The sequence below is a fragment of the Catenulispora sp. GAS73 genome (assembly GCF_041262085.1).
GTDB lineage: Bacteria > Actinomycetota > Actinomycetes > Streptomycetales > Catenulisporaceae > Catenulispora.
The window spans coordinates 57,672-105,575 of record NZ_JBGCCM010000041.1 but is presented as its reverse complement, the minus strand read 5'-3'; the positions used below and the strand labels follow the sequence as shown (position 1 = coordinate 105,575).

Here is a 47,904-nt window from a genome sequence, read left to right as displayed (position 1 = left end):
GTGGGCACCTTGAGGCCTCCGGCGGGCGCTCTACAGCGAGGGGGCGACCCGCGCGACCTGCTGTCTGGCGGCGGCCCGCGACTGGTCGGCTTCCTTCACGCTGTTGCCTGCGTCGCGCTGCTTGGTTGCGGTGTTGCTTGTGGTCACCGGGTTCTGGGTCCCTCGCCGCGTCGTCGCCGTAGACGGAACCAGCCCGGTCCGGTGGTGTCCAGCCGCATCGCTGCTGCTGTGGTCCGGCTCCGTCCGGCTGGACACCACCGGCCCGGCCAGGTTGGCAGAGCCCGCCGACGCGGCGAGGGACCCAGAACCAACACCCCGCATGGTCCGGTCGGACCCCCCCACCGCGCCACCGGTCAGGCTGGCCCGGCGCTCCGCGCAGCTCTAAGTGCGCCGCCGAGGCGTATCGCGCGTCCCGTACTTCCAGCCGGTCATGCATACCTCAAGCTGATCGTCGTCCAGTGGCTCTGGCGCGAGTGCGAAAGTCTCCCCGGCGGCCCGTGCGCGCAGTCCGTCGAGCATCACCGCCAGGTGGCGGCGCCAGACCTCTGGGTCGGCCGGGGCGGTGAAGTCGACTACGCCGACTGCTGAGATCAGCAGGACGCCGACGTCTGTTGCGGCCACATCTGGGCGTAGGTCGCCCTCGATCTTGGCGCGGTCGATCATCTCGTAGAGGGCCGGCTCCACCGTTTCGCGGACGACCTCCTCCTTGTCCAGTCCGCACTCTTCGAGGTACTTCTGGCGGGAGAGCATCAGGTCGCGGAGGGCCTTGTCGCGGCCCTGGGATTCCAGCATTGCCGTCATGAAGTGGACCAGGCCGTCCCAGGCGCGGGGGAGGGCCATGGATTCGGCGACGATGCGTTCGATGGAGTGGAGCATGTCGGCGAACAGGGCGTCGATCAGGGCGTCGCGGTTGGGGAAGCGGCGGTAGACGGTGCCGACGCCCAGGCCCGCTTCGTGTGCCACCTCGTCGAGTGATGCGTCGAGGCCGCGGTGGGCGAAGACCGCCTTCGCGGTGTCCAGGATGAGCTGCCGGTTACGTTCTGCGTCCCTGCGTAGCGGACGGCTCGCGGGCGGGCTCGGCACCGTTGTGGGTGTCGCCACCTCGGTCTTCGCGTTCGTCACGGCTCGCTCCTGCCAATGGCGGCGCCTCCCGGACGGAGGGCCAGGTGAATCTTAGACGCAGTTAAATGGAACACCTCTCTCCATGTGGAGGCAAGTCCTCCACATTGCTGCTACAGTCGATGCGGTAAGTGGAATAGGCACCTCCGGATGCAGGGGACGAGAACCATGGCAGATGTCACGACGGCGGGAGCGGGTGCGCAGACAGCCGACGCCCCGCCTTCCGCCTCCACCGACCCGCACCACGCCAGGCGCTGGTTCATTCTGGGGATCATCGGTCTGGCGCAGCTGATGATCGTGCTCGACGTGACCATCGTGAACATCGCGCTGCCGGATGCGCAGAAGGCGCTGGGCTTCTCGAACGGTGACCGGCAGTGGATCGTCACCGCCTACTCCCTGGCCTTCGGCAGTCTGCTGCTGCTGTTCGGCCGCGTGTCCGACGTCATCGGTCGGCGCGCCATGTTCCTGATCGGCCTGATCGGCTTCGCCGCGGCCTCCGCGCTGGGCGGTGCCGCCCCGAACTTCGAGATCCTGGTCCTGGCGCGGGCGCTGCAGGGTGTCGCGGGCGCCATGCTCGCCCCGGCCGCGCTGTCGCTGCTGTCCACGACCTTCACCGAGGCCAAGGAGCGCGCCACCGCGTTCGCCGTGTTCGGCGGTATCGCCGGTTCCGGCGCCGCGATCGGCATGCTGCTCGGCGGTGTGCTGACCGAGTTCCTGAACTGGCGCTGGACGCTGTTCGTCAACGTCGGCATCAGCGTGATCGCGATCGCCGGCGCCGCCGTCCTGATCCCGCGGCACGAGCGCAGCGCCGATCGGCCCTCGCTCGACATCCCCGGCACGGTCCTGGTCTCGGCCGGCCTGTTTGGCATCGTCTACGGCTTCGCCAACGCCGAGTCCCACCCGTGGAGCGCCCCGGGCACGTGGGGCTTCCTGGCCGCCGGCGTGGTGCTGCTGATCGGATTCACCTTCTGGCAGACCCGCAGCAAGAACCCGCTGCTCCCGCTGCGCGTCATCCTGGAGCGCAACCGCGGTGGCTCCTACCTGGCGATGTTCCTGACCGGCATCGGCATGTTCGGCGTCTTCCTGTTCCTGAACTACTACCTGCAGGAGATCCTGAAGTACTCCCCGGTGATGACCGGCGTCGCCTTCCTGCCGATGGTCGCCGCCCTGATGATCACCGCGACGATCAGCACCACCCAGCTCTACCCGCGGATCGGCGCGAAGATCCTGGTCTTCGTCGGCATGCTGCTGGCCGGCGGCGGGATGGTCTGGCTCACCGGCATCAGCCTGAACTCCAGCTACGTCTCGAACATCCTCGGCCCGATCGTGGTCGTCGGCATCGGCATGGGCGCCATCTTCGCCCCGGCGATGAACGCCGCGACCTCCGGCGTGGAGGCCCACGACGCGGGCGTCGCCTCGGCGATGGTGAACACCGCGCAGCAGATCGGCGGCTCGATCGGTACCGCGCTGCTCAACTCGCTGGCCGCCACCGCGCTGACCAACTACCTGGTCGGCAAGAACGCCGGGAGCCCGGTGGTGCAGGCGAACGCGGCGATCCACAGCTACGTGGTCGCGTTCTGGTGGGCCGCGGCGATCTTCGGCGTCGGCGCCTTCATCTGCGGCCTGATCCTGAAGGCGGGCAAGCCCGACCCGGCGGACCCGGACGCGGCTCCGGCGATCCACGCCTAGTGGTTCGGAACGCGTAGCAGTACGCGAACGAAAGGCGCGGTCAGGCGGTTTTCACCGCCTGACCGCGTCTTTTGCTGGTGGTGCTTAGCCGACGACCTTCGGGCCGAGGGTGTTAAGCGCCTTCTGGACCAGCGCCTGGGCGTTGTTGCTCAGGTTGGAGTTCGTGCCGTTCACGACCCACGACGAGCCGGAGAAGATCACCACGGTCACGCCGTTGTCCACGCCGCCGGTGGTGCCGCTGCTCGGGATGCCGAGCAGCGAGGCCGCCTTCACGGACGCCTCGCCCAGTTCGCGCGAGTCGTTGGACGAGGTGGTCTGGGAGTTCCCGGTCTGGGTGTCACCGAAGATCGCGCCGATGACCTTGCTCTTGTAGAAGACCAGCGCGAACTGCCGGCCCGAGATGCCGTGCTCCTTGTAGAAGAAGTGCGGGCACGGGGTCTTCTTGTCCCAGCAGTCGTCGCCCAGCACGAAGTACGGCACGTGGTGCGCGCCGAGCTGCTTGCCGTTGCTGTCCTGGAACGTCGTCTGGCCCTGGTGGTCGGGGTCCGGGTCCGGGTCGCTGCCGTCGTCGTCGATGGCCATGCTCGACGAGTAGGCGTAGACGCCGGTCGCGACCTGGTACACGTTCACGTTCATGGCCCGCGTCATCGTGTTGATGTGGGGCTTGGTGTTGACCTTGGTCGAGCTGGTCGAGTGGCTCTTGACACCGGCCAGGACCTGGGCGGCCGTGTACGTGGTGCCCGCGGCGACGGGCTGCGCCGAGACGGTGTGGGTGGTCGCGGCGGCGTGGGGGACCGCGGCGTGCGCGTTCGCGACGGCGAACTGGGTGGCGAGCGCGAGAGCTCCGGCGGATGCCAGGACTATGCGCATTCGGGTCGACGACATGGGGTGGTGGCCCTCCTCTTCTCGTCAGTAAAGTTTCCTAACGAGAATCGAAGCACCAGTGCGCCCGGTTGCGCAATCATCCACCACTTGATCATCTTTAATTTACTTTTATTTGGTGCGGGCGGGAATTTCGCGATCTTGCTGGGGAATTGATCTTCGACGCGTGATGGCGCATCCGGAGAACTTCGGCGACCTGCCACCGGCGACGCTGAACCCGGACGACATCGCCGCCACCGCGTGGGAGATGTACTCGGCTCGGGATCGGGCCGAGGAGGTTCTCAGTGTTCTGAGTTGAGCTTGCGGCGGAAGCCGGCCACGTAGCGGCGCTGCCACGGCGTCTCCACGGCGTGCCGGTCATAGTGTTCTCGCACGTAGGCCACGGCCGATTCCGGCGGCACACCATCGAGCACCGCGATACACGCCAGCGCGGTCCCGGTGCGTCCGCGTCCGCCGGCGCACGCGACCTCGACGCGTTCGGTCTCGCAGCGTTGCCAGGCTTCTAGAAATCCCTCGCGCGCTGCCGACCGGTCTGCCGGGAGACGGAAGTCGGGCCAGCGGATCCACCGGCTTTCCCAAGCGACTTCTGGCGGCGTTTTGCCCAGCAGATACAAGGCGAAGTCCGGCTCCGGGCCTTCGGGTATCGGGCGGCTCAGGCCGCGTCCGCGGAGCAGTCGGCCGGAGGGCAGGCGGAGCACGCCGTCCGCCGCCGGATCCCAGTGTTCTGCCATAGCGCGATGCTACGAGAACTCATCGCCGGTCGTGCGCACGTCGAGCACGGTGCGTAGCAAGCCTCTGCCGTCGAGTACTCGATACGGTAGGTCACTGGTGATGTACGGAGCGCCACCCGGTCGCCGTGGTCAGCCCGCGGACGGTGTCGCGCCGCATCCGGTGTGCCGGTGCTCACAAGTGAGCGTCAGTCCTCGAATAATGAGGAGGCTTCACGTATAGTGGATTCTTTGTGCGCCGTCGAGGGCTCTCGGCGGCCGATGCACGGGGAGGTGTGGCGGCCCTGAAAGCGCTGAAGAAGCCGGAACGCCACGCGGCCCGGCAGGCCTGGAGGCTGCCCGGCAGCGATCTGGAGCGGATGTTCACGCTGGTGCGCGAGGTCGGCCAGGTGGAGCTGAAGTTCACCGTGGCCGAGGAGTCCCATGACGCGGTGCGCGCGCTGCTCGGCGTCGGAGTCGAGCGTGTACGGAACGTGTACTACCTCGACACGCCGGACCTGACGTTGCGCCGGCACGGGGTGCTGGCGCGCGTGCGCGGCGGGGAGCGTCCCAACGACTCGGTGGTCAAGCTGCGGCCGATAGATCCCGACCGGGTCCCGACCGCCATGCGCCGGTGCGAGGACTTCAGCGTCGAGGTGGACGTGACCCCCGACAGCTTCGTCTGCTCCGGGGCGCTCAAGCAGCGCCTGGGCCGAACTTCCGTCGAGCGCGCCGTGGAGGGTCGCAGCCGGCTGCGGACGCTGTTCTCCGATGACCAGATCGCGCTGATGGACAGCCGGTTGTCCGGCCGCGTCACCATCGACGAGCTGGATGCGTTGGGCCCGGTCGAGGTGCACCGCACCCGGCCGCGCGACGGCGAACCGGGTGACGGTCTGGAGCTTCAGGAGTGGATGTATCCGGACGACTCGCGGCTGCTGGAGGTGTCGACCCGGTGCACGTCGACGGATCTGCTGCAGACCGCGCTGGATGCGAAGGCGTTGCTGGACCTGCACCGGATCACGCAGTCGGGCCCGTGTCCGACCAAGGCCGACACGACGTTGGACTACTTCACGCGGCAGTGAGGCGCCTAACGCGGTGCCGGCACCGGCACCGGCACCGCGATCGCCGGCGTCACCGGTTCGCCTTCGGCAGCGCCAGCGTGGCCAGCGTCGTGGCCGCCAGCAGCGCCACCGCGATCAGCAGGCTGAGGTGCATCCCGGTCACGAAACCGCCGTGCTGCGCGACCAGCGCGCCGAACCCGGCCACCGCGAGCGCCCCGCCGGTCTGCCGGAACGAGTTGAGCACGCCGCCGGCCAGGCCGGCCCGCTCCGGCGCGATCCCGCCGAGCATCATCGCGGTCAGCGAGGGCACCGCGAAACCGAGGCCGCCGGCCAGCGGCAGCAGCAACAGCGCCAGGGCGGTGGCGCTCGTGTGGACGTTCACCACCAGCAGCATCAGCAGTCCGACCGCGCAGGCGAGCTGCCCGACGAGGACCGGCATGCGCGCGCCCCAGCGGCCGGCGGCCCTGGCGGAGAGCAGGTTGGTGACCGTGCACAGGACGGCGGTAGGCACGAAGACCAGCCCGGCGCCGACCGCGGAGCGTCCCAGGATGTCCTGCGCGAACAGGCCGAAGACGAAGATCAGGCCTTGGTACGCGGCGTTGATGACGAAGCCGACCGCCAGGCAGACCGCGACGACCCGGTCGCGCAGCAGCCCCAGCGGCAGCATCGGCTCCCTCGTCCGGCGCTCGACCGCCACGAACGCGCTCATGGACACCAGCGCCACCAGCAGACTCCCCCAGGACTGCGGCCGGCCGAACCCGGAGGCGCCGCCGGAAATGACGCCGTAGGTCAGCGCGGCCAGGCCCAGGATCGCGGTGATCTGGCCCGGCAGGTCGAGCGGGGCCGGACGCCGCACGGAGCGCTCGGTGCGGCGCATCGCGGCCAGGATCACCAGACCCACCGGCAGGTTCAGGAAGAAGATCGAGCGCCAGCTCACCGAGCTGGTGAGAGCCCCGCCGAGGATCGGGCCGACCGCGGTGGCGGCGGCGCCGGCCATCGTCCACCGCGCGATGGCGGCGGCGCGGGCCCTCGCGTCCGGGAACGCCTGGCGCACCAGCGCCAGCGAGGACGGCAGCATCAGCGCCGCGGCGCTGCCCTGCACGAGGCGGGCGACGATCAGGAAGCCGAGGTTCGGGGCCAGACCGCAGGCCACGGAGGCCAGGGTGAAGGCCGCGGCGCCGCCCGCGTACAGGCGGCTGGCGCCGAGCCGGTCGGAGAAGGCGCCGGCGGACAGCAGGAGCGCGGCGAACATCAGCGTGTAGGCGTCGACGATCCACTGGAGTCCGGCCGTGGAGCCGCCGAGGCCGCGGCCGACGGCCGGCAGGCCGACGTTCACGGCGGAGGTGTCGACGGCGATCATGACGAAGCCGAGGAGCGCGGCGAAGAGGGTGAGATTCGGTGAGGTGGTGCGGGGTGTGGCGTTGTTCGTGTGGCTCCGATCGTGCGTTCGGTCTGTGTCCTGCGCGCGCTGCGCACGCTGCACGTCCTGCGTGTTGCCGACGGTAGGCATTGGTGGCCCCTCCCTCGCGGCCGGCCGGTCTGACCGCCGCGGACCCACCGTCGCAGGACCGGTGCGAGGCAGGCAGACCGCGCTGTTCCAGGCTGTGACAGCGGGGGGTGCGACAGGGCCCCTCTCGCGCCTTCCATTCGTGCGGCGGCGTTCGGCACACTCGGGATCATGACCGAGCAGCCTCCCGAACTCGGCAGATTCCTGCGCGCCCGAAGGGCCGGCGTCGCCCCGTCCGACCTCGGCCTGCCGCTCGGCGCGGGCACCCGCCGCACCCCGGGCCTGCGCCGCGAGGAGTTGGCGGCGCTGGCAGGCGTCAGCATCGACTACTACATCCGCCTGGAGCGCGGCAAGGAGACCCGGCCGAGCCCGGCCGTCGTCGACGCGCTGGGCCGGGCCTTGCGCCTGGACGCCGAGGAACTCGCGTTCCTGCGCGAGCTGGCGGCCCAAGCCGCACGCGGTGGCGCCCGCTCCCGTCCGGCGGCGTCGACCTCGCGCACGGTCCGCCCGACCCTGCGGCGCCTGCTCGAAACCGTGCGCCCCTGCCCGGCCTACGTCCTGAGCCGCACGAACGACATGCTGGCGGCGAATCCGAGCGGCCTGGCCCTGACCCCCGGCATGATCGACTACCCCGAGAAGCAGCGCAACACCATCCGCTACACCTTCCTGCACCCCCAGGCCCGCTCCCTCTGGCCGGACTGGGAGGTCAAGGCCCGAAGCTGCGTCGCGCACCTGCGCGCCGTCGCCGGCAGCGACCCCGACGACCCCGAACTGGCCGCCATCGTCGGCGAACTCGCGGTCAAGAGCCCGGAGTTCAGCCGCATGTGGGAGCGCTACGACGTCCGCCGCGTCGGCAACGGCCAGAAGACCTTCCTGCACCCCACGGTCGGCACGATGACGCTGAGCCACGAGGTGATGGAGATCAACCGCATGGAAGGCGGCCGCATCGTGGTCTACAGCGCCGAACCGGGTACCGCCGACTACGACGCGATGGTGCTGCTGGACATGGAGGGCGCCGGCCTGCTTGAGGGCACCGGCGGCGCGAGGGGTCTGAACGCCGACGCCGAGCAGGACGCTGACGTCGAGCACGGCCGGAGCCTGTGACGGCCGGACGGTTTCGCTGAGCGGGGACAAGCGGTTCCCACCGCGACAGCCGGGCGTCAACATGCTGCCTCTCCACCACGCTTGACCTCGGCGCGATACTGCTATCCATGGAGCCCGCTCGCTTGGGACCGCTACACCGCGACCTGGCCCATGCGGTGCGCATGGGGCCCTTCTCCGCGACGCTGCATCTGGCCATCGAGGCCAGCGGGCTGACGCTCGATCAGGTGCGCGCGGAGCTCGCCTCCCGTGGGGCGTTCGTGTCGATGGCGACGTTGAGTTACTGGCGGCGGGGGCTGAGTCGGCCGGAGCGGCCGGAGTCGTTGAACGCCGTGCGGTTGCTGGAGGAGGTTCTGGGGCTCTCGGCCGGTGCGCTGAGCGGGCAGCTGGGGCCACGGCGGCCGCGGGGGCGGGCGGCGGTGCGGCGGGAGTCAGGGCTCGACGTCGTCGACGCGTGGGGCGCGCACCGCGAGTACGACGACCTGCTGCGTGGCCTGGATCCCGCCGGGCGCCTGGAGCTCACGCGCCTGTCCACGCTCGACCGCTACAGCCTCGGGGCGGATCGGCGGGAGCAGTCGCTGTCGACGTGCCAGGTCGTGCGCGCCGAGGCCGACGACCTGAGCCGTATGACAGTGCTCTACCGCACCTACGACCCGCCCTCGCCGTCGCCGGTCCTGACCGCGCTGCACGGCTGCCGCGTCGGGCGCGTGCGCATCGCCGCCGACAGCGGCTTCGTCGCCGCCGAGCTGCTCTTCGACCGGGTGCTGCGCCGGGGCGACACCGCCGTCGTGGACTACGAGCTCACCGGCCTGTCCCCGACGCCGCCCACCGAGACCGACTTCTACCAGCGCTTCTTCCCTTACGCCACCGCGATGTACGTCCTGCGCGTCCAGTTCGACCCCGCGAGGGTCCCGGCGCGCTGCGTGCGGTACGAGCGGCGCACGGAAGCCGCGCCCGACCAGGGCGTCCGCGAAGTCTGGGTCGGCGCGACCGGCCAGGCCCACGTCATGGCGACCGACGTCCCGCCGGGCGTCGTCGGCCTGCGCTGGGACTGGGGAGCGGGCCTGAACGACGCACCGTCGATACGTCGTGCAGACCCGTCCGGTCAGTGACCTCCGGTCCTGTCCCGCAGCAGGGCGGCTCCGCAGTGCCCTGAGACAGGAGCCGTCAGGGCGAATCAGAATCCATACACGGTGTCTCCAAACGTCGTCGTGCCCGAACCGCCGCCGGAATCGGTGGCGGTGACGGTCACCTGGTAGGTGCCCGCCGTCGTGGGGGTGCCGGAGATGTCGCCGGACGAGCTGATGCTCAGCCCCGGCGGCAGGCCCTTGGCGCTGAAGGTCAGCGGCAGGTTCTTGCTGTCCGAGGCCCGGATCTGCAGGTCCGGGGACTGGAATCCGACGAACCCGAACTGGTCGCCCGGATTGGACACCGTGACGGTCCCGCCGCCCCCGGAGCCCTTGACGGTCAGCGAGTACGTCGCCGAATGCGTCGTGCTCCCCGCGGTTCCGGTCACGGTCACCGAGTACGTCCCGCTCGGCGTGGAGGCCGAGGTGCTGATCGTCAGCGTCGAGTTGCTGCCGGCGCTGACCGACGCCGGGCTGAAGCTCGCCGAGGCGCCCGACGGCAGGCCCGACGCGGACAGCTGCACCGTCACCGCCGAACCGGCTGTGACCTTCGTCCCGACCGTGGCCGTGGCCGACGAGCCCGCGTTCACCGACCCCGACGTCGGGCTCAGCGACACCGAGAAGTCGTTGCTCGGCGGCGGCGGAGTGCTGCCCGAGGCGAAGCCGGCGACGCCGTTCGGCGTCCCGACACCGGTCGGACCGTCCCAGCCGGTGCCCGCGTTGCAGATCACCGTGCCGCACGAACCGTTGCTGCCGGAGGTGACGTCGTTGAACTTCGCCTCGTTGGCGTACACGTACGACACGCCGTTGTCGCCGGAGGCCGGAGCCCCGGCCTGCGCCCACATCGCCGAGATCAGCGGCGTGGCCAGCGACGTGCCACCGTACTCCAGCCAGCCGGACTGGCCGTACGTGTCATAGACCGCCAGGCCGGTGTTCGGGTCCGCGTCGGCCGAGACGTCGGCGCTGGCGCGGTTGTCGCAGTCGGTCGTGACGTTCTGCTGGTACGCCGGCTTGGCGAACAGCGACGAGCAGCCCGAGCCGCCGCTGCTCCACACCGACTCCGACCAACCGCGCGAACTCGAAGCCTTGCTCAGCGAGGTCCCGCCGACGGCCACCACGCTCGGGAAGGTCGCCGGGAACTGGGCGTTGGACCCGGACTGGGTCCCGTTGTCACCGGTCGCCGCCGCGATCATCACGCCGGGGTGGTTGTAGTGCGAGTCCAGACCGGTGCTGAAGTTGCTCTCGGCGTCGGAGTAGCTGTTCGACACGAACTTCGCCCCGAGCTTCACCGCCTCGTCGACGGCGGCCCCCAGATCGGTGTCGTTGTTGGAGTTCGCCTCCACCAGCAGCACATGGCACCCGGGGCACGCGGCGCTGACGGCGTCCAGGTCCAGCGTGATCTCCACACTCCACCCGGAGTCCCCGGTGGGGTAGTTGCCGCCGCCGCTCTGGTCCACCTTCGTGAAGCACCCGTTCGCCGTGGTGCACGCCGGCAGGCCCCACTGCGCGCGGTACGTCCCCAGGTCGCTCTCGGCGTTGGGGTCGTCGTAGGCGTCGACGATGGCGACCGTCTGCCCACTGCCCGGGTTGTTCCCCAGGTTGTACGCGGACTGGATGTCACCGGGCCCGAAGCCGGTCGGAGCCGCCGGCCGCGCCCCGGGCCGCGCCCCACCGCGTACCAGCTGAAGCGCATTGCAATGCGCATGCCCGGCAGGCGCGCTGGTACAGGCGGCGGGAACGATCCGCGGGGCCGAAGCCGCTTCGGCCGGCGCCACATAAGCCATGGCCACGGCGGTGGATACGGCCGACAGCAAGGCGCCGGCCACGAGTATCCGCCTCATGTGTTCTCCTCTCGCACCCCGCCGGCCGCGTTGTTCGCAGCCTGATTCCGGGGGTTGAGAGGGAGTGTGGAGAAGGGTGGGGACGGCTGATAGACCGGTTCACAGTGCCTCTGGCGGGCGGTTTCAATTCCTTGAATTGAGATTGAAAACGGGTCCCGCCGTCACGACGCCTGCCGCGCAGCGCGCTCCCGCACCAGCTCCTCAACGGCGCTCGGCAGCGTGGTCTCGAAGTCGATCAGCTTCACCCACGTGGGGGTCACCACGATCCGCACCATCCCGTCGTAGAGCGAGCGCACCTCGGCCTCCCACTCGACGCGCTGCTCGGGCGTCATCTCGTAGCTGCCGTTCATCTGCAGGTACTCCTCGGGGATGCCGTCAACGACGTCCAGCTCGACGCTCCCGCGGATCAGCAGGATCTTCGGCGGGTGCGACTCGGTGTCGATGGTCAGCGCCACCTGCGGATTCCGGCGCAGCGAGGGCAGCTTCGGGGCGTTCTTCGTCGTGCACATCACGATCTGCGACCCGTTCCAGGTGAACGCGATCGGCACGTTGCGCGGCGTGCCGTCCTTGGCGACGTAGGCCAGGCGGGTCAGGTCGCGGGCCAGCAGCTCCTGGCTGAGCGGACGGCTCAGGATCTCGGTGATCTCGTGCTGCTCCATGGTCTTGCACTCCTCTGTGCCGATGTTCCGCTGTCGTCGAGCCGGCCGGTCGGCTGCTCGCATCCCGGGGACGGAGCCGACAGGCCGGTCTCGACAACAAACGACAACAGGCGGGGAGAAGTTTTCTAGATCTTTTCGGCCCAGTTCCGCTTGAGGAAGGCGCCAGTGGCGTCCAGGGCCTCGTTCGCCTCGTCGAGCATCACGGCGAAGCTCTGGAAGACGTGCGGGACCTCTGGCCAGACCTGCAGCTCGACCCGCACGTCGTGCTCGGCGGCGCGCGCGGCCAGCCGGACCGCGTCGTCGAGCAGGATCTCGTGCGAGCCGACCTGAATGAGCAGCGGCGGCAGACCGCTGAGGTCGGCGAAGATCGGGCTGGCCAGCGGCGTGGCGCGGTCGCGGTCGCCGAGGTAGTCCTGGGCCCGGACATGCAGCGCCCGAGGCGTGAGGGCCGGGTCGAGCGCAGCCTTGCTGGTCACGCTCGCGCCCGACGCCGACAGGTCGGCCCACGGAGAGAACACCGCCGCCGAGGCGGGCAGCGGCAGGCCGGCGTCCCTGGCCGCCACCAGCGTGGCCGCGACCAGCCCGCCGCCCGCCGACTCGCCGACGAACGCGATGCGCTCGGCCGGGACGCCGGAGTCGAGCAGACCGCGGTAGGCGGCCAGGGCGTCATCGAGGGCTGCCGGGAACTGATGCTCTGGAGCGAGCCGGTAGTCGACGGACACGGCCCGCGCCCCGGCGCGGCGCGCGACGTCCGCCGCCAGGCCGACCAACTCGCCCGCGGTTCCCACCGCGTACGCGCCGCCGTGCAGGTAGAGGATCACAGCGCTCGGATCGAGGTCCGGCGTCTCGACGATCACCACCGGCACGCCGCCGAGCTCGTCCTGCCTGGTTGAGACGTCCTCGGGCAGGGGGACGGACGTCATCATCTCGTGGAAGATCGCGCGCTGTTCGGCGACGTCGCCGCCGAGGTCGAGGGGGCCGTGCCGCAGGAGTTCGTCGAGGGCTTGGCGCTGTTGCTGGGTCATATTAAACGGACGATATCTTCCACTTAGCCGCGCGTCAACGTCCTGCCGATGAACGCCGGTGAACGCCGGTGAACGCCGGTGAACTCGGTGAACGTTCTGACAGACCGGCCCGATAGCCTGGCGCCGCTGCCGCGACCGCCGAGAGGGGGAGGTCCCCACGCCCAGACGACAAGCGTTCACCAACTCATCCGGTGTCAAAGCCGTCCTCGGCGCGGCCGCGGACGCCGAAGCCGTCATCGACGAGATGCACGCGGGCGAAGAACGCCGCCACCAAGACGTGCGCGAGGCCTATCAGGCCTCGCACGCGGTCGCCGTCCTCGGTCGCCTCCGCGCCATACCGATCGAGCGCCTCAGAGACGTCACCGGCGCCCGCCTGCCGGTCACGAAGCTGGAGGAGGCAGGCTACAAGTCAATCGCGGACCTGCTGGAAGCGACGCCGGAGCAGCTGCAACACGTGCCGGGGATCGGAGCCAAGGGCGCCGAGCGCACCGTGGACGCCGCCCGCCGGATCTCCGACGCCGCGATGTCCAACACCCACGTCACCGCCGACATGGACCTGCGGGTCAACGACGCCGCCGCGCTGCTGGCCGCGCTCTACCGGGTCCAGACCGCCGACCGGGTGCTGGTCAAGGTCCGCGAGCCGGCCAAGCGCATCGGCGGGGCGCTGTCGACGCTGGCGACCGCCGCCAAGCCGCTGAGCAGCCGGATGCGCCGCGCCCTGACCGGCCGCACGCGCCGGGAGCAGGCGCAGGACGCCGTCGATCGGCTGGCCGGGCTGCTCGCCGACCCGCAGACGAACCAGGACCTGGACCGGATCCGGGCGGCGAACGAGAAGCTGCGCGGGGTGAAGCCGCCGCGGCGCAGTACCGTCCGCACCGACTTCGAGAAGCGCTCCGCCGACTACTTCAGCACCCTGAGCCGCATCGCCGGCGCCCGGGTGAACGGTGAGGCGGCGCGCGGGTTCCTGCCGACCAGCCTGGCCGACCGGATCGCCGTGCAGAAGCTGGACGAGACGCATCTGCGCGTCTCGCTGCGGGCCTACCAGGCGTTCGGGGCCCGGTTCGTGCTGGCCCAGGAGCGCGTCGTGATCGGCGACGAGATGGGCTGCGGCAAGACCGTCGAGGCGATAGCCGCGCTGGCGCATCTGCGGGCCGAGGGGGCCAAGCACTTCCTGGTGGTCGTGCCCGCCAGCGTGCTGATCAACTGGCTGCGGGAGGTGCGTTCGCACAGCGCGCTGCGTCCCTTCCGGCTGCACGGACCGGATCAGGAAGCTGCGAAACGCGCCTGGCTGTCCGGCGGCGGCGTCGGCGTCACCACGTTCGAAGCCCTTCCCAATCTGGATCTGCCGCCCCGGACGAAGATCTCGATGCTCGTCGTCGACGAGGCGCACTACGTGAAGAACCCCAACACGCTGCGTTCGCAGGCCGTGCGGGCCTGGACGGATCGCGTGGACCGCGTCCTGTTCCTGACCGGCACGCCGATGGAGAACCGCGTCGAGGAGTTCCGCAACCTGGTCGGCTACCTCCAGCCTGAGCTGGTCGGATCGGTCGGCGAGATCGACGCGGTCGCCGGATCGGAGGCGTTCCGCAAGGCCGTCGCCCCGGCCTACCTGCGCCGGAACCAGGAGGACGTGCTCTCCGAACTGCCCGAGATGGTGCAGATCGAGGAGTGGGAGGAGTTCGGCGCCGAAGAGGAGGCGATCTACCGGGACGCCGTCGCCGCGCGGAACTTCATGGCGATGCGCCGGGCCGCTTATGCCTCGGGCGACGCGGGCACGTCGGCGAAGCTGCGGCGCCTGGTGGAGATCGTTGACGAAGCCGAGGCGAACGGCCGGAAAGTGGTCGTCTTCTCGTACTTCCGCGATGTCCTGGACACCGTGTGCCGCGCCCTCGGCGACCGCGCAATCGGGCCGCTCACCGGCTCCATGCAGCCGCAACAACGGCAGGAGTTGGTCGACGAATTCAGCGCTGCCAAACGGCACGCCGTGCTGGTCAGCCAGATCCAGGCCGGCGGCGTCGGGCTCAACATGCAGGCCGCGTCCGTGGTCATCCTGTGCGAGCCGCAAGTGAAGCCCACCCTGGAGACCCAGGCGATCGCGCGGGCTCACCGCATGGGCCAGATCCGCCGGGTCCAGGTGCACCGACTGCTGGTCGCCGACAGCGTCGACCAGCGGATGCTGGAGATCCTGGACGCCAAGTCAGGGCTCTTCGACGCCTACGCGCGGCGCAGCGAGACGGCCGAGACGATGCCGGAGGCCAAGGACCTGTCGGACGCCACGACCCGGGGACGCCTCATCGACGCCGAGCAGAAGCGGCTCGGGCTGACGGAGGCTAAGTAGCCGACTTCTCTGCTGACTTCCTAGCCGACTTCAGGGCAGGCCGGCTGGCTTCGCCTGCCGACGCGGCGAGGGACCCAGAACCAAACCCCACATGGTCCTTCGGACCTCCTCACCGCGCCGCGAGTCGCGCTGGTCCGTCGCCACTCGCAGTTGGCAAAGCATCTTTTCTCGCCGGAATCGCGCCTGTCCGACGCATCGAGCAGAAGCTCCGCTTTTTAGCCGCCTCCGTCTGTCACAGATCACCTCCGGCCGGCGTCTCATGGCGTCAACGACCCACTGGAGGACCCCATGACCATCCGCGTTCCCCGAGCCGACCTGCCGGCCGAGCTCCAGGAAGCCCTCATCGCGCAGCTCGGCTCGGTGCCCGAGCCGCTGGCGGCGATCCACAACAATCCCGCCGTGGCGGCGGCCAATCAGGACTTCACCGCGAAGCTCGGGACCTGGGACGCCGTTGACGGCGGCCTGAAGACCTTTGCCCACATGGCGGTCGCGGCGCAGGTCGGTTGTAGCTGGTGCCTGGACATCAACTACTTCCTGGCCGTCAGCCGGGACCTGGACGCCACCAAGGCGAGTCAGGTGCCGCGCTGGCGGGAGTCGGATGTCTTCTCCCCGCTGGAGTGCGACGTCCTGGAGTACGCCGAGGCCATGACCGCTACGCCGACCACCGTCACCGACGAGTTGGCGGCGCGCCTGCTGGACCAGCTCGGTGCCGCCGGCCTGGTCGAGCTGACCGCCTACATCGGCTTCGCCAACATGGCCGGCCGGGTGAACACCGCGCACGGCATCACCTCGCAGGGCTACTCCGAGTCCTGCGACATCCCGCTGGCCGGCGTCCGTAAAGTGAGTTAGATGAACGGCGACGTGGTGGACTTCCAGCAGATCGACCGCACGCAGGTCGCAGCCGTCGGCGGCAAAGGCGCCGCCTTGGGGGAGCTGTCGCGCGTCGACGGCGTCCCCGTCCCGGGCGGCTTCTGCGTCACCACGGACGCCTACCGGCGGGTCCTGGCCTCGGCGCCGTCGCTCGACGGCCTCAACAGCCTCGACGGCCGCCTCGACCGGCTCTCCCGCCTGAAACCCGACGACCGCGAGGCGATCGGCGCCCTGAGCGCGGAAGTCCGCCAGATCATCGAGGGCATCGCGCTGCCCGACGATCTGGTGGCGTCGATCGCCGCGGCGCTCGCCACCCACGGGGAGGGCGCCGCCTATGCAGTCCGGTCGAGTGCGACGGCGGAGGACCTGCCGACGGCGTCCTTCGCCGGTCAGCAGGACTCGTATCTCAATGTCGTGGGAGTGACGGCCGTGCTGCGACACGTCAGCCGGTGCTGGGCGTCGCTGTTCACCGAGCGGGCCGTGACCTACCGGCTGCAGAACGGCTTCGACCACCAGAAGGTCCACATGGCTGTGGTCGTGCAGCGCATGGTCTTCCCGCAGGCGGCTGGGATTCTGTTCACGGCCGACCCCGTCACCGGGAACCGGAAGGTCGCTTCCGTGGAGGCCGTGTTCGGCCTTGGCGAAGCGCTTGTCTCCGGGCTGGTCAACGCTGACATCTACAAGGTGCGCGATGGCGCGATCGTGGAGAAGACCATTGTGGCGAAGCCGGCGCTACCCGACGCGCAGGTGGTGCATCTGGTCGAGCTGGGACGACGGATCGAAGCCCACTTCGGCCGTCCCCAGGACATCGAGTGGTGCTGGTCCGAGGGCGGGTTCCAGATCGTCCAGAGCCGGCCGATCACGACGCTGTTCCCCGTCCCCGACGTCGGCGACCACGAGAACCACGTCTACGTGTCCGTCGGCCACCCGCAGATGATGACCGACCCGATGAAGCCGCTCGGGCTCTCGATGTGGCGGCTGACGACGCGCCGGCCCATGCTCGAAGCCGCAGGCAGGTTGTTTGTCGATGTCACGCGGGAGCTGTCGTCGCCGACGCGGCGTGCGGCGCTGGTGAAGGTCATGGGGCAGGGTGATCCGCTGACCGGGGACGCGTTGCAGAGCGTCATCGATCGCGGCGACTTCATCCCGACGGTTCCTGATCCGGCACCCGCCGAGACGTCGAGCAGCAGCGCGCCGGCCCCGCGCGCGCCGATCGAGACCGATCCGGCCACCGTCGCCGAGCTGATCGAACGCAGCGAGGCCTCGATCGCGACGCTGAAGCAGGACATCGCCACGAAGACCGGACCGGAACTGCTCGACTTCATCCAGACCGACATCGGTGAGTTGCAGCGCATCCTGTTCGATCCGCGCAGTACTCAGGTCTTCATGACGGCGATGGACGCCACCGCGTGGCTCAACGAGCACATGCAGACCTGGCTCGGCGAGACGAATGTGGCCGACACACTCGCGCAGTCCGTGTCCGACAACGTCACGTCGGAGATGGGCCTGGCGCTGCTGGACGTCGCGGATGTGATCCGTCCGTATCCGGACGTCGTGCCGTTCCTGGCGAAGGTTGAGGACGACGGCTTCTTGGACGAGCTGCCGGCGGTCGTCGGCGGACGCGAAGCGCAAGAGGCCATCCGCGCCTTCCTCGACAAGTACGGAATGCGCTGCGCCGGCGAGATCGACATCACCCGACCGCGATGGAGCGAGCAGCCGACGATGCTCCTGCCGACCATCCTCAGCAACGTCAGGAACTTCGAGCCCGGCGCCGGAGAGCAGCGGTTCGAGCAAGGGCGGCTGGAGGCTGTCGCGAAAGAGCGGGAACTGCTTGAGCGATTGCGTCTGCTGCCCGACGGTGAACAGAAGGCTGACGAGACCAAGCAGAAGATCGATCGGGTCCGAACGTTCATCGGGTACCGCGAGTATCCGAAGTACGGGATGGTCAGCCGCTATTTCGTCTACAAACCAGCGCTGCTGGAGGAAGCCGAACGCCTTGTTGCCGCTGGGGTGATCGGTGAGAAGGAAGACATTTTCTATCTCACGTTCCAGGAGCTCGGGGCGGTCGTGCGCACGCAGCGGGCCGATGCCCAGTTGATTCGTCGGCGTAGGGAGGCGTTCAGGTCGTACCAGTCGCTGACGCCGCCGCGGGTGCTCACGTCGGATGGTGAAGCGGTCTCCGGGTCCTACCGTCGTACCGGGCTTCCGGATGGCGCGCTGGTGGGATTGCCTGTTTCCAGTGGCACTGTCGAGGGACGAGCGCGGGTCGTCGTCGATATGGCGCGGGCCGATCTGGAAGCCGACGACATTCTCGTCACCGCGTACACAGATCCCAGTTGGACGCCTCTTTTCGTGACGATCAAGGGCCTGGTGACGGAGGTCGGGGGCCTGATGACACACGGCGCTGTGGTCGCGCGAGAGTACGGCCTGCCAGCGGTCGTCGGGGTAGAGAACGCCACTCGGCTGATCAGGGACGGACAGCGGATCCGTGTGAATGGAACGGACGGGTACATCGAGATTCTGGATGAGGCCGGCGATCAGACCGAAGAGCGGGCCGACGACATCGCTGCTCGGCTCGGCCTGGTGCCGTTGCCGGCCGAGGGCGGCCGGTTCCGGAGTACGTGGTCGGGTCCGGTGGACGCGAGCGGACGTCCGGCCGGTACGGCGATTCTGATGCTGCTGTCCAACGACCCCGATGGGTTCTCGGCGATGCACCGGCTGCCCATCGACGAGGTCTGGCACTTCTACCGTGGCGACACGATGGAGCTGTTGCTGCTGCACCCCGACGGCCAGGCTGAGGTGCGGCTGCTCGGTGGCGGTGAGCTGGTGCAGACGGTCGTGCCGGCCGGATGCTGGATGGGCGCTCGCGTCGCGGGGGACGGGGCGTGGTCGCTGATCGGGACGACGATGGCGCCCGGCTTCATCCCGGCCGACTATGAGGGCGGCGATGTCGAGGAGTTGTGTCGGCGCTATCCCGAGCGTGAGGGCATGATCAGGGCTCTGTGTCGGGCCGATGCTCCGAGTCGCATGCCTGATTCGATGCCTGATTCGGTGCCGGATTCGCTCGACGAGCGCGAGTCGCCCGGCGAGAGCGCGGCGGCCACCCGATGACCCGAATCGACCCCGGTCTGCCAGACCTGACCGGCACCACCGCGCTCGTCACCGGCGCCAGCGGCGGTATCGGCGCCGGTATCGCGAGCCGGTTCGCCGCCGCCGGGGCCGCCGTCGTGCTGCACCACGGCCGCAACCGCGACGCCGCCGAAGTCCTGGTCGACGGCCTACGCGCTCAGGGCGCCGAGGCGCTGGTCCTGGGCGCCGACCTCACCGTCGAGACCGCGTGCCACGACCTCGTCGAGCGGGCCGCCGCCTGGCACGGACGGCTCGACATCCTGGTGAACAACGCCGGCGTCCAACCGGTCCTGCCGCTGGAGCAGATGACGGCCGACCACTGGCGCAAGGTGATGGACGCCAACGTCATCAGTGCCCTGAGCTGCACGCAGGCCGCCGCGCGCGTCATGGCGGCCGGCGCCTCGATCACCCACATCGCCTCGATCGAGGGCAGCCAGCCCGCCGCCGGCCATGCTCACTACAGCGCCTCCAAAGCGGCGCTGATCATGTTCGCGCGCTCCGCAGCCCTCGAATACGGACCGCGCGGGATCCGTGTCAACACCGTCTCCCCGGGCCTGATCCACAACGCCGGCATCGAGCAGGCCTGGCCCTCCGGCGTGTCCCGCTGGCACGCCGCCGCGCCACTGCACCGCCTCGGCCGCCCCGAGGACGTCGGCGACGCCTGCGTCTTCCTGGCCTCGCCGATGGCGTCCTGGATCACCGGGCAGGACCTCGTCGTCGACGGCGGGGTGAGCGCGCGGCCGACGTGGTGAAGGCGTGTGTACGCTTCGGGCGCGTCGTCGCGGTCTAGAACCCGGCGAAGCGCGGCGCTCCCGGCTCCGGTGCGAGTCTGGTCGCCCGGGCGGTGAAGCTGATGGCGTGGTACCAGCCGCAGAGCATCAGCAGGTCGAGGAGCTGTTCGTGGCTGAACTCGGCGTCGAGGCGGGTCCACAGCGCGTCGTCGATGTCGTTGGCGTCGTGCAGGGCGTCGGCGGTGTCGATGAGGAGGCGGTCGCGCTCGTCGGTCCAGCACGCGTCGGTGCTGGAGCCGTGCGTCAGGGAGCTGATCTGCGCGTCTGTCAGGTCGGCGCGCACCGCGAACCGCGCAACGTGCACGCCCCATTCGTACTCGCAGCCGCACCGCGCGCACGTCCGGTCGATGACGATCTCCCGATCACGCAGGCTCAGGCTGAGTTTCCGGCTGAGTTGGTAGGCGCCCCAGCCGTTCAGCGCCTCCGAGAGCGGGAGGTGGTGGGCGAAGGTGCGGAACAGGGCGATGGGTTCCTCGTCGCCGGGCATCATGCGCCGCAGGATCGCGGCCGCCGGGTCGGGGTAGGGCGCTGTCAGGGGTGGGATCCGGGTGGCCATGGCGGTGGGCTCCTCCCTCGCGAGTGCTTTGATTATCGAAGCGCTGTGGGCAGAGTAGCGTTTCTGTTTCCGAAGCACCACACCAGAGATCGGGACCGCGGATGCCGACGAAGCCAGACCGGGAACCGGCACCAGACCAGGAACCGGCACCAGACCAGGAACCGGCACCAGACCAGGAGCCGGCACCAGACCAGGAGCCGAAGCCAGACCAGGAGCCGCCGAGCCCCCGCCCCCACCATCCCGTCCGAGGCTCGACCACCGGCCGCCCCCTCATGGCAGCCCTCGACCTCTTCGGCCGCCGCTGGATCCTGCGCGTCCTCTGGGAGCTGCGCGACGGTCCGCTCGGCTTCCGCCCGCTCCAGCACCGCTGCGACGCCATGTCCTCCAGCGTCCTCCAGCAGCGGCTCACCGAGCTCCAGGAGGCGCTGCTCGTCGATCGCGACGCAGCCGGCGCCTACCAGCTGACCGCGCTCGGTCGAGAGGTCTTCGACGAGTTGCGGGGCCTGGTGGGGTGGGCCGACCGTTGGGCCGACGAGCTGGATCGCGTGGCGCGCGATCGGTAGGAGGTGGGCCGAACATGACCGCGCGTCGGTCCGAGTCCGGTCCTCACCCGCTGCCCCACCCCGTCACCGCACCAGAAAGCCCCAGGTCACCGCACAGACCTGGGGCGAGGTGTCGTATCCTCAGGCCTGTGTGATCTGCCCGTTCGCGACGGTGATGTTGATCGGGGCCAGGGCCTGGGTCGCGGGGCCGTTCGCCACTGAGCCGTCGGCGATGTGGTAGCGGCTGCCGTGGCAGGGGCAGGCGATCAGGCCGTTCTCGACGGCGGAGACGGTGCAGCCCATGTGCGTGCAGACCGCGGTGAAGGCCTTGTAGGTCCCCGCGGTGGGCTGGGTCAGGACGATCTTCTGGTCCGTCAGGATGGTGCCGCCGCCGACCGGGACGGCCGAGGTGGGCGCGAGGGCTGCGGCCGCGCCGGTGGACGTGGACGCGCCGGAGGTAGTGGACGACGCGGCGGATCCGCTGCTAGAGCTCGCGGATCCGGCCGACGACGTGCTGCTGCCGGCGGCGGACGACGTGCTGCCGGTGCCGGTGCCGGAGGCGGCGGGGCTGCTTTTCGAGGACGAGCAGGCCGCGCACAACGCGCCGGCGGCCACCACGATGCCGCCGAGCAGGGCCCGGCGGCGGGTGCCGTCGGGGTGCGAGAGGCACGCGGGCTCGTCCGGCGATGGGGGCTGGGGCGTGACGGGTTCAGTCTGAGCGGTGGCGAGATCAACGGTTGTCATCGTCGGGATCGTCTCCTGTGTCTGTGGCGTCTGCGTTGGCAAGTTCTGTACCGACACGTTCGGCGAGTACCGTTCGGTTCAAGGGATCCCCGGACCGCCGGCCGCCGCGCGGTCCGATCGGCTCAGGGACGCTGCCCCCAGGCGTAGATGGTGATCGTCCGGAGTTCCAGGAACGTCGGGTCGTCCAACTGTGCCACCAGGCGGTCCATCTCCTCCATGGTGAGCAGCCCGCGCTCCACGAGATACACGCAGTGCTGCCGGGTGTTCACCAGCGAGAAGCGGTCGTAGGCGCTGCCGTCGCCGACGTTGTTCGCCATCATCCGCGTGCCGATCGTCCGCAGCCCCTCCTGTCCCATCCGCGACGGCATCGTCGGCGCCCACGCCATGTCCGACCCCTGAGCCTGGTACAGCTTCGCCATGCCGCTGAGGAACCGTCGCCTGAGCTCATAGGTGGAGAACTCCTCGGGAAAGCTGAACAGGTCGCCGATGACCAGCCACCCGCCCGGCGCCAGCCAGCGCACCGCGTCGGCCAGGACTTCGTTGCGGTTCGGGAGGTGGCAGAACGTCAGGCGCGCGTGGATGAGGTCGAACGAGCCCGGCTCGAAGCTCATCGCACCGATATCGCCCTCCAGCACGCGCAGGTTGGGACGGTTCAGGTCGTTCAGGTAGCGCGCGTCGATGTCTACGGCGGTGACAGAACCCTGAGCGCACTCGTCGGCGAGCCAGTTCGCGACCGACCCCGCCCCGGCCCCGATCTCCAGGCAGCGCCAGCCCGGCTGGACGCCGATCTTCGAGATCACTTCACGGGTCTCAGGGTCTATCCAGTCTTGGAGCAGGTGGATCCGTTCGTACTCGGTGGGGGTGTCCTTGCTCAGGACGCCGGTTGAATAGTCGGCGGCCAGCACCACGTCATTCCCCATTGTTCCCCTCCATGCCCGGAATCAGGGTTGCGATGCGGGATCGTAAGAGCATTGATTGAAGGCCGACAACCTCTGTCCACTACCGGGAGAACCCCATTTTCGTGCTGTCTGCGACGACGCCGTCCGGCAGCGTTGAGGTTCGCTTTCCCGCTGGTCATGCCTACCGTTCGGTAGTATCGCGGGACGCCGCGGTCGCCAAAGCTCGCCGAGCACCACGACGCCAACCGCTGGCTCAGTGACATGACGGCGCCGACGGCACGACCGGCGAGGTACGGCTGGCCGAGCGGCAGCGTTCCGGACGCGGGCAGCTGCTGGTTCTGGACGCGCCAGACTCACCGGACGCGGCGCTGGGGCGCTGGTTCGGGCCGGCTGATCCCCTCGCTATGTGAGGCAGGTGATGCTTACAGGCGCCGATGCGTTGCCGCCGATCCCATCGGCAGACCATGACACGGAGACGCTGCCTTCTTCGGACCTGCCCGGGTTCTCGGTCGTCGTGGCACGCTGCGATGAGTTGCTCTTCAGCGTTATCGGCCTTGCGACGACGGTGCCGCCGTCCGCGAGATGCCAGGTGTAGTTGATGACCACGAAGCCGCTCGGCACATCCCCGACCGAGAACACAACCACATAGGTGGCAGTGCACTGTCCCGGCGGGTCGCTGGCCACGGTGACCTGGACGGTGATTTTGGGCGGCGGCGGCGATGAAGAACTCGTCGAAGGCGTGGTCGGCGTCGAACTACTGGAGCTCGTCGACGGACTGCTCTTCGAGGCCGAGCTCGGCGACGTCGGGGAACTGTGCGACGGCAGGCTCGCCGCCGACGAGGGCGAGCTGGAGCTCGAACTCGGCAGGGAGCTGAAACCCGGGCTGGACGACGAGCTGGAACTGGAACTGGAACTCGACGAGCTTGATGAACTCGATGAGCTCGACGAACTGGAGCTGCTGAGCGTCGGGGCGGCGCCCGAGTCGTTGCTGGTCGGCGTGCCGGTCGGCGGGGTCGCGGTCGGCGTGAACACCACCGACGTCCCGGTCGGCGGGTCGGACCGGTGCTTGGTCTTGTTGCCGCCGGCGACAGCTACCGCCGCGATGAGCAGGATGAGCGCCAGCGCGCCGGCGGCGAAGGCGCTCATCTTGACCTTGTCCGGCAGGCGGCGGCGGGGTGCGTGCCAGTCGTCCTCGGTCCAGTAGCCGTCGGGGTCGGAGCCGCCGGGGCCGCCTTCGTGCGGCGGGTCCTGGCTCTCGGGGGCCGGGTTCAGGCCCAGCGAGTTCAGCCCGCCCGCGCCACCGCCGCCTCCGCCGGCGGCCGGGGCGAGCAGCCCCAGCAGCGGCCAGAGCACGAGGACGATCTCCTGCCGTCCGCGCTCCTCCCACTCCACGCCGTAGACGTCGGTCGCCGCGCGCTCGATCTCCGCGACGAACGACCACACGTCCTGCGGCCGCTCGGAGGGGTCCTTCGCCAGGCCGTGCGCGATCAGCTGCTGTACCTCGGCGGGGACCTCGGCCAACGGGATCGGCGCGGTGCGGTGCTTCTCCTGCAGTTCGTAGACCGTGTCGGCGGAGTAGGGGACCCGTCCGGTCAGGCACTCGAAGAACGAGGCGGTGACCGCGTAGATGTCCGTCACCGGCTGGGCCGGCGCTCCGTCCCACTGCTCCGGCGCCATGTACGCGGGGGTGCCGACGCCGGCCGGGGTCGTGGCGTCCGGGTCCGGCTCGGTGACCGGGCTCGGCTCGGCGCGCTCGGCGACGCCGAAGTCCGCCAGCTTGCTGAGGCCGTAGGCGTTGAGCAGGACGTTCGACGGCTTGTAGTCGCGGTGGACGATGCCCATCTCGTGCGCGGCGCCCAGGCCCAGCAGCGAGCCGCGCATCACGGACAGCGCCGCCTCCGGCATCATCGGGCCGGTCTCGTGCAGCACCCGGTACAGCGTCGGCCCGGCGACCATCTCCATCACCATCGCCGAGCCGAATTCGGACTCGACGTACTCGAAGAGCTGGACGACGTTCGGGTGCCGCATCTCGGCCAGGAGCGCGGCCTCGGCGCGGAAGCGCTCGACGAACTCGGGGTCCTCGACGTACCGCGCAGCCAGATACTTGATCGCCACTTCGGTGCCGGTCGCGTCCTGGACGGCCGACACCACTCTGCCGGTCGCACCGGCGCCTAGTATCCCGGTTTCCGTGTAGCCGGGAACGGTCCAGCCAGACAACGTGAATCCCCCTGGTTGTTGCCTCATGGCCGCTGATTTTCGAGCGCAGCGTATCAGCGGAATAGAACGTGCTGGCGACGATCTCGCCGCCCGAATCCGGATCGATACGTCGGCCGGATCGTAGCGGTCCGCGAGGCCGGTGACCAGGCTGGACGCGGTGATTGCGGGTTACCTTTCATGCCGCCGCTGTGAGCGTTCCGCAGCGCTCGGTAGCCTCCGCAGGACTACACGCGGCCTCGACGGCCGTCGGCCGCGCCGCCGTCGGTGCCGCCGACACCCCGGTCGCGCCGCCGCCGCCCCGCCGTCGCCACCCGGCAACCCCGGTGCGAACCGGTGCGAAAACCCGCAGACTCCCTTGCCCGACCCTTGTGGCGGCGCAAGGGTCCTGATTCCCTTGACAGCCCTGTGGTCTAGTCCAATTATGTGCCCTGCGGCTCCGGAGCCATCCCCCGTCCGACGTCCTTGGGAGCACACCATGAGCCTGTTCCCCATCAGGCGACGAATACCCCGCCACGCCCCGAGCCGCCGGCCCGGCCCCCGCATGCGCGCGTTGCTGGGCGCGGTGGCCTTGACGGTCGCGGCCCTCGGCGCCGTCTCGGCCGCGGCCGCGCAGCAGGCGCGCGCCGACGGCACGTCCTCGCTGCCCACCTGTCCGTTCTGGACCAACGTCACCCCGCCGCCGCGGACGGACACCCCGTGGGTGCCGCCGTTGCAGACCGCGCAGCCGGTGAACTTCTCCGCTCGGCTCGCCGCCCCCGGCGGTGTCACCGGCACGCTCACCGGTGGCCAGGTCAACATCACCTTCAACCGCGTGGCCGGCGCGCAGGCCTACCGGGTGTGGCGCAACGGCCAGGCCGTCGCGTGGGTCACCGACTGGGGCCAGCCCGCCCTCACCGCGGTCGACACCGCGCCGTGCCAGAACGCCTACTACTCCTTCGAGGCTATGAGCGACCAGAGCGGGTCCGACTCCTCGCTGGGCCAGATGTCGGCGCCCTACCAGCTGGACTCCGACGGCGCGGTGGTGCCGTGGCAGACGCCGGTCGGCAGCACCGTGACGATGATGGTGACGTCCTACAACGATGGCGGGAACACGGCCTCGGGTTACCAAGCCGGGCTCGGCGTTTGTGCGGTCGACCCGCGGGTGATCCCGTGGGGCACGTACTTCACCGTGCCCGGCTACGGCACCTGCTACGCCGCCGACATCGGCACCTGGATCCAGAACGACACCGTCGACGTCTGGCTGCCCGGATCGCAGGCGAACGGCTGGGGCGTGCAGCACCGCACGGTCACCATCATCGCGAACCCGTTCAGCGGACCTACCCCGCCGCCGTCGAGCCCTTCCAGCTCGCCGCCGACCTCCGCACCCAGCAGCTCCGCCGGCGCGTGCACCACGGCGCCGTGGAACTCCGCCACGGCCTACACCGGCGGCGCGACCGTCAGCTACGGCGGCCACACCTGGACCGCGAAGTGGTGGACCCAGGGCGACGTGCCCGGCGCCAACTCCCAGAACGTCTGGACGGACGACGGACCATGCTGAAAGCCATACGGAGAAGCCTGATCGGCGCGGCCACCGGCGCCCTGCTCGTGGGTGGTCTCACCCTGTCTCCGCCAATCGCCTCGGCCGCCTTGGCCGCGCCGGCCGCCGCGACCCCTCTTCCCACCGCGGTCTACTCCAAGACCTCCGACTGGGGCAGCGGCTTCCAGGCGCAGTACGTGATCACGAACCCGATGGCCGTCCCGCTGAACACCTGGTCGCTCCAGTTCAGCCTGCCGGCCACCGAGAAGATCACCAGCATCTGGGGCGGCACCGACACCGTGAGCGGCACCACGCACACTGTCGTCGGGCAGTCCTACGACACCACGATCGCGGCCGGGGCCTCGATCACCATCGGTTTCGACGCCAGCAACTCCGGCACCTACGCGGATCCGTCGGCCTGTCTGCTCAACTCAGACCCCTGTGACGGCAGCGCGGACGTCAAGCCTCCGACAGCGCCGTCCGGACTGACGGTGCTGAGCACCACCTCGACCGCGGCGTCCCTGTCCTGGAACGGGTCCACCGACAACGTCTCGGTCGCCGGGTACGACGTGTATTCGGGCTCGAAGATCGTCGCCACCTCTCCGGGTACCGCGGCGACCGTCACCGGGCTGTCGCCCTCGACGTCGTACTCGTTCACCGTCCGCGCGTACGACGAGGCCGGGAACCTGTCGGGGGCCAGCGGCGCGGTGAGCGCGACGACGCTGGCGAGCACCGGCGGCGGGCACCTGCCCGGCGTCGCCGCGCCGTTCGTCGACATCGGCGCCTGGCCGACGCCGAACCTCACGCAGATCGCCGAGACCACAGGGCTGCGCCAGTTCTCCCTCGGCTTCATCGTCAACGGCACCGCCGCCTGCACTCCCAGCTGGTTCAACGCCTACGCCATGTCCGCCGGCTTCGAGCAGTCGGACATCGCGAGCCTGCGGGCGATCGGCGGCGACGTGAAGCCGTCGTTCGGCGGCGAGGCGGGCACCGAGCTGGCGCAGTCGTGCACCGACGTGCCGTCCCTGACCGCCGCCTACCAGTCGGCGATCACCGCCTACAACCTCACCCAGATCGACTTCGACATCGAGGGCTCCGCGGTCGCCGACCCCGCCTCGATCGACCGTCGTTCCCAGGCGATCGCCGCTCTCCAGCAGAGCGCCGCGGCGGCCGGCAAGACGCTGACCGTCACGCTGACGCTGCCGATCCTGCCCTCCGGCCTCACCTCCGACGGGCTCTACGTCGTGCGGTCGGCGGTCAAGTACGGCGCCAAGATCAGCACGGTGAACGGTATGGCCATGGACTTCGGCGACGTCGAGGCGCCCAACCCCAGCGGCCAGATGGGCAAGTACGCCATCGAAACGGCGCAGTCGCTGTACGGCCAGCTGACGCCGCTGTACCCGTCCCTCACCTCGGCGCAGGTGTGGAACATGATCGGGGTGACGCCGATGATCGGGCAGAACGACAACTCCTCGGAGGTGTTCTACCAGAGCGACATGCAGCAGCTGCTCACGTTCGCGCAGCAGCAGCACCTCGGCGAGCTGGCGTTCTGGGACGTGACGCGGGACGGCAACGCCTGCACCGGGTCGCTGTCGAAGTGCACTGACATCACGCAGACGCCGTACGAGTTCTCCAAGATGATTGCGCCCTACCAGGGCTGATCGCGATCGGCGACTGATACCACGAGGGGCTGCCGGGTCGCCGGCGGTCCCTCGTCACTTCTTGTCGAGGTCCTCGGTGATGTGGAACGGCGCGAACTGGAACTCGAAGGGCCGCTCGCGCTTGCGCCGCCAGAGGGCGGCCGCCGTCCCGGCCAGCGCGACACCGATGATGACCATCACCGGGGGGACGGCCGCGTCGCGGTGGCCCTTCATCGATGAGCCAGATCCCGGCGACCAGAACCATGACGCCGATGACCAGGCCGACCTGCGCGGCCCTGACCCAGCTGGTGATCGCCAAGCGAGTTCCCCTCCTGTTGTTTGTCAGCCCTCTGTCGGGCGGCAACCTTATCGGGATGCGGGACGAGGGGGCGACGGCAATTCCTCCGGCGTCGCGCCGGCCTCGTCGCGGCCGCGTTCGGCCAGGTCGGAACAATGAAACGTTCCGAGTCGCGGGGCGAACGGGCCAGAGCGTTGTGCCGGGATCCGGCCGACGGCGATTCTTTGTCACCGGATCGTCCGTCAGCCCACGAAGGGTACTTCTGTGAATCTGCGTCGCCGAATAACCCGCGTCCAAGTCGCCGCCGTGTCGGCCGTGGCGATCGCGGGGGTCGCCCTCGCCGCCGGGACCGCGAACGCCGCGTCTGTGCCGGCTCCGATCAAGCTCACGTCCTCGGCCTGCCCGGCCGACATCTCCTACGGCCAGATCAGCGGCTGTGTCACCGAGCTTCAGCAGTTGCTGAACAAGAACGGCGCGCACATCGGCGTCGACGGCGACTTCGGTCCCGCGACGCTGGCGGCCGTCAAGAGCTACCAGTCCAGCCACGGGCTGTCGGTCGACGGCATCGTCGGGCCCGCCACCAAGGCCTCGCTCGACGGCGGCAGCACCCCGCCCCCGCCGCCCACCGGCGGCGGCCAGGCGAAGGTCGTCGACTACGCCCGGGCCATCGAAGCCGGCAAGGCCGAGCGGGGCTGGGGCGGCGGCCGGGTGCCGTACGGCTGGGACGGCGGGCACACCTCCAACCCGGGCCCGAGCCCGGCGGACTGCGCCGCCGCCGGCGGGGACCCCGCCTGCTGGACCGCGACCGCCAACCACACCCTCGGCCACAACGGCCAGATCTCGGTGGACTGCTCCGGTTTCGTGCGCTGGGTCTACGACCTCGCCTACGGCCGCGACGTCTTCGGCCCGGACGGCACCTCGGGGCAGATCGCCCGGACACACCGGGTCTCCACTCCGGCCCCCGGCGACCTCGCCTTCTTCGGCTCCGACGCGGGCAGCCCCGAGCACGTCGGCATCTACATCGGCGGCGGCAAGATGATCGACGCCCTGGACACCGGTACCTACATCGAGACCGACTCGATCTCGGCCGGCGGCCGTCTCATCGGCTACTACCGGTACTGATCCGGTGATCCGCTCCGATCCGCTCTGAACCAATCCCCGCACCAGTTCCAGCGCCACAGCCATGCACTTTTCCCTGCACTTCTCCGCAACGAAAGGTCCTGCCATGAACCTGGGCAGCCGCAAGTCCCGCCTCAGACTCGCCGTCGCCGCGACCGTCGCAGCGATCGCCGGCGTCGCCGTCACCGCCGGCACAGCGATCGCCGCTTCCGTGCCGGCTCCGATCAACCTCACGTCCTCGGCCTGCCCGGCCGACATCTCCTACGGCCAGATCAGCGGTTGCGTCACCGAGCTTCAGCAGTTGCTGAACAAGAACGGCGCGCACATCGGCGTGGACGGCGACTTCGGCCCGGCCACCCTGGCCGCGGTCAAGAACTACCAGTCCGGCCACGGCCTGTCGGTGGACGGCATAGTCGGGCCGGCGACCAAGGCGTCGCTGGAAGGCGGCGGCACCCCGCCCCCGCCGACCCACGGCCGCTCGACCAACTACGACTTCGCCCGCCTGGTCCTGTCCGACGGCGGCTGGGCGCAGAGCTCGAACAACATCACCACGATGGTGCAGTGGATGGCCAGCGAGGAGCCGCCCTCGAACTGGTTCGACCGGAACAACCCGCTGAACAACGGCCTGGGCTCCGGCGGCGGCGCGGGCCTGGGCGCCTACCCGAACCTGGTCGTGGCCGCGCACTTCGTCGCCGCGAACCTGAACGGCGGCCCGGCCGACTACGGCCACATCACCGCCGACCTGCGGGCGTCCGCTTCGCCGGCGGTGACTGAGAAGGCGATCTGGAGCTCGCCGTGGGCCGCCTCGCACTACGGCTGGGGCTCCGGGTTCTACCGCGGCCACGTGCCGACCGTCGCGGCTCCGGCCCGGGACTGGTAGGCAAGTACTCAGCTGTCGGTGAGTTATAGCTGGTCTCGGGGGTCCCCGGTGCGACTGCGGCACCGGGGACCCTCAGCCGTCCAAAGAGTTTGTAAACAGTTCAGCCGTTATGGCGCTGCGCAAGCGAACGGGGCCGTAGAGTGACTGCGCCATCGCTGCGGGGACGCTCCTCCTCCGGAGCGCAATGGCGATTTCTAGCTGACGCGCACTGTTGATACGGGACGGGTGACATGGCCGCGCGCGCTTTGAAGGACCTCGATGAGGCCGTGCCGCCCTTGACGCGGGCGTTCACTTTGGAGATCCGAGCCGTGCACCAGGGTGCCGGTTCGCCGTCGTTCACACTCCTGGACAGCCGCAATATCCGCGCCGGCCGCGGGACTTTGGCGAAGGCGACGCTGTCCCGCATCCTGACGCCCGATCCGGCGGCGAAGGACCAGAGCCTGCCGGCTTGGTCGTACTACGAGGGTCTGCTGTGCGCGCTGGACGTCGATCCCGCTCCGTTCCAGGCGCGATGGCAGGCCGCGCAAGAGGAATGGCAGGCGAGGGCTCGGGGAGAGTCGGCCGCGGCCGCCGCTTTGCCGGCGGTTCGACAGCCGGCTTCGGCGGGGACCGCGGTGCTGGCGTCGGTCATGGAGCTGGCACCGAGGGCGGAAACGAGTCTCGCGTCGCAGGCTGTGGTGCCTGTGGCGATGCCTTTGCCGGTACCCGTGCCGGTGAAGCGGCGGCGGTCGCTGCCGCTGCCGGCGTCGATCGCGGGCGCCGCTGTTGTGGTTCTGGCGGTTGGCGCGTTCGCCTTCATCGGCGGCACTCATTCGCAGTCGCAGCCACAGCCGCAGTCACAGTCCAAGGCGGCGGCCCCGATCAGCCACCCGGAGACCGCCGTATTGGTGACCTCCGCACCGCCCAAGACGGTCTCGGGCAAGATCGTGCGCACCTGGAATCAGGATGCGAACAACGGCCACGGCGGCTCGATCGGCGTCCTGGTGTTCCCGACACCGTTCTCCCTCAACGGATCCACGGGCCCACGCCACGACGGCGACCTGGTCGAGGTTGTCTGCCACACCGACCACGGCCGGATGACGCACGAGCGCCTGGACACCGGGCACGTGAACTCGACCGGCTGGTTCCAGATCTACTACGTGGACCGGCTGTGGTGGGTCGCAGACCACTACATCAGTTTCGCGCGCGGGGTTCAGGTGCCGGATTGCGCGTAGGCATAATCCCGTGGCCTCAGCCTGGAGTCCGAATACTCCGGCTGCGTACCATCGAAGCGTGGATCTGACGAATGTGGTCATGCCCGGCGCGCAGTCTCTGGTCACTGCGATCGTCTCCGACTCCTGGAGCCAGGTTCGCACCGCGTTGTCCCGGCTCTGGGCGCGGCATCGGGCTGAAGACGGCCCGTCGGGCCCGAGTGTCGCAGCACTCGAAGCTGCCGGTACCGAGCTTGATCTGGCTAGGCAGCAGGCGCTCGCCGTCGCCGGGGACGGGCCGGAACCCGAGCGTGCCGATCGGATGCGGCTGTTCTGGGCCGGCTACCTCGCCGGGCAGATCGCCGCGCGTCCCGAGCTCGCCGAGGCCGTGGGCGGCCTGCCGATGCTCCTCGACGCGCCGCGTGCCGCGTCGGTCACCATCACGAACACCAAGACGTTCAGCGGGTCGGCGCGCGGGAACGTGGTTCAGGCCGACGACGTCGCCGGGGGCATCAACCTCGGGCGCTAGCCTGTCGTCCGAAAAGCCCGCGAAGGTCGCGGATACGGCGAAAGCCGTGAAAGCCAAAGAATCTGTCGAATTCGTCGAATCCTGAGGCTGTCAGCCGCGGCTCGCGCCAAAAATCATGGCTCCTGCCAGGCGCTAAGGTTTCTTTGCCAACGCTTTACAACCGGCCCCATGCCCCGGTCGTCTCTTCGCGTGGTTCCGCACTGACGGATCCACCATGGATCGATCGAAGAGAGAGACCCTCATGCGTACACGGAGTTTGTTCACCGTCCTGGCCTTCGCCACGGTGCTCGCCGGAGCCGGAGCAGAGTCGGCGTTCGCCGACGGCGGCTCCGGCCAGCCGTCCGCTTCGGCCTCCACGCCGCCCACGACCGCGCCCAGCACTCGTGCTGCCGCGCCCACCGCCGTGCCTTCCTACCCGCCCACCACGGACCGGTCCGCCGAGCCGAGCGCGGCGCCGTCGACGACTTCCCCGCAGGGCGGCCAGATCCGCGCCGTTCCCTCGGGCGCGCCGAACACCGGCGTGCCGACGGCGTCGTCGAACGGCCACGGTGCGGAGGCGGCGATCGGCGGCTCCTTGGCCGTGCTGCTCGGCGGCACGGGCACCGTGGTGGCCCGCCGCAGGCTCAAGGGCCGGGGCTGATCTTGCGGCCGCCGGTCTGGACGCGCGGGTGGCCCGCTCTGCTGGCCGCCTTGATGCTGGCTTCCGGCTGCGCCGCGGCTTCGGGAACCCCCGCCGGTGGGACTGGGAGGTCTGCCGGCGGGACTGGGACGAACCCGGGCGTGGTGTCCGCCTCCACCGGAGGCGGTTCGGCTGACGGCTCCGCAGGCAGCTCCCCAGGCAGCCCTGCGGGTGGTTTGTCGGGCTCGTCGGCGGCCGGTGCCATCGCGCGCTCCGTTCCGGTACGGCTGCAGATCCCCGAGATCGGCGTCGACACTCCGGTGATGTCGCTCGGCCTCGCCGCCGACGGCACGGTGCAGGTTCCCCCGATCGAGGCGAAGAGCCCCGCCGGTTGGTACGACGGGTCGCCCACTCCCGGGCAGACCGGGCCGTCGGTGCTCCTCGGTCACGTGACGGTCGGCCAGTACGGCGACGGCGTCTTCCTGCATCTGGACCGGCTGCGCGCCGGATCCCGCGTGGTGGTCCGGCTGCAGGACGGGGTCTCGGCGGACTTCACCGTGAACTCCGTCCGGACGGTCGCCAAGGACCAGTTCCCGACCCAGCAGGTCTACGGGAACGTCAACCGCCCGGAACTGCGTCTGATCACGTGCGGGGGCCCGCGCACCAGCGACGGCTACCTCGACAACGTGCTGGTCTTCGCGTCCCTGACCGGCACCACCACGGGATAGGGCCGACGGGCCCCGTCACGTACCGAGCACCTGGAGAGAGTTGAGCCGGTTCAAGGATTCCGGAGAGAAGAGTCGGGCGGCGTCCGACTTGTTCACCGATCTCTATCCCGGCCTCGCCGGCTGGTGCCGTCGTCTCGTCGACGACGACGGCACCGCCCACGAGATCGCCTCCGAGGCGTTCACACGCCTGTGGGGACACTGGACAGCGGTGCGGGAGCCGCGCGGGTTCTTGTACGTCACGGCCGCGAACCTGGTCCGCGACCACTGGCGCAAGCTGGACCGCGAACGCCGGGCGCTGCGCGAGGCGACGACCGAGGCGGCGCTGGCCCTGAACCGGGACGGCGCCGACGCCTCCGTTCCGGTGCGGATGCTGGTCCGGTCGCTCCCCGAGCGGCTGCGCACCCCGGTTCTGCTGTACTACTACGCCGACCTCCCGGTCCGCGAGATCGCCCGGCTGACCAGGCGAAAAGAAGGCACGGTCAAATCCGATCTACACGCGGCACGGGAACTCCTGCGCGCCGGACTCGGAGGACATCTTGATCACACTCATTGAGCCCGCGGACGACGACGACAACGGCCTCGACGACTTCGGCGACCACGGCTCCGGCGACGACGAACTGACCGTGCTGCTCCGCCCCGGCGTCTCGGTGCTCGCCCCGCCGCCCGGCACGTTCCAGCAGGTCCGCCGCCGCGCCGCCCGCCGCCGCCTGGTGCGCGCCGTCGCCACCGCCGGCGCGGGCGCGGCGATGACGGCCACCGCGATCACCATCGCCCTGTGGCCGTCCGGCAGCGCCGCCGGGCCCGGACCGGCGACCCCGCTCGCTCCGCCGGCGTATGCGACCACCGGCGCGACGAGCGATGCGACCACCGGCCGCACGACCGGCAATACGACCGGCACGGCGCCGCACTCGTCGCAGCCTCCTACGACACCGCCAAGCACGACAGCCACCTCGACCGGCCCCTTGGCCAGCGCCAGCACACCCCCCACCAGGTCCTCCGAACCGTCGCCTCCCGTTCGCAATCCGCCCGGCAACACCGCCCCCACCACTGAGGCGCCGTCGGCCCTCATGCCGCCGAGCACCTCGCCCTCGGGCGTGCCCACGACCCGGCCTGGCATCTCCGCGACACCGACCGCTAGGCCGTGAAGCGGTACCGGGTCTGGCTGTAAGGGCTCTTGCTGAACGCGAGGACCTTCGCCGGGCTCACGCCGAAGACGAGGACGGGCCTGCCGAACTCGTCGCGGAACCCGTCGTCGGTGACGTCGTAGTCCCAGTCGAGCTTGGACTTCCACAGCGCGGCCAGCCGGGGCAGCCGCTGCGCGTCGGTGACGCGGACGGCGTTCCCCTCGACGACCGCGTCGAGGCCGGTGCGGAACTGGTTGGGGCCCGCGGTGAGGACGCAGTGCGGGTTCGATTCCAGGTTCCTGGTCTTCTGCTCGTGGGCGCCGGTGCAGAAGTGGAGCGTCCCGTCGAGCCAGACGGCGGGCAGCGGCGTCACGTGCGGCCGTCCGTCCTTGCGCACCGTCGCCAGCCAGAACATCTCGCTGTCCGTCAGCAGTTCCGAGACCTCGGTCCATGGCGGGGGAGTGGCGTCGGGCTCGCTGAACCCTTGGTGGAGCTCCGTGGTCGGTTCGGTCGGGGCCATCGGTGTCTCTCCTTCACCGCTCGTGATCGCTGTCCTGGCGGGGCACCCGGCCGTACTGGCACGAACCCCGCAATATCAGAATACTTACTTAGCCGCCGAGTCTCGCCTACTGTGCTCGGATATCCGGGTCGGTGCCGGTGCCCGCTGGTCCGAGCGGGTTGTTCCCGTATCGAGGGGGTTCTGGAATGATCGCGTCCACATCGCGCCGGGGTGCGCGCATCCGAGCGGGCTTCGTCGCCCTCCTGCTGGCCGTCGCGGCCGCGGTGGGCGGCCAGATCATGGCGGGCGGAACCGCGCGGGCGCAGAGTGAGGCCCAGTGTGCCTGCTCCGTCTTCCCGGCGGCCGCCACGCCGGACGACCCTGATTCCGGCACGTACTTCCCGGTCGTGCTCGGCGTCAAGGTGGTGCCGTCGGCGGCGGGCTGGATCCAGGGGGTCCGCTTCTACAAGTCGAGCGCCAACACCGGTACGCACACGGGATCGCTGTGGACGTCCGACGGGACGCTCCTGGCGACCGGCACGTTCACCGGCGAGACCGCTTCCGGCTGGCAGACGCTGATGTTCTCCACGCCGGCGCCTGTGCAGGCCGGCGCCACCTATATCGCGTCCTACTACGCGCCGAAGGGGCACTACGCGTACAGCGTCGGCTACTTCCTGAACGGCCCCGCCGGCACAGCGCCGATCACCGCGCCATCCGACGCTTCTGCGGGTGGCAATGGGGTCTACAGCGACGCCGGCGCCACGGCGTTCCCGAACTCCAGCTACAACGCCGCCAACTACTGGGTCGACGTGGTCTTCGACGACGGCGGCGTACCGACCGCCGGGCCGACGGTCACCGCCAACACCCCCGCCGACAACGCCACCCACGTGCCCGGCACGAGCACGGTCAGCGCGACCTTCTCCGCGCCGGTGGACCGCGGCAGCGTGCAGTTCAGCCTGGCCGACGCCGCCGGAACGCAGGTCCCCGGCACCCTCGGGTACAGCGCGGACTCCGGCACCGTGACGTTCACTCCGGGCACCCAACTTCTGCCCGGCACGACCTACACCGCCTCGATCCAGGCCGCGGATGCCTGGGGCAACGCGATGACCGGACCGAGCACCTGGAACTTCACCGTCGGCACCACTCCGCCGCCGTATACGTGTCCTTGTTCGCTGTTCTCGTCCAGCGCGACCCCGGCGGTGACGGACTCCACCGACCCCAACTCTGTCGAGCTCGGCGTCCGCTTCGTCCCGGCAGTCAACGGGACCGTCACGGGCATCCGCTTCTATAAGGGTTCGACGAACACCGGAACTCACACGGGGACTCTCTGGAGCAACACCGGCACCGCTCTGGCGACCGGCACCTTTAGCAACGAGACCGCGACCGGCTGGCAGACCATGACGTTCGGGACGCCGGTGACCGTCACCGCCGGGACCACGTATGTCGCCTCGTACCACGCACCGGTCGGGAAGTACTCCTACACGGCCGGCTACTTCTCCTACCCGCACCAGGCCTATCCGCTGACCGCGCCGGCGAGCACCAGCAGCCAAGGCGACGGGACCTACGGCTACGGGAGCTCGACCACGTTCCCCGGCGCCGGAGGGAACGGGAACAACTACTGGGTCGATGCGGTGTTCTCTGCGTCCTGATTCACACGAGTGCGGCGCTGCTGGACGCCGCGGGTGTGCCAACGAGGACCTGCGCTCCCTGCTCATCGCGCTGGAGGGCTCGGCCTGAGCGGGGCCGGGGAACGGCGAAGGCGTCCAGGAGGGGCCGAAGAATCAGGACCCTGCTGGACGCCCGCAGCCTCAGTGGGCGCCGATCTAGACCGATCAGCGCCGACTAGAACGGTCCCGCGATCGTCGCCAGGTGCCGGTTGACGAAGACGTCGTACTTGCCCGCGCCGTAGAGCGCGGTGCCGACCTGCTTGATCACGCTGTCCGGCACGGCGGCCGGGCCGCCGAACACCGGCAGCGCACCCATCAGCGCGCTCGGGCCCATGTGGGTCAGCGGAGCGTGCTGCTTGAGCCAGGACAGCTCGGCCGCCGGCAGCGTCGCGCCGCTGGCCAGCAGCAGCGGCGAGTTCCAACGACCGGTCAGGGCACCGCCGGACAGCGCGTCCGGCCAGTTCTGGCCGGTGGCGATGCCCGGAACCAGTGGACCGCCGTTCTCGGTCTGGAACATCGCGCTTCCGGCCACGGCGGCGGCGGTGGCGTAGCGGTCGGGGCCGGCGAGGTCGGTGACCTTGCCGTGCCAGCTCGGCTCGCCGGTGGCCACCGCGGTGACGCCCTGGCCGCCGACCGCGTAGACCTTGCTGACATCGGGGTTGATGCCGGCGAGGTAGGACTTGGTCTCCGGCGGCATGACGCCGTCGTGGGTGAGCAGGACCACGCCGGTGCCCAGCTGCGGGGAGGCGTGGTTGCCGTTGACGCCGGCGCCGGCGGTGAGGGCGTCGGGGAAGTTGTCGCCGGTGGCGATGGCCACGCTGCCGGGGGTCCCGCCGATGGTCTGCGCGATGCGCACCGAGGTGGCGTAGCGGTCGGTGCCGCCGATCCGGTCCACCTTGAAGCCCAGAGCGGTGACGTCCGCCGCCACCTGCGGGGACAGCGCCTTCTCGCCGCCGAGCAGGTAGATGGTGGAGCCGGGCGGCAGGATCCGGGTCAGCTCCTTGGCGACCTCCGGGGAGAGCTTGTGCGGGTCGGTCAGCAGCAGCGGACCGGTCTTCGCCACGGCCAGGGCGTTGCCGGACAGCGCGTCGGCGAACTGGTCGTCACGGGCGATCACCGCGGACTTCGCGACGCTGTTGCCGAACATGTCGGAGAAGGGGGTGCCGCGGTCGGCGGTGTTGTAGCCGGAGACCTTCACCGCGGTGTCGACGCGGTCGGTGCCGCCGAGGCGGTCGATCGTGGGCTTGGTCACCGGCGGGAGGAAGGGGGTCGGCGCGTTCGACGGACCGGTGTACAGCGGTCCGTTGTCCCAGGCCAGGTATCCCCCGCCGATTGTGGCATCGGTGATGATGGCATTCGGGGACCCGCCGGTGGCCGCGATCACGTCCAGGTTGTTGGGCCCCCAGCCGCTGCCGCTGCCGGTCGTGATCCAGGTCTGCTCCTGGAACGCGATCTCGGTGCCGTCCGGCGACCAGACCGGCTGGAAGGTCGCGCCCGCGACGTGCGTCAGCGCGTTCGGAGACGTGCCGTCGATGTTCGCGACGACGATCTGTGCTGTGCCGTGCCCGCCGCCGTACATCGTGTAGGCGATCTTCTTGCCGTCCGGGGAGAAGCTGATCGAGTCGGCGTTGGCTATCGTCGCGACCTTGGACGTGGCCGGGTCGAAGACCCCGATGTTGAACGTGACCGCGTCGCTCGTGATGCCGGCGACCAGGCCGCCGGGGCCGAAGACCAGGTGGCCGGTCAGGCCGCCGGGCGCCTGGTACGCGGTGAGTCCGGTGCCGTCGGTCTTGATCTGGAAGTTGCCGCCGTTGTTGTTCCGCCCGAACACGACCGTCGAGTCGTCCAGGAACTGCGGGTAGAGGTCCGCCGGGTTGACGCCGTTGTCGGGCTGCCCGGTCGCCTTGTCCAGCAGCCGGGCCCCGGTGCCGTCGGCGTTCGAGATCCACAGGTCGGACCCGTCCTGGAACACCGCCTTCGTGCCGTCGGGCGAGAACACCGGCGAGGTGATCTGGTCGACCGGGTTGAAGCCGGTGCCGGACGGGGTGACGATGTGCTGCCCCGAACCGTCCGGGTTGACCGCGTACCAGACCTGGCCCTGGCTGTAGTTGAGCTGTCCGTTGTGCGGTGTTCCGGACGCGGCGTTCGCCGCCGGTGCCGCGAGACCCCAGACACCCGAGGCGGTGGCGGCGCCGACCGCGGCGGCCACGGTGAGGGCGCGGGCCGCCCTTGAATCGCGAGTCAAAGTGATCTTTCCTCCCCCGTGCCGCGGTTTCGGACCGCGACGCAAGAACCTCTGAAGCGGGCGGCTCAGATTAGCGCCGAGATTCTCGGGACGGGAAGATGTTCGACCGTTCGTTTTTCCAGCCCACCGGGGTGCACAACCGTGGCGAATCCTTAATTTTCGCAGCATCCTGAAGTAGGATGCGCCGGACCGATGGGCCCAGCGGGGGGCACGGCGGGCTCCAGGCCCGGTTCCCCTTGCGGCCGATTGATCCGAGACGCATCCTGGTGGACAGGTCTAGCCGTTGGGGCGCGATCTGCGCCGGGGGGCGAAGCAGGATCACACGTCGACGACGCTGGATACTAGGGGCCTCACACCATGGAAGTTGTTCGGGGAACGGAATTCCGGGATGTCGCCATCCCGGCCGACGCCGGGACGGCGGCCGACGCCGACCGGCGGATGGCCGACGCGGTGGCGGCGTCGTGCGCCAGGAACGGCGCCGATCTGAACGACGACGCCGCGCACGCCGGGTTCACCGCCGCGCTGGTGACCTTCACCGGGATGTTCAAGGGCTACCTGGCGAACGACCTGGTGGACCAGGACTCGTACGACCTGGTCGTGGCCACGGTCGCCGCGCTAGTCCAGGCCGGCGACGTCATCCGGCAGGACTAGAGCTCCCCGAGCCGGACGCGTGCGACTCTTCGCAGCGCTGGGAGCGCCTGGACGTCCGCTAGACGGAACAAACGGGTTGCACTCGATGTCGACGGCGGAGTCGGTACCGGCGCGATCTTCGCTCTGCGAACCGCGCTGTCCAACGTCCGGTACGGGATGCCCGTCATCGCCGCGAGCTCTTTCAGGCTCACCAGCGCGCCGCTGTCGACTCCGGGAATGATCCCCGAGTCCCGGACGACGTCGAAGCGGCGCCAGCGGCCCGGCGCCGGATCGCATTCCGGGGTCGAGCAGACCAGCACGTGTCCCCGGCCGTCCGGCGCGATGGCCGTCTCCGGGAGCAGACTCGCCTGGTCGCAGGTGGGGCAGCGGCGGGAGCGTTCGCCGTACGCGCCGGCCAGGGTCCGGGCGTAGCGGCCGTGCTCTCTGCGGCATGTCATCGCCACGGTGTCGCCGACGTCTTCGGGGACCTCGTCGAGGTGTTCGGCGAGGAAGGCGAACCCCGCCTGCAGGGTCTGGACCGGGACGTTCACCGTGGCCGCGTCCGGGTCGGTCAGGGCCTGCCGCATGGTGTCGATCTCGTCGAGCACCACCTCGTAGGACTGCACCAGGCAGTCCAGGATCGTCACGTCCAGCGGCGCCGAACCGTGTACGGGTGCCTTGCGTCCGCCGCCGGTCCGCTCGGAATCCCCTGCCGATCCGCGTCCTGACGCCCCGGTCTCCAGGGCGTGTTGGAGCCGATCGGCCGCCCGTGCGGCTTCCCGCACGATGCGCCCCCGTTCCTCGATCACGTACCTCATCTCCTGTGTCACCGAAGGTGTCATCGGATGCGCTCCGCCGCGGTGCCGCCGGCCGGGTGCGTTCCCGATAGTTTGACAGTGCCCTCATTCACTCTGCGTGGCGATGGCCACGCCTGCTCTGGCGTGCCCTCAGGCCCGCCAAATCAAACATCAGTTCGAATTGATTTGAAGCATAGGCCTCGACCGGCTTCGAAGGCCACCGTTCAGGTGTTGCCTGGCCGCACCCGGCCACGGGCCGCCGCGCCGCCGTCATCGTCCCCTGATTCGGGTCGATCGCAGCTCAGACCCTGTGGATAACTAAACGCTTGCGCCGCCGTGGTCGGAGGATGCAACATTCCTGACGATAAGTTGTTCTCGGTGTGGCCGCAGGGCCCCGGAGCAACGAGAACCTCAAGCCCGACGATCGTCGACCTGATCCCAGGTGCGGTCGCCGGGCTTTTCCCTTCCCACGCCCCGCCGGCGACGTGGCACGCCGCGTCCGGAGCCCGGCCCTGTGTGGTCGTCATCTGATTCCCCGATTTCCCGCGAAGGGGTGGCTGCTTGCTCTCGACTCGTATGACGTTCTCGCGCTGATGGAAGTTGCCGATGTGGACGTCACAAATCAGCCGCCGATCGATGACGGACCCGAAGCTCAGGCGGCGCGCCGGCGCGCTCTGGAGCAGGCGCTGACCGGAGTCCGGGCCGCGCGGCGCCGCCGGAAGCCCGAGCCGGCGGCGGTCCCGGTCCAGCCACCGCCCGAACCTTCTGAAACCGCCGAATCCGTTGCCGCTGAACCCGGTGGCGACGCAGAGGCCTGGCCGGCGGTCTCGACCCTGCCCTGGATCGAGCGGGCCGCCTGTCAGGGGGCTGATCCGACGCTGTTCTTCGGCCCGGACGTCCTGAGTACCGACGGTCGCCGCGAGCGGATCGCCGAGCGCCGCCGCCGGGAGGCCGAGGCGAAGGTCTTCTGCGCCGACTGCCCGGTCCGTGCCCAGTGCGCCGAGCACGCCCTGTCCCTGCCCGAGGCCCACGGGGTCTGGGGCGGGATGGGGGAGATGGAGCGGCTGGCGCTGCTCCGCCGCGCGGTCGTCTGACCGTCGCTGTGTCCGAAACCTCTGCCTTATGCCCAAGACCTTTAGCGAAAGGAGTGATCCGGATGACCACCTCACCTCCGAGCAGCCTGCCCGACGTCGAACTCGTCGTCATCGACTGGCTCAAGAACACGGCGTCGGCGCCGTGGACCACCGTCGACCGCATCCCGCCGGCCGGATTCGACGGCACCCAGGCGGTGGTGCTCGTCTCGCGGATGGGCGGCGCCTGGATCGACACGACCTATGAGGACGTCCCGATCATCCAGCTGGAGTGCTACGGGTCGACCAAGCTCATCGCGATGACCGTGGCCATGGCCGCCCGGGCGCGGCTGCTGGCGATCGACGGGTTCGTCGACGGCGGCGCGACCGTCGTGATGGTGACCGAGTGCGACGGACCGCGCTGGCTGCCGGACTACCTGCACAACGGCGCCAACCGCTACGTCTCGATGACGCAGCTCAACCTGCGCATGGCCTGAGCGAACGCCTGCGCCGCCCGCGCCCCGCCGCCCTCCGGCGCGGGCGCGGGCCCACGACACCGGCGGGCCGTCCGGTACCGACCGGGTGAGGTAACCCCCTCAACAGAGAAGTCAAAGGAGAGATGGTCCATGCCTGGAACCAACCCGAGCCAGATCCGCGTGGCCGGCCACGGTCACGTCTTCGTCGCCCCGCTGGGCACCGCCGCGCCGGCGGACACCACCACCGCGTGGGGCGCGGCCTGGCACGACCTGGGCTACACCGACAACACCGGGGTGAAGTTCAGCAAGAAGGACAAGCTCGACAAGATCGACTCGTGGCAGACCGCCTCCGCGGTGCGCCACGTGTTCTCGGCCCGCGAGCTGACCCTGAAGTTCTCGATGATCCAGATCAACACCGACACCCTGCCGTTCTTCTTCGGTGGCAACCCGACCACCAACGCGGTGACCAACATCGGCACCGGCACCCCGCCGGCCCCGCTGTGGTCCTACGCCGTCCAGGTCACCCCGGACCTGGACGAGCGCATGCTCGGCATCGAGTTCACCGACACCGTCCAGGGCTCCGGCGGCGGCGCGGTGAAGTACCGCGTCATCGTCAACCGCGGCTCGGTCATCGACACCGACGACCTGTCCCTGGTCAACAACGGCTCGATCAAGCTCGGCGTGACCTTCGAGGCCATGGAGGTCAACGACGCCACCCCGCTGGCGACCTGGCTGATGAACGACCCGGCGCTGTCCTAAGCGCTGAGCGCGCCGGCCGGATCGGCGGCTCGGGTTCCCTTCGGGGTGCTCGGGCCGCCGTCCGGTCGGCGCACCCATGTTCACCGACTTCCGATCCCCGAGCTCCGAAGGAGACATCCATGACAACGTTCGACGTCAACGCCGCGCGCGCCCAGCGCCTGGAGGCCGCCGGCGGCCACACCTGGGCCTTCACCCTGGACACCGAGACCTTCACCCTGCCGCGCGAACTGCCCCGGGCCACCGCCCGCGCCATGGCGGCCACCGACGACAACGACATCGACGCGATGCTGCGCCTCCTCCTCGGCGACGTCCAGTACGAGCGTTTCGCCCGCCACGACCTGACCGTCCAGGACATCGCCGCGATCCTCACCGCCTACGGCGAGCAGACGGGCCTGTCCCTGGGGGAAGGCTGAGCCTCGGCGTCCTGGTCGAGGACCACGCCGAGGCGATAGAAGCCGACCTGCTCCGGCACTACCGCGTCGACCTGCTGGACTGGCACCGCGGCGACCTGTCCTCCCGCCGCCTGTCCATCCTGCTCCGCCACCTCCCCACCGACAGCGCCCTGGCCCGCGAACTCCACGGCGAGGGCGCCGAATGGGGCGTCGCAGAGTACTTGCTCGCCGCCGCCGTCGACCACCTGGCCATCGGCAACTGGATGTTCTCGGCGGTGAACCGCGACGAGGACAGCCCGATGCCGGAGGCGCCGGAGCCGATTCCGCGGCCGGGGGCGGAGTCGGAGCCGTCCTCGCCGGACGACGAAGCGGAACCGCCGCCCTCGGGAGAGGTGAACCTGCCGGCGCCGTGGGAGATCGCGCGGTTCTTCGGCTGAGACCGGTGACCGAGACGGCACCGAGACCCGGATCAGATCTTCGACCGCACGAAACGAGAGGAGTCTCAGATGTCTGATTCCGATGCGATCAACGCGATCGCCAAGGCGGCGGGGTCGGCGGATCCGGGCGGGGCCGGCGACGTCAGCGCCGTGCTCAGCTCGCTGATCAAGGCCCGCGACACCGTCAACAAGAACACGACGTGGTTCGCGAACCAGCCCAACAGCATCACCTCCCAAGGTGTCGGCCTGACCTCGCAGTGGGTCGGCCTGGGCGCCGCGGGCATCGGCTCCGGCGCGGCGCAGATCCTCGCGCCGAGCTTCGCGGCCATCCGCGCCGACGAGACCGGGATCTCGATCCTCGGGCGGAAGGTCTTCGACTTCCCGTTCCCGAAGATCGTGGACCGGGTCATGGGCAAGTCCGAGGACCCGATGATCACCGACATCAGGGACAAGCTCATCGGTGATCTCCACGGCAGGAAGGTCGCGGAGACCTTCGGGGCGCTCGGCTCCATGAACGTGGAAGGGCACCTGGGCGCGATCGACAACCGGATTGGTGATATCGGCCACGGCAAAAGCGTCGCGGCGACTTTCGGGTCCCTCGGTGCCCTGAACGTGTCCGGACACATCGACTCGCTCGGGAACCGGATCAAGAGCATCGAGGACCGGGCCGTCGCGAGCAAGGCGCAGCTTGAGGTCGAGGAGAAGGAGCTGCGCAGGATCCAAGCCGGTCGTGAGCCCAAGCGCGTCAAGGGGCCGCAGTACCAATTCAGCCAGGCGCAGATCGACAGTCTGGAGAAGTCGATCAAGCTGCTCACCGAAGCGATCGGCATCTGAGGGAGATACCAATGGCTGCAACACTCGTCGCGAGCCTGAATGCCGCCATCGGCAGGCTCGGAACCTTTCAAACCAGGACGTCCGAGGCCGCCCGTTCGGCCCGAGACCTCGCCACCGGCTCGGCCGCCGCCGAGCGCGAGGTGAAGAAGTCCGCCGACACGGCGGCTACCGGCGGCGGGCTGTTCACCAAGCTCAAGACCGGCCTCGGGCTGTCCGAGGAGGGGATGAAGGGCCTGAACGGCGCGATGAAGGCCAATGCGTTCGGCCTGCTGCTGACGCTGCTCGCGCCGCTCATTCAGAAGTTCACCGACATGATCATGAACTCGAAGGCTGTGCAGGCCGCGATCCAGATCGCGTTCAAAATCATCGGTGACACGATCAGTACCGTCTCCAAGTTCGTCAAGGGTGTGTTCGACCTCGTCTGGCCCTATGTCTGGGGCCTGTTCAAGTCGGTCATCGGCAACATCGTGACCGAGGTCAAGTCCGGGTTCGAGATCGTCAAGAACCTGATCCTGATCCCCATGAACATCGTCAAGGGCGAGATCAAGACCACCTGGGACATCATCTCCGGGATCTTCCAGATCACGATGGACCTGCTCACCGGCAAGGTGGGGAAGGCCTGGGGCGACATCAAGAAGATGATCTCCAGCGTGGTCAACGACGTCCACGACACCATCAGCTCGGTCTGGGGCGGGCTCGCGGACATCGCCAAGGCGGCGTTCCAGGCCGTGCTGGCCGCGGTCCGGGACCCGATCAACGCGATCATCGGCCTGGTCAACCGGGCCATCGATGGGTTGGATTCGGTGCACATCTCGATCCCCTCCTGGGTCCCGGGCATCGGTGGGAAGTCCTTCGGCGTCAACATCCCGCACATCCCGACCCTGGCCGACGGCGGCATCGTGCTGCCTCGTCCGGGCGGCACGCTGGCGCTGGTCGGTGAGGGCGGGCAGTCCGAAGCGGTGCTCCCGTTGTCGAGGCTGTCCGCGATGCTCGCCGGGGCGCGCGGGCCGGCGCTCGGGGCGGCCGGGGCCGCGAGCGGCGGGTTCACCGTCACGAACTACTACGAGGCCAACAACGGTTCTGCGCGGCGTACCGCCGAGGAGCTGATGTTCCTGGCCAAGGCGCGCGGCTGAGCGCCGACGCCGAACGGTGAGCGCTGACGCAGCGCGAGCCGTCCCTCATCGCCGGCGCCCCGCCTCCGCGCGTGGCGGCGCCGGTCCGGGTGCCCCCGCACCCGCCGCCGTGCCCGGCCTCCCTGCCCTCCGAGGCCGGGCACGGTCCATCTCAGTTTCCTGACAGACCTTTCCCAACAGACCTTTCCTGCCAGATCCCAGGGAGATCCGCATGTCCGTCATGCTCACAGATCCGCCCGCGCTGACCGCTGACGGGCAGATCGGCTACAACGGCCTCGTCTTCGGCTCGGGCACCTCCTACGTCATCGCCGAGACCGGCATCACCGGGTGGGAGGACCTCCCGGGCTTCGACACCGCCGACTCCCCGCGTTCCGGGGACCACGGTTCCTGGCCCGGCCCCCGCTACGCGCAGCCCCGCGTCATCACCGCCACCGTGTGGCTCGCGCCGGCGACCCGCACCGACACCTCCGCGATCACCGCGCTGCGCGGTGCGACCGGCATCGACCTGGACGAGCAGTGGCTCACCGTGCAACTTCACGGTGAGACGCTGATCAGCGCGGTGCGGATCAACCAGCGGGCGATCCCGACCGACCGCCAGTTCGCGCTCTACGGCGTGGCCAAGGCGAGCGTCCAGTTCATCGCGACCGATCCGCGCCGCTACACCCTCACGCTCCAGACCCTGGCGACCAGCGTCCCGCAGCCGGAGACCGGCATCGTGTGGCCGCTGACCTGGCCGCTGTCCTGGGGCACGGCCGGGTCCAGCGGCAACCTGCAGGTCACGAACGCCGGCAACGCCGCGACCCACCCGGTCGTCACCTTCACCGGGCCGTGCACCGATCCGCAGCTGGCGAACGTCGACACCGGCCAGATGATCGGCTACAACCTGGTCCTGGCCGCCACCGACGTGCTGACCGTCGACACCGGCAGCGGCCAGGTGCTGCTCAACGGTGCCGCCGACCGCCGGTACGCCGCGATGCCGAACGCGACCCTGGAAGAGGCCTTCGTCCTGCCTCCCGGATCCACCACCCTCGCCTTCCGGCCGTCGGCCGGCGCGCCGCCCGCGTCGGCAAAGGTCGCGTGGCGTTCGGCGTACATGTAGCCGACCGGCGCCCCGACACCGCCCCGACGCCGCCACCGACACCCTCGAAGGAGGCCGCATGAACGACTCCACCTACCGGGTGATCTTCGCCGATGTCAGCACCGACCAGACCATCGACGTCCTCCCGGTCGACGACGTCGAGTTCGACGACTACATCGGCAAACCCGGCTCCCTGTCCGGCACCCTCCCGATCCCCGACGCCGACCTGGGCGCACGGGCCGCGCGGCTCATCGAGGGCCGTACCGCGGTGTACCTCGCGCGCGGCAACGACCTGTGGTGGGGCGGACTGCTCTGGACGATGACGCCCCAGTGTGACGACCGCGGCGTCATCACCTGCGCGATCCAGGCCGCCACGTTCGACTCCTACGCCGCCCACCGTTACATCCGCCCCTCCGGCGCCTACCCCAACCCCCTCGCCTACACCGCCGTCGACTCGCTCCAGGTGGTCCGGAACCTGTGGCAGTACGTGCAGTCGACGCCCAACGGGAACATCGGGCTCTCGTTCGGCACCGAGACCTCCGGCACGACGATCAGCCCGTCCTGGCGCGACGGCGACGAGACCCTGGTCGACGACGCGATCACCCAGCTCGCCGCCGCGACCCCCGGCTTCGAGTACTGCGTCAGCGTCTACCGCGACCCGGACACCGGCAGCCGCGTCCGGCTGCTCAGGCTCGGCTCGCCGACCATCACGACCGGAGCGACGCCGCTGGTCGTCGACAAGCCCGGCAGCATCCTCACTTACGCGTTCCCGCGCGACGCCACCCGCTCCGCCACCGCGACCCGGGCCCGCGGCGGCTCGGTCCCGGCGACCGACGGGTCCGGCCAGGACGTGCCGCTGGTGTCCAGCGTGCACAGCGTCACGGTGCCCGGGTTCCTGGAGCTCGACGCCAGCGCGGACTACAACGACGTCACCGATCGGCCGACGCTGGAGAACCTGGCGCAGGCGCACCTGGCCGCCGCCGGGACCTCGGTCGTCGTGCCCTCCCTGACCGTCCAGCTCGACGGCTCGTTCGGCCCGCAGCTGCTGGGCGCCGCGGTCCGGGTGCGCATCGACGACCACTGGTTCCAACCACCGCTGGACCAGACCTACCGGATCGTCGGCTTCCACGTCCTGCCCGCCCAGCGCGGCCGCCCGGACACCGTCGACCTGTTTCTGGACGGAGGCCAAGATGCCTAACCTGCCCGAGGACATCATCGACCGGATCAGGCAGATCGAGCGCAAGCTGCAACGCACGGCGACCGCCGCGGCCACCTCGGCGGCGGTGGTGCCCTGGCAGAACGTGCCGCTGGCCGCCGGGTTCACGACCCAGACCACCACGCCGCAGTACCGGATCCAGGGTCCGGTGGTGTTCGTGCGCGGCGACGTGACGGCAGCCGGCGCCGGCCTCACCGAGGGCTCGGTGGTCGCGCATCTGCCTT

At 69.8% G+C, this 47,904-nt stretch carries 47 protein-coding genes and 1 pseudogene (1 of these 48 cut by a window edge); 33 read left to right on the top strand and 15 right to left on the bottom strand.

What is annotated here, in order from left to right; genetic code table 11:
- Positions 1 to 381: 381 nt before the first annotated feature.
- A complete protein-coding gene (locus tag ABH935_RS42495) occupies positions 382 to 1,122 on the bottom strand; it encodes a TetR/AcrR family transcriptional regulator (RefSeq protein WP_370383666.1) in 741 nt (246 codons plus the stop codon).
- 165 nt (positions 1,123 to 1,287) lie between these two features.
- Here ABH935_RS42495 and ABH935_RS42490 point away from each other — a divergent pair, with 165 nt between their 5' ends.
- Complete coding sequence (locus tag ABH935_RS42490) at positions 1,288 to 2,808, top strand: MFS transporter (protein WP_370383665.1); 1,521 nt, start codon at positions 1,288 to 1,290, stop codon at positions 2,806 to 2,808.
- An 84-nt stretch (positions 2,809 to 2,892) separates the two neighbouring features.
- Here ABH935_RS42490 and ABH935_RS42485 read toward each other — a convergent pair whose 3' ends face one another.
- On the bottom strand, positions 2,893 to 3,693 hold the full coding sequence (locus tag ABH935_RS42485; RefSeq protein WP_370383664.1) for a glycoside hydrolase family 75 protein: 801 nt from the start codon (positions 3,691 to 3,693) through the stop codon (positions 2,893 to 2,895).
- A 163-nt stretch (positions 3,694 to 3,856) separates the two neighbouring features.
- Between ABH935_RS42485 and ABH935_RS42480 the strand changes: the two genes are divergently transcribed.
- Complete coding sequence (locus tag ABH935_RS42480; protein ID WP_370383663.1) at positions 3,857 to 3,988, top strand: hypothetical protein; 132 nt, start codon at positions 3,857 to 3,859, stop codon at positions 3,986 to 3,988.
- Here the strand turns inward: ABH935_RS42480 and ABH935_RS42475 are convergent.
- The gene (locus ABH935_RS42475) at positions 3,972 to 4,421 is read right to left on the bottom strand and encodes a protein phosphatase (protein WP_370383662.1); all 450 of its coding nucleotides are present in this window, start codon (positions 4,419 to 4,421) and stop codon (positions 3,972 to 3,974) included. The genes ABH935_RS42480 and ABH935_RS42475 overlap by 17 nt on opposite strands.
- 272 nt (positions 4,422 to 4,693) lie before the next feature.
- Here ABH935_RS42475 and ABH935_RS42470 point away from each other — a divergent pair, with 272 nt between their 5' ends.
- Complete coding sequence (locus tag ABH935_RS42470; protein ID WP_370383661.1) at positions 4,694 to 5,479, top strand: adenylate cyclase; 786 nt, start codon at positions 4,694 to 4,696, stop codon at positions 5,477 to 5,479.
- A gap of 49 nt (positions 5,480 to 5,528) precedes the next feature.
- Here the strand turns inward: ABH935_RS42470 and ABH935_RS42465 are convergent, their stop codons facing one another.
- Positions 5,529 to 6,968: an MFS transporter gene (locus ABH935_RS42465; RefSeq protein WP_370383660.1), complete on the bottom strand. Its 1,440-nt coding sequence runs from the start codon at positions 6,966 to 6,968 to the stop codon at positions 5,529 to 5,531.
- Between the two features lie 168 nt (positions 6,969 to 7,136).
- Here ABH935_RS42465 and ABH935_RS42460 point away from each other — a divergent pair, with 168 nt between their 5' ends.
- The gene (locus ABH935_RS42460) at positions 7,137 to 8,069 is read left to right on the top strand and encodes a helix-turn-helix transcriptional regulator (protein WP_370383659.1); all 933 of its coding nucleotides are present in this window, start codon (positions 7,137 to 7,139) and stop codon (positions 8,067 to 8,069) included.
- Positions 8,070 to 8,176: 107 nt separating this feature from the next.
- Complete coding sequence (locus ABH935_RS42455) at positions 8,177 to 9,178, top strand: hypothetical protein (protein WP_370383658.1); 1,002 nt, start codon at positions 8,177 to 8,179, stop codon at positions 9,176 to 9,178.
- Positions 9,179 to 9,243: 65 nt separating this feature from the next.
- Here the strand turns inward: ABH935_RS42455 and ABH935_RS42450 are convergent, their stop codons facing one another.
- The 3 genes from ABH935_RS42450 to ABH935_RS42440 form a co-directional block, all read right to left on the bottom strand.
- Positions 9,244 to 11,034 carry a putative Ig domain-containing protein gene (locus ABH935_RS42450; RefSeq protein ID WP_370383657.1) on the bottom strand — a complete coding sequence of 597 codons (1,791 nt, stop codon included), beginning with the start codon at positions 11,032 to 11,034 and terminating at the stop codon, positions 9,244 to 9,246.
- 161 nt (positions 11,035 to 11,195) lie between these two features.
- Complete coding sequence (locus ABH935_RS42445) at positions 11,196 to 11,693, bottom strand: pyridoxamine 5'-phosphate oxidase family protein (protein WP_370383656.1); 498 nt, start codon at positions 11,691 to 11,693, stop codon at positions 11,196 to 11,198.
- A 125-nt stretch (positions 11,694 to 11,818) separates the two neighbouring features.
- A complete protein-coding gene (locus ABH935_RS42440) occupies positions 11,819 to 12,718 on the bottom strand; it encodes an alpha/beta hydrolase (RefSeq protein WP_370383655.1) in 900 nt (299 codons plus the stop codon).
- 244 nt (positions 12,719 to 12,962) lie between these two features.
- Here ABH935_RS42440 and ABH935_RS42435 point away from each other — a divergent pair, with 244 nt between their 5' ends.
- The 5 genes and pseudogenes from ABH935_RS42435 (at position 12,963) to ABH935_RS42415 (ending at position 19,807) form a co-directional block, all read left to right on the top strand.
- A complete protein-coding gene (locus ABH935_RS42435; RefSeq protein ID WP_370383654.1) occupies positions 12,963 to 15,056 on the top strand; it encodes a DEAD/DEAH box helicase in 2,094 nt (697 codons plus the stop codon).
- Positions 15,057 to 15,344: 288 nt separating this feature from the next.
- Entirely contained in the window at positions 15,345 to 15,905 is a 561-nt protein-coding gene (locus ABH935_RS42430) for a carboxymuconolactone decarboxylase family protein (RefSeq protein WP_370383653.1), read from the top strand.
- Positions 15,906 to 18,449, top strand: a pseudogene (rph, locus tag ABH935_RS42425) (rifamycin-inactivating phosphotransferase); the annotation flags it as partial.
- Positions 18,438 to 19,037, top strand: a complete 600-nt coding sequence (locus ABH935_RS42420) for a cupin domain-containing protein (protein ID WP_370383670.1) — start codon at positions 18,438 to 18,440, stop codon at positions 19,035 to 19,037. The pseudogene rph and the gene ABH935_RS42420, both read left to right, overlap by 12 nt.
- Complete coding sequence (locus tag ABH935_RS42415; RefSeq protein ID WP_370383652.1) at positions 19,034 to 19,807, top strand: SDR family NAD(P)-dependent oxidoreductase; 774 nt, start codon at positions 19,034 to 19,036, stop codon at positions 19,805 to 19,807. The genes ABH935_RS42420 and ABH935_RS42415 overlap by 4 nt, the downstream gene beginning before the upstream one ends.
- 34 nt (positions 19,808 to 19,841) lie before the next feature.
- On the opposite strand, the gene ABH935_RS42410 is transcribed toward ABH935_RS42415, so the two are convergent.
- On the bottom strand, positions 19,842 to 20,402 hold the full coding sequence (locus ABH935_RS42410) for a carboxymuconolactone decarboxylase family protein (RefSeq protein ID WP_370383651.1): 561 nt from the start codon (positions 20,400 to 20,402) through the stop codon (positions 19,842 to 19,844).
- Positions 20,403 to 20,674: 272 nt separating this feature from the next.
- On the opposite strand from ABH935_RS42410, the gene ABH935_RS42405 reads away from it, so the two are divergent.
- The gene (locus ABH935_RS42405; protein WP_370383650.1) at positions 20,675 to 20,965 is read left to right on the top strand and encodes a winged helix-turn-helix transcriptional regulator; all 291 of its coding nucleotides are present in this window, start codon (positions 20,675 to 20,677) and stop codon (positions 20,963 to 20,965) included.
- Positions 20,966 to 21,085: 120 nt separating this feature from the next.
- On the opposite strand, the gene ABH935_RS42400 is transcribed toward ABH935_RS42405, so the two are convergent.
- From ABH935_RS42400 to ABH935_RS42390, 3 genes are all read right to left on the bottom strand, one after another.
- Positions 21,086 to 21,688 carry a Rieske (2Fe-2S) protein gene (locus tag ABH935_RS42400; protein ID WP_370383649.1) on the bottom strand — a complete coding sequence of 201 codons (603 nt, stop codon included), beginning with the start codon at positions 21,686 to 21,688 and terminating at the stop codon, positions 21,086 to 21,088.
- 122 nt (positions 21,689 to 21,810) lie between these two features.
- Positions 21,811 to 22,608, bottom strand: a complete 798-nt coding sequence (locus ABH935_RS42395; RefSeq protein ID WP_370383648.1) for a class I SAM-dependent methyltransferase — start codon at positions 22,606 to 22,608, stop codon at positions 21,811 to 21,813.
- Between the two features lie 381 nt (positions 22,609 to 22,989).
- Positions 22,990 to 24,831, bottom strand: coding sequence for a serine/threonine-protein kinase (locus tag ABH935_RS42390; RefSeq protein WP_370383647.1), 1,842 nt, complete (start codon positions 24,829 to 24,831; stop codon positions 22,990 to 22,992).
- Between the two features lie 448 nt (positions 24,832 to 25,279).
- On the opposite strand from ABH935_RS42390, the gene ABH935_RS42385 reads away from it, so the two are divergent.
- Positions 25,280 to 26,341: a 3D domain-containing protein gene (locus tag ABH935_RS42385; protein WP_370383646.1), complete on the top strand. Its 1,062-nt coding sequence runs from the start codon at positions 25,280 to 25,282 to the stop codon at positions 26,339 to 26,341.
- Positions 26,335 to 27,981: a cellulose binding domain-containing protein gene (locus ABH935_RS42380; RefSeq protein ID WP_370383645.1), complete on the top strand. Its 1,647-nt coding sequence runs from the start codon at positions 26,335 to 26,337 to the stop codon at positions 27,979 to 27,981. The genes ABH935_RS42385 and ABH935_RS42380 overlap by 7 nt, the downstream gene beginning before the upstream one ends.
- Positions 27,982 to 28,035: 54 nt before the next feature.
- Here the strand turns inward: ABH935_RS42380 and ABH935_RS42375 are convergent, their stop codons facing one another.
- Positions 28,036 to 28,194, bottom strand: coding sequence for an LPXTG cell wall anchor domain-containing protein (locus ABH935_RS42375; RefSeq protein WP_370383644.1), 159 nt, complete (start codon positions 28,192 to 28,194; stop codon positions 28,036 to 28,038).
- Positions 28,195 to 28,522: 328 nt separating this feature from the next.
- Here ABH935_RS42375 and ABH935_RS42370 point away from each other — a divergent pair, with 328 nt between their 5' ends.
- From ABH935_RS42370 to ABH935_RS42335, 8 genes are all read left to right on the top strand, one after another.
- Positions 28,523 to 29,380, top strand: coding sequence for a peptidoglycan-binding protein (locus tag ABH935_RS42370; RefSeq protein WP_370383643.1), 858 nt, complete (start codon positions 28,523 to 28,525; stop codon positions 29,378 to 29,380).
- A 103-nt stretch (positions 29,381 to 29,483) separates the two neighbouring features.
- Positions 29,484 to 30,257 (top strand): peptidoglycan-binding protein, encoded by a 774-nt coding sequence (locus ABH935_RS42365; protein ID WP_370383642.1) that lies wholly within the window; start codon positions 29,484 to 29,486, stop codon positions 30,255 to 30,257.
- Positions 30,258 to 30,487: 230 nt separating this feature from the next.
- Positions 30,488 to 31,471 (top strand): hypothetical protein, encoded by a 984-nt coding sequence (locus tag ABH935_RS42360; protein ID WP_370383641.1) that lies wholly within the window; start codon positions 30,488 to 30,490, stop codon positions 31,469 to 31,471.
- A gap of 58 nt (positions 31,472 to 31,529) precedes the next feature.
- The gene (locus ABH935_RS42355; protein ID WP_370383640.1) at positions 31,530 to 31,976 is read left to right on the top strand and encodes a hypothetical protein; all 447 of its coding nucleotides are present in this window, start codon (positions 31,530 to 31,532) and stop codon (positions 31,974 to 31,976) included.
- A 241-nt stretch (positions 31,977 to 32,217) separates the two neighbouring features.
- Positions 32,218 to 32,616: a sortase-dependent protein gene (locus tag ABH935_RS42350; RefSeq protein ID WP_370383639.1), complete on the top strand. Its 399-nt coding sequence runs from the start codon at positions 32,218 to 32,220 to the stop codon at positions 32,614 to 32,616.
- Positions 32,617 to 32,669: 53 nt separating this feature from the next.
- Complete coding sequence (locus tag ABH935_RS42345; protein ID WP_370383669.1) at positions 32,670 to 33,323, top strand: class F sortase; 654 nt, start codon at positions 32,670 to 32,672, stop codon at positions 33,321 to 33,323.
- A 40-nt stretch (positions 33,324 to 33,363) separates the two neighbouring features.
- Complete coding sequence (locus tag ABH935_RS42340; RefSeq protein ID WP_194909439.1) at positions 33,364 to 33,876, top strand: RNA polymerase sigma factor; 513 nt, start codon at positions 33,364 to 33,366, stop codon at positions 33,874 to 33,876.
- Complete coding sequence (locus ABH935_RS42335; RefSeq protein WP_370383638.1) at positions 33,860 to 34,468, top strand: hypothetical protein; 609 nt, start codon at positions 33,860 to 33,862, stop codon at positions 34,466 to 34,468. Before ABH935_RS42340 ends, ABH935_RS42335 begins: the two co-directional genes overlap by 17 nt.
- Here ABH935_RS42335 and ABH935_RS42330 read toward each other — a convergent pair.
- Positions 34,458 to 34,967 (bottom strand): pyridoxamine 5'-phosphate oxidase family protein, encoded by a 510-nt coding sequence (locus ABH935_RS42330; RefSeq protein WP_370383637.1) that lies wholly within the window; start codon positions 34,965 to 34,967, stop codon positions 34,458 to 34,460. The two genes, ABH935_RS42335 and ABH935_RS42330, sit on opposite strands and share 11 nt — an antisense overlap.
- Positions 34,968 to 35,152: 185 nt before the next feature.
- Between ABH935_RS42330 and ABH935_RS42325 the strand changes: the two genes are divergently transcribed.
- Positions 35,153 to 36,595 (top strand): DUF4082 domain-containing protein, encoded by a 1,443-nt coding sequence (locus tag ABH935_RS42325; protein ID WP_370383636.1) that lies wholly within the window; start codon positions 35,153 to 35,155, stop codon positions 36,593 to 36,595.
- A gap of 193 nt (positions 36,596 to 36,788) precedes the next feature.
- Here ABH935_RS42325 and ABH935_RS42320 read toward each other — a convergent pair whose 3' ends face one another.
- Entirely contained in the window at positions 36,789 to 38,858 is a 2,070-nt protein-coding gene (locus ABH935_RS42320) for a cell wall-binding repeat-containing protein (RefSeq protein ID WP_370383635.1), read from the bottom strand.
- 357 nt (positions 38,859 to 39,215) lie between these two features.
- On the opposite strand from ABH935_RS42320, the gene ABH935_RS42315 reads away from it, so the two are divergent.
- Positions 39,216 to 39,509, top strand: a complete 294-nt coding sequence (locus ABH935_RS42315; RefSeq protein ID WP_370383634.1) for a hypothetical protein — start codon at positions 39,216 to 39,218, stop codon at positions 39,507 to 39,509.
- On the opposite strand, the gene ABH935_RS42310 is transcribed toward ABH935_RS42315, so the two are convergent.
- Positions 39,506 to 40,297: a hypothetical protein gene (locus ABH935_RS42310; protein WP_370383633.1), complete on the bottom strand. Its 792-nt coding sequence runs from the start codon at positions 40,295 to 40,297 to the stop codon at positions 39,506 to 39,508. The genes ABH935_RS42315 and ABH935_RS42310 overlap by 4 nt on opposite strands.
- A gap of 596 nt (positions 40,298 to 40,893) precedes the next feature.
- On the opposite strand from ABH935_RS42310, the gene ABH935_RS42305 reads away from it, so the two are divergent.
- From ABH935_RS42305 to ABH935_RS42260, 10 genes are all read left to right on the top strand, one after another.
- The gene (locus ABH935_RS42305) at positions 40,894 to 41,379 is read left to right on the top strand and encodes a WhiB family transcriptional regulator (RefSeq protein ID WP_370383632.1); all 486 of its coding nucleotides are present in this window, start codon (positions 40,894 to 40,896) and stop codon (positions 41,377 to 41,379) included.
- A gap of 62 nt (positions 41,380 to 41,441) precedes the next feature.
- Entirely contained in the window at positions 41,442 to 41,852 is a 411-nt protein-coding gene (locus tag ABH935_RS42300) for a hypothetical protein (RefSeq protein WP_370383631.1), read from the top strand.
- 129 nt (positions 41,853 to 41,981) lie between these two features.
- The gene (locus ABH935_RS42295; protein WP_370383630.1) at positions 41,982 to 42,590 is read left to right on the top strand and encodes a phage tail protein; all 609 of its coding nucleotides are present in this window, start codon (positions 41,982 to 41,984) and stop codon (positions 42,588 to 42,590) included.
- Between the two features lie 119 nt (positions 42,591 to 42,709).
- The gene (locus ABH935_RS42290) at positions 42,710 to 43,003 is read left to right on the top strand and encodes a hypothetical protein (protein ID WP_194909451.1); all 294 of its coding nucleotides are present in this window, start codon (positions 42,710 to 42,712) and stop codon (positions 43,001 to 43,003) included.
- Positions 43,004 to 43,203: 200 nt separating this feature from the next.
- The gene (locus tag ABH935_RS42285; protein WP_370383629.1) at positions 43,204 to 43,419 is read left to right on the top strand and encodes a hypothetical protein; all 216 of its coding nucleotides are present in this window, start codon (positions 43,204 to 43,206) and stop codon (positions 43,417 to 43,419) included.
- A gap of 69 nt (positions 43,420 to 43,488) precedes the next feature.
- Positions 43,489 to 44,253, top strand: coding sequence for a hypothetical protein (locus ABH935_RS42280; protein ID WP_370383628.1), 765 nt, complete (start codon positions 43,489 to 43,491; stop codon positions 44,251 to 44,253).
- Positions 44,254 to 44,264: 11 nt separating this feature from the next.
- A complete protein-coding gene (locus ABH935_RS42275) occupies positions 44,265 to 45,386 on the top strand; it encodes a hypothetical protein (protein WP_370383627.1) in 1,122 nt (373 codons plus the stop codon).
- Between the two features lie 211 nt (positions 45,387 to 45,597).
- Positions 45,598 to 46,485: a phage tail protein gene (locus tag ABH935_RS42270; protein ID WP_370383626.1), complete on the top strand. Its 888-nt coding sequence runs from the start codon at positions 45,598 to 45,600 to the stop codon at positions 46,483 to 46,485.
- Between the two features lie 58 nt (positions 46,486 to 46,543).
- Positions 46,544 to 47,662, top strand: a complete 1,119-nt coding sequence (locus ABH935_RS42265) for a hypothetical protein (protein ID WP_370383625.1) — start codon at positions 46,544 to 46,546, stop codon at positions 47,660 to 47,662.
- Positions 47,655 to 47,904, top strand: partial view of a hypothetical protein gene (locus ABH935_RS42260; protein ID WP_370383624.1) — the 5' portion only. It continues 152 nt past the right edge of the window; the window shows 250 of its 402 coding nt (coding positions 1–250); the start codon lies at positions 47,655 to 47,657; its stop codon lies beyond the right edge, outside the window. Before ABH935_RS42265 ends, ABH935_RS42260 begins: the two co-directional genes overlap by 8 nt.

Coding starts and splice junctions, on each gene's coding strand:
- ABH935_RS42490 (WP_370383665.1), top strand. CDS start 1,288: ATGGCAGATGTCACGACGGCGGGAGCGGGTGCGCAGACAGCCGACGCC.
- ABH935_RS42485 (WP_370383664.1), bottom strand. CDS start 3,693: ATGTCGTCGACCCGAATGCGCATAGTCCTGGCATCCGCCGGAGCTCTC.
- ABH935_RS42475 (WP_370383662.1), bottom strand. CDS start 4,421: ATGGCAGAACACTGGGATCCGGCGGCGGACGGCGTGCTCCGCCTGCCC.
- ABH935_RS42465 (WP_370383660.1), bottom strand. CDS start 6,968: ATGCCTACCGTCGGCAACACGCAGGACGTGCAGCGTGCGCAGCGCGCG.
- ABH935_RS42460 (WP_370383659.1), top strand. CDS start 7,137: ATGACCGAGCAGCCTCCCGAACTCGGCAGATTCCTGCGCGCCCGAAGG.
- ABH935_RS42455 (WP_370383658.1), top strand. CDS start 8,177: ATGGAGCCCGCTCGCTTGGGACCGCTACACCGCGACCTGGCCCATGCG.
- ABH935_RS42450 (WP_370383657.1), bottom strand. CDS start 11,034: ATGAGGCGGATACTCGTGGCCGGCGCCTTGCTGTCGGCCGTATCCACC.
- ABH935_RS42445 (WP_370383656.1), bottom strand. CDS start 11,693: ATGGAGCAGCACGAGATCACCGAGATCCTGAGCCGTCCGCTCAGCCAG.
- ABH935_RS42440 (WP_370383655.1), bottom strand. CDS start 12,718: ATGACCCAGCAACAGCGCCAAGCCCTCGACGAACTCCTGCGGCACGGC.
- ABH935_RS42435 (WP_370383654.1), top strand. CDS start 12,963: ATGCACGCGGGCGAAGAACGCCGCCACCAAGACGTGCGCGAGGCCTAT.
- ABH935_RS42430 (WP_370383653.1), top strand. CDS start 15,345: ATGACCATCCGCGTTCCCCGAGCCGACCTGCCGGCCGAGCTCCAGGAA.
- ABH935_RS42415 (WP_370383652.1), top strand. CDS start 19,034: ATGACCCGAATCGACCCCGGTCTGCCAGACCTGACCGGCACCACCGCG.
- ABH935_RS42410 (WP_370383651.1), bottom strand. CDS start 20,402: ATGGCCACCCGGATCCCACCCCTGACAGCGCCCTACCCCGACCCGGCG.
- ABH935_RS42405 (WP_370383650.1), top strand. CDS start 20,675: ATGGCAGCCCTCGACCTCTTCGGCCGCCGCTGGATCCTGCGCGTCCTC.
- ABH935_RS42400 (WP_370383649.1), bottom strand. CDS start 21,688: ATGACAACCGTTGATCTCGCCACCGCTCAGACTGAACCCGTCACGCCC.
- ABH935_RS42395 (WP_370383648.1), bottom strand. CDS start 22,608: ATGGGGAATGACGTGGTGCTGGCCGCCGACTATTCAACCGGCGTCCTG.
- ABH935_RS42390 (WP_370383647.1), bottom strand. CDS start 24,831: ATGAGGCAACAACCAGGGGGATTCACGTTGTCTGGCTGGACCGTTCCC.
- ABH935_RS42385 (WP_370383646.1), top strand. CDS start 25,280: ATGAGCCTGTTCCCCATCAGGCGACGAATACCCCGCCACGCCCCGAGC.
- ABH935_RS42380 (WP_370383645.1), top strand. CDS start 26,335: ATGCTGAAAGCCATACGGAGAAGCCTGATCGGCGCGGCCACCGGCGCC.
- ABH935_RS42375 (WP_370383644.1), bottom strand. CDS start 28,194: ATGAAGGGCCACCGCGACGCGGCCGTCCCCCCGGTGATGGTCATCATC.
- ABH935_RS42365 (WP_370383642.1), top strand. CDS start 29,484: ATGAACCTGGGCAGCCGCAAGTCCCGCCTCAGACTCGCCGTCGCCGCG.
- ABH935_RS42360 (WP_370383641.1), top strand. CDS start 30,488: ATGGCCGCGCGCGCTTTGAAGGACCTCGATGAGGCCGTGCCGCCCTTG.
- ABH935_RS42350 (WP_370383639.1), top strand. CDS start 32,218: ATGCGTACACGGAGTTTGTTCACCGTCCTGGCCTTCGCCACGGTGCTC.
- ABH935_RS42345 (WP_370383669.1), top strand. CDS start 32,670: ATGCTGGCTTCCGGCTGCGCCGCGGCTTCGGGAACCCCCGCCGGTGGG.
- ABH935_RS42330 (WP_370383637.1), bottom strand. CDS start 34,967: ATGGCCCCGACCGAACCGACCACGGAGCTCCACCAAGGGTTCAGCGAG.
- ABH935_RS42325 (WP_370383636.1), top strand. CDS start 35,153: ATGATCGCGTCCACATCGCGCCGGGGTGCGCGCATCCGAGCGGGCTTC.
- ABH935_RS42315 (WP_370383634.1), top strand. CDS start 39,216: ATGGAAGTTGTTCGGGGAACGGAATTCCGGGATGTCGCCATCCCGGCC.
- ABH935_RS42300 (WP_370383631.1), top strand. CDS start 41,442: ATGACCACCTCACCTCCGAGCAGCCTGCCCGACGTCGAACTCGTCGTC.
- ABH935_RS42295 (WP_370383630.1), top strand. CDS start 41,982: ATGCCTGGAACCAACCCGAGCCAGATCCGCGTGGCCGGCCACGGTCAC.
- ABH935_RS42290 (WP_194909451.1), top strand. CDS start 42,710: ATGACAACGTTCGACGTCAACGCCGCGCGCGCCCAGCGCCTGGAGGCC.
- ABH935_RS42280 (WP_370383628.1), top strand. CDS start 43,489: ATGTCTGATTCCGATGCGATCAACGCGATCGCCAAGGCGGCGGGGTCG.
- ABH935_RS42275 (WP_370383627.1), top strand. CDS start 44,265: ATGGCTGCAACACTCGTCGCGAGCCTGAATGCCGCCATCGGCAGGCTC.
- ABH935_RS42270 (WP_370383626.1), top strand. CDS start 45,598: ATGTCCGTCATGCTCACAGATCCGCCCGCGCTGACCGCTGACGGGCAG.
- ABH935_RS42265 (WP_370383625.1), top strand. CDS start 46,544: ATGAACGACTCCACCTACCGGGTGATCTTCGCCGATGTCAGCACCGAC.